This window comes from Azospirillum palustre (assembly GCF_002573965.1).
Classification (GTDB): Bacteria; Pseudomonadota; Alphaproteobacteria; order Azospirillales; family Azospirillaceae; genus Azospirillum; species Azospirillum palustre.
Genome location: NZ_PDKW01000036.1, coordinates 245,843 through 303,513, shown reverse-complemented (window position 1 = coordinate 303,513; position 57,671 = coordinate 245,843). Strand labels below are relative to the sequence as shown.

General features: G+C 69.3%; 39 protein-coding genes (2 of these 39 running past the window's edge). 23 read left to right on the top strand and 16 right to left on the bottom strand.

Annotated elements, in window-relative coordinates:
• Positions 1-194, top strand: the 3' end of a protein-coding gene (locus CRT60_RS01670) for a UdgX family uracil-DNA binding protein (protein ID WP_098734705.1). 1,240 nt of this gene lie to the left of the window's left edge; only the last 194 of its 1,434 coding nucleotides appear in the window; its start codon lies beyond the left edge, outside the window; its stop codon occupies positions 192-194.
• A 249-nt stretch (positions 195-443) separates the two neighbouring features.
• On the opposite strand, the gene cysN is transcribed toward CRT60_RS01670, so the two are convergent.
• From cysN to CRT60_RS01655, 3 genes are all read right to left on the bottom strand, one after another.
• Positions 444-2,375, bottom strand: coding sequence for a sulfate adenylyltransferase subunit CysN (gene cysN, locus CRT60_RS01665; RefSeq protein WP_098734704.1), 1,932 nt, complete (start codon positions 2,373-2,375; stop codon positions 444-446).
• On the bottom strand, positions 2,375-3,226 hold the full coding sequence (gene cysD / locus CRT60_RS01660; protein WP_244592215.1) for a sulfate adenylyltransferase subunit CysD: 852 nt from the start codon (positions 3,224-3,226) through the stop codon (positions 2,375-2,377). The genes cysN and cysD overlap by 1 nt, the downstream gene beginning before the upstream one ends.
• 145 nt (positions 3,227-3,371) lie before the next feature.
• Positions 3,372-4,202 carry a sulfotransferase family protein gene (locus CRT60_RS01655; protein ID WP_098734703.1) on the bottom strand — a complete coding sequence of 277 codons (831 nt, stop codon included), beginning with the start codon at positions 4,200-4,202 and terminating at the stop codon, positions 3,372-3,374.
• 811 nt (positions 4,203-5,013) lie between these two features.
• On the opposite strand from CRT60_RS01655, the gene CRT60_RS01650 reads away from it, so the two are divergent.
• The 8 genes from CRT60_RS01650 (at position 5,014) to CRT60_RS01615 (ending at position 15,408) form a co-directional block, all read left to right on the top strand.
• Positions 5,014-5,862, top strand: a complete 849-nt coding sequence (locus tag CRT60_RS01650) for an ABC transporter permease (RefSeq protein ID WP_204561567.1) — start codon at positions 5,014-5,016, stop codon at positions 5,860-5,862.
• Positions 5,852-7,273: an ABC transporter ATP-binding protein gene (locus CRT60_RS01645; RefSeq protein ID WP_244592207.1), complete on the top strand. Its 1,422-nt coding sequence runs from the start codon at positions 5,852-5,854 to the stop codon at positions 7,271-7,273. Before CRT60_RS01650 ends, CRT60_RS01645 begins: the two co-directional genes overlap by 11 nt.
• 213 nt (positions 7,274-7,486) lie before the next feature.
• Positions 7,487-10,921 carry a glycosyltransferase gene (locus CRT60_RS01640; RefSeq protein ID WP_244592206.1) on the top strand — a complete coding sequence of 1,145 codons (3,435 nt, stop codon included), beginning with the start codon at positions 7,487-7,489 and terminating at the stop codon, positions 10,919-10,921.
• A 3-nt stretch (positions 10,922-10,924) separates the two neighbouring features.
• On the top strand, positions 10,925-11,476 hold the full coding sequence (gene rfbC, locus CRT60_RS01635; protein WP_098734700.1) for a dTDP-4-dehydrorhamnose 3,5-epimerase: 552 nt from the start codon (positions 10,925-10,927) through the stop codon (positions 11,474-11,476).
• A 97-nt stretch (positions 11,477-11,573) separates the two neighbouring features.
• Entirely contained in the window at positions 11,574-12,641 is a 1,068-nt protein-coding gene (gene rfbB / locus CRT60_RS01630) for a dTDP-glucose 4,6-dehydratase (protein ID WP_098734699.1), read from the top strand.
• The gene (rfbD, locus tag CRT60_RS01625; RefSeq protein ID WP_098734698.1) at positions 12,638-13,528 is read left to right on the top strand and encodes a dTDP-4-dehydrorhamnose reductase; all 891 of its coding nucleotides are present in this window, start codon (positions 12,638-12,640) and stop codon (positions 13,526-13,528) included. The genes rfbB and rfbD overlap by 4 nt, the downstream gene beginning before the upstream one ends.
• 14 nt (positions 13,529-13,542) lie before the next feature.
• Positions 13,543-14,406, top strand: a complete 864-nt coding sequence (gene rfbA / locus CRT60_RS01620) for a glucose-1-phosphate thymidylyltransferase RfbA (protein WP_098734697.1) — start codon at positions 13,543-13,545, stop codon at positions 14,404-14,406.
• A 45-nt stretch (positions 14,407-14,451) separates the two neighbouring features.
• Positions 14,452-15,408: a UDP-glucuronic acid decarboxylase family protein gene (locus tag CRT60_RS01615; protein ID WP_098734696.1), complete on the top strand. Its 957-nt coding sequence runs from the start codon at positions 14,452-14,454 to the stop codon at positions 15,406-15,408.
• A gap of 39 nt (positions 15,409-15,447) precedes the next feature.
• On the opposite strand, the gene galE is transcribed toward CRT60_RS01615, so the two are convergent.
• The 6 genes from galE to CRT60_RS01585 all read right to left on the bottom strand — a co-directional run bounded on the left by galE (position 15,448) and on the right by CRT60_RS01585 (position 23,951).
• Positions 15,448-16,443 carry a UDP-glucose 4-epimerase GalE gene (gene galE, locus CRT60_RS01610; RefSeq protein ID WP_098734695.1) on the bottom strand — a complete coding sequence of 332 codons (996 nt, stop codon included), beginning with the start codon at positions 16,441-16,443 and terminating at the stop codon, positions 15,448-15,450.
• Positions 16,444-16,619: 176 nt separating this feature from the next.
• On the bottom strand, positions 16,620-18,050 hold the full coding sequence (locus tag CRT60_RS01605; protein WP_098734694.1) for a DUF2142 domain-containing protein: 1,431 nt from the start codon (positions 18,048-18,050) through the stop codon (positions 16,620-16,622).
• Between the two features lie 109 nt (positions 18,051-18,159).
• A complete protein-coding gene (locus CRT60_RS01600) occupies positions 18,160-19,683 on the bottom strand; it encodes an HlyD family type I secretion periplasmic adaptor subunit (RefSeq protein ID WP_098734693.1) in 1,524 nt (507 codons plus the stop codon).
• Between the two features lie 3 nt (positions 19,684-19,686).
• On the bottom strand, positions 19,687-21,897 hold the full coding sequence (locus CRT60_RS01595) for a peptidase domain-containing ABC transporter (RefSeq protein ID WP_193548396.1): 2,211 nt from the start codon (positions 21,895-21,897) through the stop codon (positions 19,687-19,689).
• Positions 21,898-21,900: 3 nt separating this feature from the next.
• Positions 21,901-22,323 carry a hypothetical protein gene (locus CRT60_RS01590; protein ID WP_098734692.1) on the bottom strand — a complete coding sequence of 141 codons (423 nt, stop codon included), beginning with the start codon at positions 22,321-22,323 and terminating at the stop codon, positions 21,901-21,903.
• Positions 22,324-22,478: 155 nt separating this feature from the next.
• Positions 22,479-23,951 carry a mannose-1-phosphate guanylyltransferase/mannose-6-phosphate isomerase gene (locus tag CRT60_RS01585; RefSeq protein WP_098734691.1) on the bottom strand — a complete coding sequence of 491 codons (1,473 nt, stop codon included), beginning with the start codon at positions 23,949-23,951 and terminating at the stop codon, positions 22,479-22,481.
• A gap of 659 nt (positions 23,952-24,610) precedes the next feature.
• Here CRT60_RS01585 and CRT60_RS01580 point away from each other — a divergent pair.
• A complete protein-coding gene (locus CRT60_RS01580) occupies positions 24,611-25,639 on the top strand; it encodes a replication protein RepA (RefSeq protein ID WP_425290388.1) in 1,029 nt (342 codons plus the stop codon).
• 243 nt (positions 25,640-25,882) lie between these two features.
• Here the strand turns inward: CRT60_RS01580 and CRT60_RS01575 are convergent, their stop codons facing one another.
• Positions 25,883-26,398, bottom strand: coding sequence for a hypothetical protein (locus CRT60_RS01575; RefSeq protein WP_098734690.1), 516 nt, complete (start codon positions 26,396-26,398; stop codon positions 25,883-25,885).
• On the bottom strand, positions 26,395-28,302 hold the full coding sequence (locus tag CRT60_RS01570; protein WP_098734689.1) for an ABC transporter ATP-binding protein: 1,908 nt from the start codon (positions 28,300-28,302) through the stop codon (positions 26,395-26,397). Before CRT60_RS01570 ends, CRT60_RS01575 begins: the two co-directional genes overlap by 4 nt.
• Before the next feature lie 229 nt (positions 28,303-28,531).
• On the opposite strand from CRT60_RS01570, the gene CRT60_RS01565 reads away from it, so the two are divergent.
• The 8 genes from CRT60_RS01565 to CRT60_RS01530 all read left to right on the top strand — a co-directional run bounded on the left by CRT60_RS01565 (position 28,532) and on the right by CRT60_RS01530 (position 38,537).
• Positions 28,532-29,809 carry a glycosyltransferase family 4 protein gene (locus CRT60_RS01565; RefSeq protein WP_098734688.1) on the top strand — a complete coding sequence of 426 codons (1,278 nt, stop codon included), beginning with the start codon at positions 28,532-28,534 and terminating at the stop codon, positions 29,807-29,809.
• Positions 29,810-29,945: 136 nt separating this feature from the next.
• Complete coding sequence (pseB, locus tag CRT60_RS01560; RefSeq protein WP_204561565.1) at positions 29,946-31,034, top strand: UDP-N-acetylglucosamine 4,6-dehydratase (inverting); 1,089 nt, start codon at positions 29,946-29,948, stop codon at positions 31,032-31,034.
• On the top strand, positions 31,034-32,281 hold the full coding sequence (gene pseC, locus CRT60_RS01555; RefSeq protein ID WP_098734687.1) for a UDP-4-amino-4,6-dideoxy-N-acetyl-beta-L-altrosamine transaminase: 1,248 nt from the start codon (positions 31,034-31,036) through the stop codon (positions 32,279-32,281). The genes pseB and pseC overlap by 1 nt, the downstream gene beginning before the upstream one ends.
• Positions 32,282-32,513: 232 nt before the next feature.
• Positions 32,514-34,076 (top strand): flippase, encoded by a 1,563-nt coding sequence (locus tag CRT60_RS01550; RefSeq protein ID WP_098734686.1) that lies wholly within the window; start codon positions 32,514-32,516, stop codon positions 34,074-34,076.
• A gap of 144 nt (positions 34,077-34,220) precedes the next feature.
• Complete coding sequence (locus CRT60_RS01545) at positions 34,221-34,517, top strand: hypothetical protein (protein ID WP_098734685.1); 297 nt, start codon at positions 34,221-34,223, stop codon at positions 34,515-34,517.
• 98 nt (positions 34,518-34,615) lie between these two features.
• Positions 34,616-37,024, top strand: coding sequence for a calcium-binding protein (locus CRT60_RS37445; RefSeq protein ID WP_098734684.1), 2,409 nt, complete (start codon positions 34,616-34,618; stop codon positions 37,022-37,024).
• A gap of 16 nt (positions 37,025-37,040) precedes the next feature.
• Positions 37,041-37,634: an IMPACT family protein gene (locus CRT60_RS01535; RefSeq protein ID WP_098734757.1), complete on the top strand. Its 594-nt coding sequence runs from the start codon at positions 37,041-37,043 to the stop codon at positions 37,632-37,634.
• 177 nt (positions 37,635-37,811) lie between these two features.
• Positions 37,812-38,537: a hypothetical protein gene (locus CRT60_RS01530; RefSeq protein WP_098734683.1), complete on the top strand. Its 726-nt coding sequence runs from the start codon at positions 37,812-37,814 to the stop codon at positions 38,535-38,537.
• Positions 38,538-38,561: 24 nt separating this feature from the next.
• On the opposite strand, the gene CRT60_RS01525 is transcribed toward CRT60_RS01530, so the two are convergent.
• Positions 38,562-39,272, bottom strand: coding sequence for a hypothetical protein (locus CRT60_RS01525; RefSeq protein ID WP_098734682.1), 711 nt, complete (start codon positions 39,270-39,272; stop codon positions 38,562-38,564).
• Between the two features lie 582 nt (positions 39,273-39,854).
• On the opposite strand from CRT60_RS01525, the gene CRT60_RS36075 reads away from it, so the two are divergent.
• The gene (locus tag CRT60_RS36075; RefSeq protein WP_211100110.1) at positions 39,855-44,171 is read left to right on the top strand and encodes an Ig-like domain-containing protein; all 4,317 of its coding nucleotides are present in this window, start codon (positions 39,855-39,857) and stop codon (positions 44,169-44,171) included.
• Positions 44,172-44,410: 239 nt separating this feature from the next.
• On the opposite strand, the gene CRT60_RS01515 is transcribed toward CRT60_RS36075, so the two are convergent.
• The 3 genes from CRT60_RS01515 to CRT60_RS01505 form a co-directional block, all read right to left on the bottom strand.
• Positions 44,411-45,697: a glycosyltransferase gene (locus tag CRT60_RS01515; RefSeq protein WP_244592205.1), complete on the bottom strand. Its 1,287-nt coding sequence runs from the start codon at positions 45,695-45,697 to the stop codon at positions 44,411-44,413.
• 118 nt (positions 45,698-45,815) lie between these two features.
• Positions 45,816-47,087, bottom strand: coding sequence for an MFS transporter (locus CRT60_RS01510; RefSeq protein ID WP_098734681.1), 1,272 nt, complete (start codon positions 47,085-47,087; stop codon positions 45,816-45,818).
• 197 nt (positions 47,088-47,284) lie between these two features.
• Positions 47,285-48,253: a hypothetical protein gene (locus CRT60_RS01505; protein WP_098734680.1), complete on the bottom strand. Its 969-nt coding sequence runs from the start codon at positions 48,251-48,253 to the stop codon at positions 47,285-47,287.
• Between the two features lie 288 nt (positions 48,254-48,541).
• Here CRT60_RS01505 and CRT60_RS01500 point away from each other — a divergent pair, with 288 nt between their 5' ends.
• Both CRT60_RS01500 and CRT60_RS01495 read left to right on the top strand, forming a co-directional pair.
• Positions 48,542-50,824 carry a type I secretion system permease/ATPase gene (locus CRT60_RS01500; protein ID WP_244592204.1) on the top strand — a complete coding sequence of 761 codons (2,283 nt, stop codon included), beginning with the start codon at positions 48,542-48,544 and terminating at the stop codon, positions 50,822-50,824.
• Between the two features lie 15 nt (positions 50,825-50,839).
• Positions 50,840-52,351, top strand: coding sequence for an HlyD family type I secretion periplasmic adaptor subunit (locus CRT60_RS01495; RefSeq protein ID WP_098734754.1), 1,512 nt, complete (start codon positions 50,840-50,842; stop codon positions 52,349-52,351).
• 69 nt (positions 52,352-52,420) lie between these two features.
• Here the strand turns inward: CRT60_RS01495 and CRT60_RS37685 are convergent, their stop codons facing one another.
• Positions 52,421-53,875, bottom strand: coding sequence for a carbohydrate-binding domain-containing protein (locus CRT60_RS37685; protein ID WP_342210661.1), 1,455 nt, complete (start codon positions 53,873-53,875; stop codon positions 52,421-52,423).
• Between the two features lie 214 nt (positions 53,876-54,089).
• On the opposite strand from CRT60_RS37685, the gene CRT60_RS01485 reads away from it, so the two are divergent.
• Complete coding sequence (locus CRT60_RS01485; RefSeq protein WP_098734679.1) at positions 54,090-55,142, top strand: M23 family metallopeptidase; 1,053 nt, start codon at positions 54,090-54,092, stop codon at positions 55,140-55,142.
• 189 nt (positions 55,143-55,331) lie between these two features.
• Positions 55,332-57,671: the 5' portion of a right-handed parallel beta-helix repeat-containing protein gene (locus tag CRT60_RS37440; RefSeq protein WP_098734678.1), read on the top strand. 276 nt of this gene lie beyond the right edge of the window; 2,340 of the gene's 2,616 nt are visible here — the first part of the coding sequence; it begins with the start codon at positions 55,332-55,334; its stop codon lies beyond the right edge, outside the window.

Here is a 57,671-nt window from a genome sequence, read left to right as displayed (position 1 = left end):
TGGCGCTGACCGGGCGCAGCGTCTCGGTTCTGCGGGAACGCGGGCCAATGGGCTTCGGCGACTGGGAGGGGCTGGTCACCGTCCACCCCTCCTACCTGCTGCGCCTGCCGGCCGGCGAGGGGGCGGAGCAGGCCTACCGCGACTTCGTCGCCGACCTGCGGCGGGCGCGGGGGATGGTGGAGGGGGCGGGTTGACGATCTCCCCTATGATCACAAGGGTTTACGACACTGTTTTCCAAGGAAGCCGAACGATGTCGGACAAGATAGACACGGATTTCACGGATTTGAACACGGATTTCACGGATGTTTTCCGAGACGTAGATGACGTCTGCAAAACACGGCTTCTGCAACCAGAATAAATATCCGTGTAATCCGTGCCTAAATCCGTGAAATCCGTGTCAATATTGTCAAACAATCCACCAGAACGCCAAGGATCCAGCGCCTTCAGATCACCCCGCGCCGCCGCAGCTCCCCGATCACCTGGGCGACCATCGCGTCGGTGCCGTGTTCGGCGCCCTTCAGCGTGATCTCCGGCGCGTCCGGCGGCTCGTAGGCGCTGTCGATGCCGGTGAAGTGCGGGAGCTGGCCGGCTCTCGCCTTCTTGTACAGGCCCTTGGGGTCGCGGGCCTCGCAGACCTCCAGCGGGGTGTCCATGAAGATCTCCAGGAACTCACCGTCCTCCACCAGGGAGCGCGCCATCCGGCGCTCCTCGCGGAAGGGGGAGATGAAGCTGACCAGCACGATCAGGCCGGCCTCCACCATCAGCTTCGACAGCTCGGCGACCCGGCGGATGTTCTCCACCCGGTCCTCGTCGGTGAAGCCCAGATCCCGGTTCAGCCCGTGGCGGACATTGTCGCCGTCGAGGATCATGGTGCGGCGGCCGAGACGGTGCAGCTCCTGCTCCAGCCGGTCGGCGACGCTGGATTTGCCGGAGCCGGACAGGCCGGTGAACCACAGCACGCAGGGCTTCTGCAGGCCGCCCGCCCGCGCCGCCTTGTCGATTTTCGAGGCGTGGCGGTGGATGTTCGACGCCCGGCGCAGCGGGAAGCGGATCATGCCGCAGCCGGCGGTGGCGTTGGTCAGCCGGTCGATCAGGATGAAGCTGCCGGTCTCGCGGCTGTCGGCATAGGCGTCGAATGGGATCGGCCGGTCGAGCGCCAGATTGCAGAAACCGACGTCGTTCAGATCCAGATGCTTGGCGGCGGCATGTTCCTGGGTGTTGACGTTGATGGCGTGCTTCAGCTCCGTCACCTGGGCGCCGACCGTCGCCGTGCCGGCCCGCAGCAGGTAGGAGCGGCCGGGCAGCAGCGGCTGCTCGTCCATCCACACCACATGCGCCGCGAACTGGTCGGCCACCTCCGGCCGGCCGGCGCCGGCGGCGATCATGTCGCCGCGGCTGGCATCGACCTCGTCGGCCAGCACCAGCGTGACCGCCTGTCCGGGCAGCGCCGTCTCCAGATCGCCGTCCATGGTGACGATCCGCGCCACCCGGCTGGTCCGCCCGCCGGGCAGGATGGCGACCTCGTCGCCGGTGCGCAGCGCGCCGCCGGCCACCGTGCCGCAGAAGCCGCGGAAATCCTGGTTGGGCCGGTTCACCCACTGCACCGCCATGCGGAAGGCGCCGAGCTTTTCCTCCGCCGCGGCGTCGACGCTCTCCAGATGGCCGAGCAGGGTGGGGCCGCCGTACCAGCCCATGGCCTCCGACGGCCTGGTGACGTTGTCGCCGGTCAGCGCCGAGACCGGGATGCAGGTGACCTCATCGATGCCGATGCGCTGGGCGAAGACGCGGTAGTCGGCGGCGATCCGCTCGAAGGTCTCGCGGCTCCAGCCGACGGCGTCCATCTTGTTGACCGCCAGCACGACATGGCGCACGCCCAGAAGCGAGACGATGGTGCTGTGGCGCCGGGTCTGGGTCAGCACGCCCTTGCGCGCATCGACCAGCAGCACCGCGGCGTCGGCGGTGGACGCGCCGGTGACCATGTTGCGGGTGTACTGCTCGTGGCCCGGCGTGTCGGCGACGATGAACTTGCGGCGCTCGGTGGTGAAGAAGCGGTAGGCGACGTCGATGGTGATGCCCTGCTCGCGCTCCGCCGCCAGCCCGTCGACCAGCAGGGCAAGGTCGAGCTGGCCGGCGCCGGTGGTGCCGAAGCGGCCCGAATCCGCCTCCAGGCTGGCCAGCTGGTCCTCAAAGAGGCATTTGCAGTCGTAGAGCAGCCGGCCGATCAGCGTCGACTTGCCGTCGTCCACCGAGCCGCAGGTGATGAAGCGCAGCAGATCCTTGCCGTTCTGGCGGGCGAGATACGCCTGCACCTCACTGGCGGCGTCAGAGGGAGCGGCATCCGCAGGAGCGGCGGCGGGGTCGAGATCCGTCAGCATCAGAAGTAGCCTTCCTGCTTCTTCGCTTCCATCGAGGCGGCGGCGTCCTGGTCGATCACCCGGCCCTGCCGTTCCGAACCGGTGGACAGCAGCATCTCGCGGATGATCTCGGGCAGGGTGGCGGCGGTGCTGCGCACGGCCCCGGTCAGCGGATAGCAGCCGAGCGTGCGGAAACGCACCCAGGCCATTTCCGGCACCTCGCCGGGCCTCAGCGGCAGCCGGTCGTCGTCGACCATGATCAGGGTGCCGTCACGCTCCACCACCGGGCGCGGCTTGGCGAAATAGAGCGGCACCACCGGGATGGCCTCCTGGTGGATGTATTGCCAGATGTCCAGCTCGGTCCAGTTCGACAGCGGGAAGACGCGGATGCTCTCTCCCTTGTGGATGCGGCCCTGGTAGAGGTTCCACAGCTCCGGCCGCTGGTTCTTCGGCTCCCAGCGGTGGGAGGATGTCCGGAAGGAGAAGATGCGTTCCTTGGCCCGGCTCTTCTCCTCGTCGCGGCGCGCCCCGCCGAAGGCGGCGTCGAAGCCGTGGGCGTCGAGCGCCTGTTTCAGCGCTTGCGTCTTCATCACGTCGGTGTGGACGGCCGAGCCGTGGCTGACCGGGCCGATGCCCTGGCGCACGCCGTCCCGGTTGATGTGGACCGTCAGGTCCAGCCCGAGATCCTGCGCCATGCGGTCGCGGAACGCGATCATCTCCCGGAATTTCCAGGTCGTGTCGACATGCAGCAGCGGGAAGGGCGGCTTCGACGGATAAAAGGCCTTCATCGCCAGATGCAGCAGGACCGAGCTGTCCTTGCCCACCGAATAGAGCATGACCGGCTTTTGGAACTGGGCCGCCACCTCGCGCATGATGTGGATGCTCTCCGCCTCCAGCCTTTGCAGGTGGGTGAGGCGGGCCGGCGTGGTCAGAATGGCGGGCAGCGCGTCCTCAAGACCGGAAGCGGGAGCGGGCCGGGGGAGATCCCTGGCCGCGGGACGGGTGCCGAGAAGCGGATCAAGAAGCATAGCCGGCCTTCTTCTGCATGTCTCCGGCCACGGCGTCGAACACGGTCCGACGCTTGCGCGACCATTGGATCGGGCGCTTCGACGGGTCGAAGCCTTCGGGTTTGCTGACGGGGGTCCAGCTGACCTCGCCGTTGCTGCGCGAGGCGCGGGACGATCCCAGGATGGGAAGGTCGCCGATCCGCTCGAACGGATAGCGCCCCTCGTCCAGCTCCAGAAAGCGCATGAGGTCGCGGGCCGTGCCGTCGGGGGCGGCCACCGCATCCTCGAAACGGACCAGACGGCAGGCGTCGGCGCTCATCCGGCTCTGCGCCTCCAGCGCCGCCTCGGTGCCGAAGCTCCATTCCCGGCAGACGTCGGCGAAGGTCCGGCCCAGGAAGCGCAGCGGCCAGGTGTCGATGGTGGACTGCACGGCGCGGCGGCCGTCGCGCAGCACGATCAGGCAGCGTTCCGCCGGGAACAGGTAGGGGAAATAGCGCATCATCCGGGTGTGGGGCGACTTGATCACCACCGTCTTGCCGGCCGGGAACTCGGCTTCGATCCGGCGCAGGAAGCCGTTCACCATGTAGCAGAAGGTTTCCAGATCGCTGAACGATTCCCGGTTGCGCCGGTAAAGACGCAGGAAACGCCCCTCGTAGGTCCGCGCATCCTCCAGCGTGTTCAGGAAGGGAAGCTCGCGGATGCCATAGGGATTGACCAGGACGTCGGGATGCAGTTCCAGCAGGCTCTGGAGATAGTTGGTGCCGCTGCGCGGCATCACGCCATGCAGGAAGACGATGCGGGGGGCGGACGCCAGGGCCGGGGCCGGCGCATCGGGCGCCATCCCACGGACGGATCGGGCGACCGAGCGCAGATGGCGGGCGTTCTCCTCGGTGAACCAGGGGTCGAAGAAAGCCGATCTTTCGGTGCTTGGAAGTCGAAGAAGCCGTTTCCCGACGAACCCGATCTCTTTTTGAAGACGATGAACCGCACCGTCACCGAAATGATGTCTTAACGATGTGGCATAGTGATCGGCTGCCAGGGTCTTTCCATTCCAAAACACAACAGCCTCCTTTTGCGTCACCGCGTCCCCGGACAGTCCGGCTTTCCCGTGACCTCGGCAATCGGTGCGTCTTTCCTGAAAATCGGCCAAGCGCCCTCTCTCAAGGCTAGTTATGGTCCTGCCGGATAAGATTTTTTAGCTCCAATACGGATCTAACCCCATGGGCTTACAAATATACGGATGCCATCCTCAATGGTGGATCGGAGTATACGTGGAAACCGCATGAGAATGCATGTCTCTATCTTCACAATAGAGAAGTCACGTTTGATCGATACTCGTCATTTACTGATACGCATAGGGCGGCAACGTCCTGCTTTATCTGTGGCATTAGCCCGTACAGCACGAATCACTCGAATGTTTATTTTATTGTTTTCCTTCGTGATAACGAAAATTCCTGGGCTTTTTCACTACCTCTCCGATCTTTCGGGTAAACGAGGGAAACCGAAGGTCCGTTCCTCCACCCGCTCTTTTTCGGCAGCGCCCGCCTCTTCCACGCCCTTCCGCCACCCCTCCGGCCGGGCCGATGCTTTCGCTTGAACGCCGCCGGAGCGGGGGTTATGGTCGGCCGGCCGCAGACGGGGAATACTTTAAATTGTTCAACTCTCAGTCGGGGAACCCTACGGTAGCGGGTTTCGGCGCCGGTCCCTTTGCCCTTTTCCAGACCGCCTGGCATCACAGGTCGCTGATCCTGCGGCTGGCCCGGCGGGAGATCGACGCCCGGTACCGCGGGTCCGTACTGGGCATCGTCTGGGCGGTGCTGAACCCGATCCTGATGCTGGCGGTCTACACCTTCGTCTTCTCGGTGGTGTTCCAGGCCCGCTGGGGGGCGACGGGTGGAAGCAACACGGAATTCGCCCTGCTGCTGTTCTCCGGCCTGATCCTGTTCAACGTGCTGGGCGAATGCCTGAGCCGGGCGCCCGGCCTCTTGCTGGAGAATGTCAGCTACATCAAGAAGGTGGTCTTCCCGCTGGAGATCCTGCCGCTGGTGTCGCTGGCGGTGGCATTGTTCAACGCCGGCATCGGCTTCGTCATCCTGGTGGTCTTCCATCTGATGGTGGCCGGGCTGCCGCCGCCGACGGCGCTTCTGCTGCCGCTGGTGCTGGTGCCGCTCTGCCTGACCACGCTGGGGCTCAGCTGGTTCTTCGCCGCCGCCGGCGTGTTCCTGCGCGACCTGCGGCAGGTGGTGGGGGTGGCCGTCACCGTGCTGATGTTCCTCAGCCCGATCTTCTATCCGATGACCGCGATCCCCGAGCGCTTCCGCGCCATCCTGCACCTCAATCCGATGACCGCGATCCTGGAGCAGTCGAAGGACCTGCTGTTCTGGGGCCGCGTCCCGTCGCCGGTCGAGTGGGGCCTGGCGACGCTGGGCGCCTGGGTGGTGGCGTGGCTCGGCTATCTCTGGTTCATGAAGACCCGCCGGGGGTTCGCCGATGTCGTCTGAGCCCATGTCGCCCGAGACCGATACCCCCGCCACTCCCGCCGACACCCCTGTCGTCATCCGCGCCGAGGGTCTGGGCAAGGCCTACGCCATCTTCAAGCGCCCGCAGGACCGGCTGAAGCAGATGCTGGTGCGCGGCCGGCGCAAATATTACGACGAGTACTGGGCGCTGCGCGGTGTCGACCTGGAGGTCCGCCGCGGCGAGACGGTCGGGCTGATCGGCCGCAACGGCTCGGGCAAGTCGACCTTCCTCCAGCTGCTCTGCGGCACGCTGACGCCGACCTCCGGCCGCATCGCGGTGGACGGGCGCATCGCGGCGCTGCTGGAGCTGGGCGCCGGCTTCAACCCGGAATTCACCGGCCGCGAGAACGTCTATCTCGCCGCCTCGGTGCTGGGCCTGTCGAACGCGCAGATCGCCGAGCGCTATGAGTCCATCGCCGAGTTCGCGGGCATCGGCGACTTCATCGAACAGCCGGTGAAGCTCTATTCCAGCGGCATGTACGCCCGCCTCGCCTTCGCGGTGGCGGCGCATGTCGATGCCGACATCATGATCGTCGACGAGATCCTGGCGGTCGGCGACGCGTCCTTCACCCAGAAATGCATGCGCTTCATCCACCGCTTCAAGGAGCGCGGCACCCTGTTCTTCGTGTCGCACGACACCGGACAGGTGGTGAACCTCTGCGACCGGGTGGTGTGGCTGGACAACGGGTCGGTGCGGGCCATCGGCCCGGCCAAAGAGGTCTGCCACGACTATCTGGCGGCGCTCTACAGCGACCAGGACACCTCGCGCGGCTTCCGCATCGGCGGGGCGCGCCAGGCGCTGCCCCAGGCCAGGCGCGAGGAGCCGGTGGAGGACGCCCGCGCCGAGCTGCTGAAGGGCTCGCAGCTCCGCAACGCCATCGAGCTGTTCGACTTCAACGACAGCGGCCCCTGGTTCGGCAACCGCGGCGCCACCATCGCCAACGTCTCGATCCTCGATGCCGAGGAGCAGCCGCTCAGCGTGCTGGAGGGCGGCGAGGTCATCGTGCTGAAGGTGGACTGCCGGGCCGACCAGCAGGTCCACCGCCCCATCGTCGGCTTCTACGTGAAGGACAAGCTGGGTCAGAACCTGTTCGGCGACAACACCTTCCTCAGCTACCAGCTCGACCCCGTCACCATCCCGGCCGGGCAGGACTTCGCCGCCCGCTTCCGCTTCCAGATGCCCTACCTGCCCAGCGGCGACTTCTCCATCACCGTGGCGCTCGCCGAAGGCACGCAGGAGGACCACGTCCAGCACCATTGGGTCGAGGACGCGCTGTTCTTCAAGGTCCATGCCAGCCACGTCGTGCGCGGGCTGGTCGGCATGCCGATGCTGGCGATCACGCTGGAAGCGGAAGGGGCGTCAGCCTCCCAGCCGGCCCCCGCGACAAAATAGCGACAGCCCGCGGATCCCCCCGGACTGAGGCAGGAAAACCGCAGTTCCGGGCATTGTTGGGCACCGCAAAGCGGGCTCCGGACAGCGGCTTGCATTCCGGCTTGGTGTCAGCGTATGTGTGTCGGCGGCTGTGACGGGACCGTCCGCCGGGCCTGAAACGGTGCCCCGATGGACCGCTCCCCGCCGCGAAGCCAGGCAGAAGAAGAGGCACAGGTGGATTCGTTTTTGAAGGACCAGGGATCGGACGCTCTCCGTCGTATCTGCCGGCCGATCACGCTCCTGACCCCGGATCTCGTCACGGCGCCGGCCTCCTGGCTCGGCCATGTCCCCTTCGCCTTCTGGATCGTCGAGGCGCTCCGCCCGGACAGCCTGGTGGAGCTGGGAACGCACACCGGCAACTCCTATGCCGCCTTCTGCCAGGCGGTCCGCCATGTCGGGCTGCCGACCTCCTGCTACGCCGTCGACACCTGGGCCGGCGACCCGCAGGCCGGCTTCTACGGCGACGACATCTACAACAAACTCGCCGCCTATCATGACCCGCGCTATGCCGGCTTCTCCCGCCTGCTGCGGATGACCTTCGACGACGCGCTGCTCCATTTCGCCGACGGCAGCGTCGATTTGCTGCACATCGACGGGCTGCACACCTACGAGGCGGTGCGCCACGATTTCGAGACGTGGCTGCCGAAGATGAGCCGCCGCGGCGTGGTGCTGTTCCACGACATCAACGTGCGCAAGGACGATTTCGGCGTCTGGCGCCTGTGGGACGAGATCACCCGCGACCGCCCGTCATTCAGCTTCCAGCATTCCAACGGCCTTGGCGTGCTCGGCGTCGGCGAGGATCTTCCCGACGCGGTGCGCGAGCTGTTCGCCGTGCAGAAGGCCGGCGGCGAGGGGCTGCGGGCCGTCCGCAGCTGGTTCGACCGGCTGGGCGACGCCGCCATCGAGGCCGAGACCATCCAGCGCCTGGAAGAGCAGGAGAAGCACCTGCGCACCGAGGTGGCGATGGTCCGCAAGGTGCTGGACGACCAGATCGCCCACAGCGAAGACCTGAAGGGCATGATCGCGACGCGCGACCGCGACATCGGCGTCATCCAGGGCTGGCTCGGCGACCATCAGGCCGAAATCCGCCGCCAGGGCGATGCGCTCGCCGAAATGGCCCAGGAGCTGGCCGAGCGCGAGCACGAGCTGGCCGACCGCGAACGCAACCTCGCCGCCCACGCCCGCGAGCTGGTGGCGCGCGAACAGGCCATCGCCCATCTGCACGGCGTGGTGGCCAGCCGCGACCAGCACATCCACAGCCTGGTCAACTCGACCTCCTGGAAGCTGTCGGCGCCGGTGCGCAAGCTGGGCCGCCTGACCCAGAAGGCCGGCCGCTTCTACCGCCGCCGCCTGCATGCCATCACGCTGGAGCCGCTGCACGACGTGGTGCCGAGCCCGCAGGGCGGCTACGAGGCGACCGGCAGCGACCCCGCCTTCCTGCTGCGGTCCGACCGCGGCCGGCTGCCCGGCCACTGGTGCGTGATCTCCTACCGGGTGGTCCGCGCCTCGGCCCCGCTGGTGCCGGTGATCTATGTCGACGACGGCAACGGCTTCGACGAGCGGACGATGATCCGCCTGCCGGTCGACACGGTGGGCGAGTTCCGCCAGCTGGCATTGCTGCCGCAGACGGTCAAGGCCCTGCGCTTCGACCCGGCGACCCGGCCGGTGTCCTTCGAGATCGCCGACTTCACCATCCGCGAGATCGGCAAGACCAACATCCTGCTCGACTATGTCCGGCAGAACCAGCCGGCGCGCGTGCTGGACTATCTGCGCCGCCACGGCTGGCAGGCGACCAAGCAGCGCGTCCTGCAGGAGTTGCAGCCGAACCGCTGGTCGGCCGACTACAAGTCCTGGGTGCGGATGTACGACACCCTGACGCCGGAGGACGCGACGGCGATCAAGGCCGACATCGCCCGCCTGCCGGCGCGCCCGCGCTTCTCCATCGTCATGCCGGTCTACAACACGCCGGAGACCTACCTGCGCGAGGCGCTGGACTCCGTGCTGGCCCAGTTCTATCCGGACTGGGAGCTGTGCATCGCCGACGACGCCTCCACCGCCCCGCATGTGCAGACGGTGCTGGCCGAGTACAAGGCGCGCGACAACCGGATCAAGATCGTCCGGCGCGAGACCAACGGCCACATCTCCGCCGCCAGCAACAGCGCGCTGGATCTGGCGACCGGCGATTTCGTGGCGCTGATGGACCATGACGACCGGCTGCCGCCGCACGCCCTCTATGCGGTCGCCGCCGAGCTGGCGCTCCATCCCGACACCGACATCCTCTATTCCGACGAGGACAAGATCGATGCGGACGGCGAGCGCTACGACCCGCACTTCAAGTCCGGCTTCAATCTGGACCTGCTGCACGGCCAGAACATGGTCAACCATTTGGGCGTCTTCCGCCGCTCGCTGATCGAGCGGGCCGGGCGCTTCCGCCTGGGCTTCGAGGGCAGCCAGGACTACGACCTGACGCTGCGCGCGGTCGAGGCGACGGAACCGGCGCGCATCCGCCACATCCCGGCGATCCTCTACCACTGGCGCGTCTTCCCGGATTCCTCGGCCTTCTCCACGGTCGAGCTGCCGCGCGCCACCGCCGCCGCCCACAAAGCGCTGACCGAGCATTTCCAGCGCCGCGGCGTCGACGCCACGGTGGAGACCTCGCCGTCGACCGCCCGCTTCACCCGCATCCGCTACGCCCTGCCGGCCAAGCTGCCGCGGGTGTCGCTGATCGTGCCGACGCGCGACAAGGCCGATCTGCTGAAGGGCTGCGTCGACGGGCTGCTGCACCGCACCGACTATCCGGACCTTGAGATCCTGATCGTCGACAACAACAGCGAGGAAGCGGCGACCTTCGCCTATTTCGACACGCTGAAGGACGAGCCGCGGGTGCGGGTGCTGACCTACAAGGCGCCCTTCAACTACTCCTCGATCAACAACTTCGCCGCCGCCGAGGCGACCGGCGCGGTGCTGGGCCTGATCAACAACGACATCGAGGTGATGGAGCCGGGCTGGCTGGCCGAGATGGTCTCCCATGCCCTGCGGCCGGAGGTCGGCGCCGTCGGCGCCAAGCTCTACTACGCCGACGGCACCATCCAGCATGCCGGCGTCGTCACCGGCATCTGCGGCGTGGCCGGCCATGTCCACAAGGGCCTGACCCGCGACGCCTACGGCTATTTCAGCCGGGCCCAGCTGACCCAGGACCTGTCCTGCGTCACCGCCGCCTGCCTGATCCTGCGCAAGGAGATCTTCGACGAGGTCGGCGGGCTGAACTCCGAGAAGCTGGCCGTCGCCTTCAACGACGTCGATTTCTGCCTGCGCATCCGCGAGAAGGGCTATCTGGTCGTCTGGACGCCCTTCGCCGAGCTGTACCATCTGGAATCGGCCTCGCGCGGGCCGGACACCGCCCCCGACAAGGTCAAGCGCTTCATGGGCGAGGTGGCCTACATGCAGGAACGCTGGGGCGACAGCCTGCTGGCAGACCCCTATTACAACCCGAACCTGACGCTGGACGCCGAGAATTTCGGGCTGGCCTTCCCGCCGCGCACGGTCAAGCCCTGGCTGCGCAAATCCTGTCCCGAGCTGCGCAAAGAGCGCCTGAAGGAAAGCATCTGAGCCATGGACGTCGTCTCCCTCGACATTCCCGACATCAAGATCATCCGTCCGAAGAAGTTCGGCGACCATCGCGGCTTCTTCTCGGAAACCTACACCAAGAAGACGTTCGAGGCGGCCGGGCTGCATTACGACTTCGTCCAGGACAACCAGTCGCTGTCGGCCGAGGTCGGCACCATCCGCGGCCTGCATTTCCAGCTGCCGCCCTTCGCCCAGGACAAGCTGGTGCGGGTGGTGCGCGGCGCCATCCTCGACGTGGCGGTCGACATCCGGAAGGGTTCCCCCACCTTCGGCCGGCATGTCAGCGCGGTGATCAGTGCTTCGGAATGGAACCAGATCCTGGTGCCGGTCGGCTTCGCCCACGGCTTCTGCACGCTGGAACCGGACACCGAGGTCATCTACAAGGTGACCAACTATTATTCGCCCGAGCATGACCGCGGCCTCCTGTGGAACGACCCGGAGCTCGGCATCGACTGGCCGGTCACGGCGGACAAGGCGCGGTTGTCGGACAAGGACCACAAGCATCCGACCCTGGCGCAGCTGACCGACCTGTTCTGAGGGCGGTTCCGGGTTGGTGGCTCCGGGTTCGGGCACTCAAAGCTTTTGCACAACGGGGGCCGCGGGCGGCCCCGCTTTTCGGCGGTAAGGTGGTTTGATGACGCGCATTCTCGTCACCGGCGGCGCCGGTTTCATCGGCTCGGCGGTGGTCCGCCAGCTTCTCGCCGAAACCGACGCCTTCGTCGTCAATGTCGACAAGCTGACCTACGCGGCCAACCTGTCCTCCCTGCCGGGGGCCGAAGGCAATCCGCGCTATGCCTTCGAGAAGGTCGACATCTGCGACGCCGCCGAGCTGCGGCGGGTGTTCGACACCCACCAGCCCGACGCGGTGATGCATCTGGCCGCCGAATCCCATGTCGACCGCTCCATCGACGGGCCGGGCGAGTTCATCCAGACCAACGTGGTCGGCACCTTCCGCCTTCTGGAAGCGGCGCGCGGCTACTGGTCGGCGCTGCCGGCCGAGCGCAAAGAGGCCTTCCGCTTCCACCACATCTCGACCGACGAGGTGTTCGGCACGCTGGGCGACGACGGCTTCTTCACCGAGACCACCGCCTACAGCCCCAACTCGCCCTATTCGGCCAGCAAGGCGTCGAGCGACCATCTGGTCCGCGCCTGGCACGAGACCTACGGGCTGCCGGTGGTGCTGACCAACTGCTCCAACAATTACGGCCCCTACCATTTCCCGGAGAAGCTGATCCCGCTGATGATCCTGAAGGGTCTGGCGGGCGAGAAGCTGCCGGTCTACGGCAAGGGCGACAACATCCGCGACTGGCTCTATGTCGAGGACCATGCCCGCGCCCTGCGGCTGGTTCTGGAGAAGGGCAAGGTCGGCGAGAGCTACAACATCGGCGGCCACAACGAGCGCACCAACCTGGAGGTCGTCCGCGCCATCTGCGCGCATCTCGACGAGATGGACCCGGCCGGCGCCCCGCACGACCGCCTGATCAGCTTCGTCACCGACCGTCCCGGCCACGACAAGCGCTATGCCATCGACGCCGGCAAGATCGAGCGCGAGCTGGGCTGGACCCCGCAGGAGACCTTCGAGAGCGGCCTGCGCAAGACGGTCGCCTGGTATCTGGAGAACCGCGACTGGTGGCAGGCCATCCTCAACGGCTCCTACCAGGGCGAACGGCTCGGGCTTAAGGAAGAGGGGGCCGCGCAATGAAAGTTCTCGTCCTCGGCAGCAACGGCCAGCTCGGCTTCGAGCTGATGCGCGCCAACTGGGCGCCGGGCACCGATGTGGTCGGCCTGCCCTATCCCGAGTTCGACGTGACCCGGCCGGGCGACGTGGACAAGGCGGTCGCCACCCACGCGCCGGACCTGCTGGTCAACGCCACCGCCCACACCGCCGTCGACAAGGCCGAGAGCGAGGTCGACCTGTCCTTCGCCATCAACCGCGACGGGCCGGGCGCCATGGCGGCGGCCAGTGCGGCGCGCGGCATCCCCTTCATCCATGTGTCGACCGACTATGTGTTCGACGGGACGAAGGACGGTATCTACACCGAGGACGAACCGATCAACCCGCTGGGCGTCTATGGCGCCAGCAAGGCGGCGGGCGAAGAGGCGGTGCGGGCGGCGACGCCTCATCACGTCATCCTGCGCACCTCCTGGGTCTACAGCGCCTACGGCAACAACTTCGTCAAGACGATGCTGCGCTTCGGCAAGGAGCGCGAGGAGATGCGGGTGGTCGCCGACCAGCACGGCTCGCCCACCGCCGCCGCCGACCTCGCCGCCGCCATCGTGCAGATCGCCGGGACCATCGAGAAGACCGGCGCCGCGGCCTGGGGCACCTATCACCTGACCGGCAGCGGCTACACCAACTGGCACGATTTCGCCGAGCACATCTTCCGGCGGCTGGAAGAGCGCACCGGCAAGCGGCCGCGCCTGACCGCCATCGGCACGGCCGACTACCCGACCCCGGCGCGCCGTCCGGCCAATTCGCGGCTGGACTGCGGGCGCGCCAGGGAGCGTCTCGGCGTCGCCTGCCCGCCGTGGCAGGAGAGCGTCGACCGCGTGATCGACGAGCTGTTCACCAACCCGCCACAGGCTTGAGAGGCTTCGACACCATGAAGGGCATCATCCTGGCCGGCGGGTCCGGCACCCGGCTCTACCCGGTGACGCGGGCGATCAGCAAGCAGCTGCTGCCGATCTACGACAAGCCGATGATCTATTTCCCGCTCAGCACCCTGATGCTGGCGGGCATCCGCGACATCCTGATCATCACCACGCCGCACGACCAGCCGCTGTTCCAGACGGTTCTGGGCGACGGGTCGCAGTGGGGCCTGAACCTGAGCTGGGCCATCCAGCCCTCGCCCGACGGGCTGGCCCAGGCCTTCATCATCGGCCGCGAGTTCGTCGGCAACGATCCTTGCGCGCTGGTTCTCGGCGACAACATCTTCTACGGCCACGGCCTGACCAACATCCTGCGCGCCGCCGGCGAGAAGGCCGACGGCGCCAGCGTCTTCGCCTATGCCGTGCGCGATCCCGAGCGCTACGGCGTGGTGGAGTTCGACGCGCAAGGCCGGGCGCTGAGCATCGAGGAGAAGCCGGTCGCCCCGCGCTCCAAATGGGCGGTCACCGGCCTCTATTTCTACGACAACGACGTGCTCGACATCGCCGCGGCGGTGAAGCCGTCGGCGCGCGGCGAGCTGGAGATCACCTCGGTCAACGCCGCCTATCTGGAGCTGGGCCGGCTGTCGGTCGAGCAGATGGGCCGCGGCTATGGCTGGTTCGACACCGGCACCCACGACAGCCTGCTGGAGGCGGCGGAGTTCGTCCGCACCATCCAGCACCGCCAGGGCCTGCAGATCGCCTGCCCGGAGGAGATCGCCTACACCTCCGGCTGGATCGACGCCGAGCAGGTCCGCCGTCTGGCGGAACCGCTGAAGAAGAACGACTACGGGCGCTATCTGCTCGGGCTGCTCAGCTAGAATCAGGCAGTTCCACGCACCCACAGCCAAGACAGGAAAGCAGCCTTGCCGGCTCTCACCAACCGAAAGCGTGTCCTCGTCACCGGCGGTGCCGGCTTCCTGGGCTCGCATCTGTGCGAGCGGCTGCTGGCGGCCGGCAACGACGTGCTGTGCGTCGACAACTTCTTCACCGGCAGCCGCGACAACGTCCTGCACCTGCTGGACAACCCGCATTTCGAGCTGATGCGCCACGACGTGACGTTTCCGCTCTATGTCGAGGTGGACGAGATCTACAACCTCGCCTGCCCGGCCTCGCCGATCCATTACCAGCACGACCCCGTCCAGACGACCAAGACCAGCGTGCACGGCGCCATCAACATGCTGGGGCTGGCCAAGCGGGTGGGGGCGCGGATCATGCAGGCCTCGACCTCGGAGGTCTATGGCGACCCGGCGGTGCATCCGCAGCCCGAGGAATATTGGGGCAACGTGAACACCATCGGCCCGCGCGCCTGCTACGACGAGGGCAAGCGCTGCGCCGAGACGCTGTTCTTCGACTATCACCGCCAGCACAAGCTGGACATCAAGGTGATCCGCATCTTCAACACCTACGGCCCGCGCATGCACCCCAACGACGGGCGCGTGGTGTCGAACTTCATCATCCAGGCGCTGAAGGGCGAGCCGATCACCATCTACGGCGACGGCCAGCAGACGCGGTCCTTCTGCTATGTCGACGACCTGATCGAAGGCTTCCTGCGCTTCGTGGACACGCCGGCTGGCGTCACCGGCCCGATCAACCTGGGCAACCCCGGCGAGTTCACTATGCTGGAGCTGGCGGAGAAGGTGATCCGCCTGACCGGCTCGGCCTCGACGATCGAACACATGCCGCTGCCGCAGGACGACCCCAAGCAGCGCCGCCCCGACATCGCCAAGGCCCGCGCCCTGATGCAGTGGGAACCGGCCGTGCCGCTGGACGAGGGGCTGGACCGCACCATCGCCTATTTCCGCGGACGGTTCTTCAGCTGAGGGTGAAAGCCCCTCTCCCCTTGCGGGAGAAGGGCTTTCCTATCGGACCAGCCGCTCCTCCCAGGAAAGCGCCGAGGCGACGATGGTTTCCAGGTCGGCATGGCGCGGCGTCCAGTCGAGCGTGCGGCCGATGCGCTCGACTCCCGCCACCAGGGCCGGCGGATCGCCGGCGCGGCGCGGACCGATGCGCATCGGCAGCGGCTTGCCGGTCACCCGCTCCACCATCGCCAGCACCTCGCGCACCGAATAGCCGCGGCCGTAGCCGCAGTTCATCACCTCCGACACGCCGCCCGCCTCCAGATGGCGGAGTGCGGCGACATGGGCGTCGGCGAGGTCGCTGACATGGATATAGTCGCGCACGCAGGTGCCGTCCGCCGTGTCGTAATCGTCGCCGAAGATCTGCAGCTCCGCCCGCTGGCCGGTGACGGTCTGGGCGGCGATCTTGATCAGGTGGGTGGCGACCTTCGACACCTGGCCGGAGCGGCCCTGCGGGTCGGCGCCGGCGACGTTGAAGTAGCGCAGCGCCACATAACGCAGATCGTGCGCCGCCGCGGTGTCGCGCAGCATCCACTCCGTCATCAGCTTGGAGGAGCCGTAGGGGTTGATCGGGCTGGTCGGCGTCTGTTCGTCGATGGGCAGGCGGTCGGGCATGCCGTAGACGGCGGCGGTGGAGGAGAAGATGAAGCGGCCGATGCCGGCCTCGACGCAGGCCTCCACCAGGGCGTGGCTCTTCACCGTGTTGTTGCGGTAGTAGGCGAGCGGCCGCTCCACCGATTCCGGCACGACGATGCTGCCGGCGAAATGCATCACGGTGCCGATGCCGTGGCGGGCGAAGGTCTCGGCCAGCAGGGCCTTGTCGCCGACGTCGCCCTCGACCAGCGGCACGCCTTCGGGCAGGGCCGAGCGCCGGCCGGTGGACAGATCGTCCAGCACCACGACGGCGCGTCCCTGGTCGCGCAGGGCCAGCACCACATGGGAGCCGATATAGCCGGCGCCGCCGGTCACCAGCACGGTCGCGTTGTCGCTCGTGGTCATGTCCGCTCTTCGTCTTCGATTGGGGTCGATGGGAGATTGGGGTGGGGCAGAGTCGGAAGATAGTCGCCCGCCCATGCTGCACTGCGGGCTTTTCCGCCGAACGGGCGACATCATTCGAACGGCCTCCAACGCCCCGGTCCGCCCCGATGGGCAGCCGGATGGAGAGCGGGGGCCTGCTAGTCGAGGTAGTAGCGCAGGATGACGGTGCGCTGGACCACCAGGATGCTGACGATGGGGAAGAGCCAGACCATCCAGGTCAGCCCGCGCTCCAGCACGCCCGTCATGCCGGCAGACCAGCCGCCGGAAGACCAGCCGCCAGCAGGCCCGCCGAATCCCGGTTCCTGCCGGCTGCCGGCGAAGGCCAGCGGCAGCAGGGCCGCCAGCGGCAGGAAGTAACGCCCCTGCACGCCGTCGACCCACAGCTGGCCGACCGGCGTCCACACCATGTAGAGCGCCCCGAACAGCAGCGCCCCGGCCGCCAGCACGACGGCCGCGGTCACCGCCGAGGCCCGCGCCGGCGCGCCGGAATACCAGTCCGCCGCCCGGCGGCCGAGCAGCAGCGGCAGGAAGGACAGCAGCAGGACCAGATAGGCGGCGGCGTAATAGGGCTTGGGCAGCCGGGTGTCGACCCAGCCGAGGATGCCGACGAACTGCTGGTAATACTCGTCGCCCCAGACCTGGAAGGTCTTCACCGCGATGGTGAGGACGGCCAGCGGGTTGTCGAGCAGGAAGCGGAGCTGGCCCATGGCGTCGGTCGGGGCATCCTGGCGGATCAGCGGCGTCTGCACGGCGAGCGCCATCCACACCGCCCAGCCGACGGCGGCGGCCAGCGAGGCGGCGACCGCAAGGCGCTTCACCGCCGCCCGCTCGGCCGGGACCGCCAGCGGCATCAGGCAGAGCAGGGCGTAGGGCTGCTTGGTCATCCCCACCAGGGCGAAACAGACTGCACTGGCCCAGACCTCCGCACTGCGCAGCGGCCGGCCTTCGGACAGCGCGCGGGCCAGGAAGGCGATGCCGAGTGCCGTGACGGTGATGACCAGCCCGTCCTGGCTCATCGAGGCGTAGAGCGAGACCGACATCGGCAGCAGCAGCACCGCGAACAGCGGCAGATGCGCCCGGCCGGCCAGCAGCAAGGCGAAGAAGCCGACGACGATGCAGGTCAGCGCGTTGGCCGCCCGCGCCAGATACAGCGTCTGCACCACCGGCAGGTCGATGGCCTTGCCGAGCGCGATGGCGGCGGCCTGCGGCAGGTAGAAGAAGGGCGGGTAGGGGGCGGTGTTCTCCGCCGCGACGTTGAAGACCCGGCCGTCCCAGCGGGCGGTGAAGGATTTGGCGAAATCCTCCAGATTGGCCCTCTCGTCCGGTTTGAAGGGGACATGGTGGAAGGGGAAATAGGCCTCGATGATCGCGACGTCGGACGGGCCGCCCGCCGCGATCCGCCCGTCGGTCTGGACCTTGGCGGCCACCCAGTAGCCATGGGTGATCATGTTGGCCCGGTAGATGTGGGCGGGCTCGTCGGCGGTCTGGAAGGGCGGCAGGCTCCAGACCAGAAAGAATGCCGAGATGGTTGCCAGAACGGCAAAGAGGAACGGACCTATCCGCTGCATCACCAGACCTGTCGCTGAAGGGGCTGGTGGGTGGGTACCCCATCCGCCGGACAGGCGCCACTTGGAAACTTCGACGCCGCCGTAAGGAGCCGGAGACAGGCCCGGCTCCTTACGGCTCTCGGATGCTTTCGTCCAGCGCGCGGATGACGGGGTAGAGGAAGTAGGACAGGACCGAGCGGGTGCCGACGCGGATCTCGGCCGAGGCGACCATGCCGGGGCTGAGAGCTGTGCCGGCGGGCACCCCCTCCAACCGGGTGTCGGTCAGGCGGATGCGGGTGCGGAAGACGGCGCCGGCGGCCGGGCGGGGGCCGTCCGGGTTGATGGCGGCAGCGCCCTGGGAGCCTGAGGGATCGTGGGTGAAGGCGTCGGCGCTGATGGTGCGGATCTCGCCGGGCAGGGTGCCGTGGCGCTGGAAGGGGAAGGCGTCCAGCTTCACCCGCACGAAATCGCCGACGCGGACCAGCCCGATGTCGCGCGACGGGATCTCCGCCTCCACCTCCAGCGGCACGTCGGCGGGGACCAGCGTGACCAGCGGCTCGGCCTCGCGGATGACGGAGCCGACGGAGCGCTTGGCCACCTCCAGCACCACCGCGTCGACCGGGGCGGTCAGGGTGACCAGCGAACGGCGGCGCTCGGCCTTGGCGATCTGCTCCACCAGGGTGGCCCGCTGGCGGGTCTGCTCCACCAGTTCCTCCGCCGTCTTGCGCCGCCATTCGTCGATGAAGGCGGCGCGGTCGGCCTGGACGCCGCGCAGCTCGTGCGCGCTCGCCTGCTCGCGGTCCTGGAGGGCGGTCAGCTCGTCGCGCATGCGCAGCCGCTCGACCCGCGCCTCCAGCCAGGTCAGGCGGGACCCGGTCTGGCGCTCCTGAAGCTGGCGGCGGATGTCCTCGACCTCGCCCACCACGGCCAGGCGTTCGGCAAGGCCGGTCTGGGCGCGGCGGCCGGCGGCGATGGCGCTGTCCAGCTGCCCGGCCTTCTCGTCGAGCGAGGCGAGGCGGGAACGGTATTCGGCGCGGCGGCGCTCGAGGATGGCGGCCTGGACGGCCAAATCAGGATTATTGGCGGGGTTGCCGGCGGCGGGGGTGAAGTCGCCGCCGTCCAGCTCGGCGCGCAGCCGGCCGATCTGCGCCTCGACGCTGGCGAGCTTGGCGGTCAGGTCGGCCAGATCCGCCGCGGCGAAGGTGGGGTCGAGCGTCGCCAGACGGTCGCCGGCCCGCACACGGTCGCCGACCTGCACGTCGACGCCGCGCACCACCGCGGTCTCCAGCGGCTGGGCCACCACCATCGGCGCCGTGGTCACCAGCCGGCCGCCGGCGGTGACGATGCGGTCGACCTGGGCGAAGCCGGCCCACAGCACCAGCGCCACCAGCAGCCCGGCCAGCACATAGAGGGTGGAACGCGCCAACCAGGGCAGCGGCGCATGCTCGATGGCCGCCCCGTCCGGCAGATAGTCCAGCGCGAAGCCCGGCGGCGGTGCCGACGGGGCGGGCAGGGCGGCACGGCGCCGGGCGGGAGCGGGAGGAGAAGCGGGTTCGGCCTTGGCCGGGACGACCTCGCGGCCGGTCTCCCCCTGCGAGGCGTCCCGGCGGTCGATTTCGGGCACCCCCGCTTCGGGCATCTGCGTGTCGGGCATGGGTCAGCGCCCCCGGTTCTGCTGCTGCCACAGATGCCGGTATTCGGCGCAGCGGTCGAGCAGGAGGGGATGGGGGGCGAGGTCGAGCAGGCGGCCCTGCTCCAGCACGGCGATGGTGTCGCAGCCGGTCAGGGTGGACAGCCGGTGGGTGACGATCAGAACGGTGCGGCCATGGGCGATGCGCCGCAGGTTGGCCATGACGATGGCCTCGCTGTCGGGGTCGAGCGCCGAGGTCGCCTCGTCCAGGATCAGCAGGCGCGGCTGGGGCAGCAGGGCGCGGGCGATGGCGATGCGCTGCTTCTGGCCGCCGGACAGGTTGCTCGCCCCCTCCTCCACCAGCGTGTCGTAACCGTCGGGCAGGCGGTGGATGAACTCGTCGGCGCCGGCCAGCCGGGCGGCCTCGACGATCTCCTCGCGGCTGGCCTCGGGCATGGTCATGGCGATGTTGTCGCGGATGGTGCCGCGGAACAGGAAATTCTCCTGAAGCACCACGCCGATGGAGCGGCGCAGATGGACCAGATCCAGTTCGCGGATGTCGAGCCCGTCATAACGGATGCTGCCCTCCTGCACCGGGTAGAAGCCCTGGAGCAGCCGCATCAGCGTGCTCTTGCCCGAGCCGCTGCGCCCGACCAGCCCGACGACCGAGCCCGCCGGCACGGTCAGGGTGACGCCGTCGAGCGCCGCCGGCCGGTTGCGGTCATAGCGGAAGCCGAGATCCTCGATCTCGATGCGGCCGATCAGGGCGGGGCAGGCGCCGCTGCCCTCGCGCCTGGGTTCGGCCGGGTGGTTCATCACCTCGCCCAGCATGCGCACCGAGAGTGCCGTTTCCTGATACTGGTGGATCAGCGAGACGATCTGGACCAGCGGCGTCACCACCCGGCCCGACAGCATCTGGAAGGCGATCAGCGCGCCGACCGACAGCTGGCGGTCGAAGACGTCGAAGGCGCCGACGGCGACCACCGCCACCATCATCGCCTTCTCAAGGAACTCCGTCACCGTGCGGGCGGCGATGGAGATGCGGCCGACCCGGTAATGGCTGGTCACCGCGCGGGCAGCCTTGCGGTCCCAGCTGCGGCGCTGCTGCGGCTCCAGTGCCGAGGACTTGACGGTCCGCATGCCGTGGATGGTCTCCACCAGCATGGCCTGCCGCTCGGCATCGGCGTTGTAAAGGTCGCGCAGGCGGCTGCGGTAGACCGGCACCAATGCCACCACCACGCCGGCGATCAGGCCTGCGAACAGCAGCGCCACCAGCGTCAGCTTGACCGAATAGAAGAACAGCACCGGCAGGAAGACCAGAAGCACCAGGCTGTCGAGCACGGTGGACAAGAGGTTGCCGGTCAGGAACTCGCGGATGCGCTCGACCTGCTGCATGTGGCGCACGGTGACGCCGGCCGAATGCCCGTCGAAGAAGGTGATCGGCAGGTCGAGCAGATGGCCGAAGGTGCGGTTCAAGAGACGGATGTCGATGCGGTTGGCCGCCGCCAGCAGGATGAACTGGCGCAGGAAGCGGAAGCCCGCCTCGAACAGCAGGGCGCCCAGCACGCCGATGGTCAGCACCTGCAAGGTGGCGACGGTCTCGTTCACCAGCACCTTGTCGATCACGATCTGGAAATAGACCGGGACGGCAAGGGCGAGCGCGTGCAGGATCAGCGCCGCCACCACCACGTCGCGGAAGGCGGATTTCTGGCGCAGGATCTCCGGCACGAACCAGCGCAGGCCGAAGGGCTGGCGCGGGTCGGCAAGGCCGTGGCGCGGCTTGAGGAAGACCAGCTCGCCGTCCCAGCGCTCCAGGAAGCGGTCGCGCGGCACGTCGATCACGTCCAGCCGGTCGGCCAGCGGATCGACGACGCCGACCATCGGCTCCTCCGCCGGATCCGCAGGGCGGGACAGCCCGACCAGGATGACGGTGTTGCCGTTGGACAGCCGGGCCAGCAGCGGGAAGACGGGGGGGAGGGACTGCAAGCCCTTCCAGTCCAGCCGGCGGGCGGTCGCCTTGAAGCCGGTGGCGGCGGCGATGCGCAGCAGGTCGGCGGTGGACGGCTCGCCGTCCGGTCCGCCGGTGGCGACGCGGGCGCGCAGGGCCGACGGCGAGGCCGACAGGCCGTGATGGCGCGCCACCAGCGTCAGGCAGCGCAGCGCCGTGCTCTCGTCGTGGGTCGGCGCGGCCTCGGGACCAGGGGGTGGGGCCGTGACGGTCGTGCTGGCGTCCGGCATCGGTCAGCCGAAATTCGGCGAGCGGGGCCGGGTGGGCGGGGCGGCCGGTGCCGGCTGGGCAGAGGCCTGGGAGACGGCCTGGGAGGGGGAAGCCGGCTGGACCGGGGCCTGCACCGGGCTCTGGAAGGCAGGAGCGGCGGACGGAGCGAGAGCGGGCGGCACGGTGCCGGAATTGGGCGGCAGGACGCCGGCGGCCTCCAGCCGCTGGCGCATGCCCTCCAGGGCGGAGAGGCTGGCGAGGAAGCCGGGCAGGCTCATCACCACCCGCTGGCGGATGGCGGGCAGCGGCTGGCCGTTGCCGTCCTTGCGCAGGGCCGACAGGCTGAACAGGTCGATGCGGACCATGCCGTTGCCGAAGCCGATGTCGAAGACCCCGTCGGCATAGAGTTCGGGGATGCGGTCGTCCGGCGGCGGCTCGATGGTCATGATGGTCCCGGCAGCAGAAGGCGGGGCGCCGCTGCGGCACCCTCGCGCCCCTTTCTACCGGAAGTCGGCGGCCCGGACCAAGCCGCCAATGTCCGCAACCGCAGGAAGACACAGGCGACGCTTGCGCTTCTATCTCCCTGCGGCCGGTCCGCGGATCAATTGCGGCCGTAGACGTCTTCGAGCCGGACGATGTCGTCCTCGCCCAGATAGGAGCCGGACTGCACCTCGATGATGGTCAGCGGCACCTTGCCGGGGTTCTCCAGCCGGTGGACCGTGCCGATCGGGATGTAGATCGACTGGTTCTCGTAGACCATCACCTGCTCCTCGCCGCGGGTGACGAGTGCCGTGCCGTTGACCACCACCCAGTGCTCGGCACGGTGATGGTGCTTCTGGAGCGACAGGCGCGAGCCGGGGGCGATGGTCAGGCTCTTCACCTGGAAGCGGTCGCCGGTGTGCAGCGACTGGTAGGACCCCCAGGGGCGGTGGACCCGGCGGTGGCTGACCGACTCGCTGCGCCCCTCGGCCTTCAGCCGGTCGACGATGCGCTTGACGTCCTGGGCCTGGGAGCGGTCGGCGACCAGCACGGCGTCGTCGACCACCACCACCACGGCATTCTCCACCCCGACCACCGCGGTCAGGTGGTTCTCGCTGCGGACGTAGCAGTCGCGGGCGCCCTCCAGCAGCACGTCGCCGACGATGACGTTGCCCTCGCCGTCCTTTTTGCCGACGTCCCACAGCGCCGACCAGGCGCCGACGTCGGTCCAGCCGATCTCGCAGGGGACGACGGCGGCGCGGTCGGTGCGCTCCATCACCGCATAGTCGATGGAGATGCTGGGCGCCTTGGCGAAGGCGGCGGCGTCCAGACGGAAGAAGTCGAGGTCCTTCGAGCCCTGCTCCAGCGCCTCGCGGCAGGCGGCCAGCACCGCCGGGGCGTGGCGCTCCATCTCGGCCAGCAGGCGGGAGGCCGGGAACAGGAACATGCCGCTGTTCCAGGCATAGGTGCCTTCGGCGAGGTAGCGCTCCGCCACCTCCAGCGACGGCTTCTCGACGAAGGCGGCGACATTGTAGGCGCCGTCGGCCTCGTCCATCGAATGGCCGCGGCGGATATAGCCGTAGCCGGTCTCCGGCCGGGTCGGGGCGATGCCGAAGGTGACCAGCCGGCCGGCCTGGGCGGCGCGGGCGGCAATGCCGACGGCGCGGCGGAAGGCCTCGGCGTCGCGGATCTCGTGGTCGGCTGGCAGGATCAGCAGCAGCGCGTCCGGATCGTCCGCCGCGACCGCCAGGGCGGCGAGTGCGCAGGCGGCGGCGGTGTTGCGGCCGGCCGGCTCCAGCACGATGCCGCGCGGCGTGCAGCGCGACTGGCGCAGCTGCTCGGCGGCGAGGAAGCGGTGTTCCTGGTTGCAGATCACCAGGGGAGCCGCGAAGACGGCCTCTGCGGCCGCCCCGGCAGCAGCCTGGGAGCCAGATTGCGCGCTGACCCGCAGTGCGGTGTCCTGGAGCATCGTCCGGTCGGAGCAGAGCGGCAGAAACTGCTTGGGATACAGTTCGCGCGACAAGGGCCACAAACGGGACCCCGTACCGCCGGACAGCAGCACCGGGACGATCTTCTGCGCGGAATTGCCGTTCATCCTGCCGCCATCTGTTGTGTGAGCATGTGGTCGGGCGCCGGAAGCCGCACAGGGGCAAAACCTGAGGGCCGGCGCCATGGCGGTTCGTTATAGACCGCGCTTTCCGCCCTCCACAAGCACCCCTCCGAGACCCACCCGACCGGAGCGCCTCTTCCGGGAGGGGGGCGAGACAAGACTCCAAACACCGTCCCTGTCGGCGGCGACCGGCCAGCGTCGAGGCCTGGGTCAAGGCCAGGATCAAGGTTGGAGTCTTGTCGCGCCCCCTCCCGGCTCCCCTGCCGTCCGGTCCCCGCCGACAGGGGAGGAAGGCGGCTGGAGGCGGATCTGGCGGGCAATCGGGGCAAGTCCGGGCAGGGTGGGGCGCGACAGAACTCCAAATCCGGCTGCCGACAGCATCGGCGCAGAGGGCAAATCACCGGCGAGTCGGGGTCGATTCGCCTCCACGACTCGGAAATAAGCGAATCGGAAGCGATTCGGGGGTCGAATCGAAATGTCCCGGCTGGAGTCTTGTCGCGTCTGCCGAAAAATCCACAGGCAACACGGACTATCCGCTGGAGTCTTGTCGCGGGAGTTCTGGAGTTTTGTCGCGCGACTCGCGATTCTCTACTGGAGTCTTGTCGCGCAAACTATTAACTGAATCAAATAACCGTACAAATAGTTTGAGCGACAAGACTCCAAATTGCTGGGCGCCAACCGACCGTGATATAGCGTTGACCGCAAAGTCGTGCCAAGGTCAGCTCGATATGGGACAGATACACACCCTGATTACCCAGCTGGGACGCGACCAGGCGAAGGCGCTCCAGACGGATCCGGACCAGCGTTCGCTAGTCGATGTGGCTGCTGCCGTCCTCGAAGAGGAGCGGCAGGAGCTTGGCATCACCTATTCGGGTTTTGCGCTGACGGCTCTTCCGCATCGTCGTCTTCCCGATGACCAGCCGTGGGAGCGGCGCGGACATAAGATCCGCTTGCTGATCGAGCCTGGACGACTGCCGATCCGCAACGGTGGCTTTAAGCTTTACGGGGTTCCGTACGGCAGCCGCGCGCGGATGATCCTGCTGTACCTGCAAACCCGGGCGATCCAGACCGACAGCCGCGAGGTCGAGCTGGGCCGCAGCATGCACGAATGGCTCGACCGCATGGGCCTGTCGGTGGGCGGCCAGACCTACCGCGACATCCGCGAGCAGGCCTCGCGCATCGCCGCCTGTAACCTGACCTTCGCCTGGGAGGACGCCCACAGCATCGGCTTCGAAAAGGGGTCGATCGTCAAGGGCGGCATCCATTTCTCGACCAATGCCGGGGCGGAACCGGGCCAGGGATCGCTGTGGGAAGACCGTGTCCTGCTGTCCGAGGCCTTCTTCCGCGAGCTGAAAGCCCACCCGGTGCCGATCTGGGAGCCGGCGCTGCGCCACATCCAGAACAACAGCACCAGCATCGACATCTATATCTGGCTGGCCTACCGGCTGCACAGCCTGAACCGCTCCACGCCGATCACCTGGCCGGCGGTGTTTGAGCAGTTCGGCGCCGGATACAGCCGCCTGCGCGATTTCAGGAAGCGGTTCATCGAGGCGCTCCAACTGGCGCTTGCGGTTTATCCGGACGCGCGGGTCGATGTGGAAGAGCAGGGGCTGATGCTTCATCCCTCGCCGCCGCCGATCCCGGAGCGCAAGTTCGCCCAGCTTTGCCGGTGATTTAGCGGCTGAATTCCGCGGATCGGGCGCTGACGCAAAACGCGTTCGGCGCCCGATCCACGTCTGCACCCTATCCGTGCAGCCGTCGGTCCCGCGGAGGCGGGGATCCAAGTTTCCTGCTCAAGTGCTTGATATGACTCGATTCCCGCCTCCGCGGCACTGACGGCTTGCAAATATTCCGGACTGGAACAGGAGCCTCACCCCCCTGCGACAAGACTCCAAACTCCGCCACACCCCAACCGCTCAGGGATTGGCGCGCAGCGCTCCGCCCAACGGGGTCAGCAGACGGCGGAGCGCTGCATCCAGACGGCTTTCATCGAGGCCGTCGGACAGGGCCAATGCCTGGGGCGGCATCATGAAGAACGGGGCGTCGCCGGCCGCCCCGCTGCGCTGAAGGGTGGCGGCGAGCGCCAGCAGACGGCGCCCCTCCTCATGCCGCAGCGTGGCATGGACCAGCACCAGCAAGGTGCCCGGCTCGGCGATGCGGGCGTCGTTGGGGGCGAGCGCGGTGACCGCCGGACCGGAGGCCAGCAGCCCCGACAGCACCGCGGCGGCGCGGCCGCACAGCGCATCGTCTCCGACATCCATGGCCGGGCCGCCCTCGGCATCCACCGCGCAGAGCAGGCCGACGCGCTCGATCCGCTGGAAGAAGGGCAAGGGCGAAGCGACAGGCGTCATGGCGGCGGCCTCCGCGGCGAGGATGAACAGGCTGGCGGCGATCGGCAGCGCCGGGCGGAACCGTCCCAGGAGCCGCCTCATCGCGCCTCCTCCATATCGGTGATGGAACCGGCGTCGTCCGGCAGGAAGCCGCCAACCTGACGGCGCCACAGCCGGGCATAGGGGCCGTCGCGGCGCAGCAGGGCGGCGTGGTCGCCGTCCTCCAGGATGCGCCCCTTCTCCATATAGAGGATGCGGTCCATGCCGGTGACGGTCGACAGCCGATGGGCGATGGCGATCACCGTGCGGCCCTCGAACAGGCCGAGCAGCGCGTCCTGGATCAGATGCTCGGTCTCGGAGTCGAGCGAGGAGGTCGCCTCGTCCAGCACCAGGACCGGCGCGTCCTTCAGGAAGGCGCGGGCGATGGCGACCCGCTGGCGCTCGCCGCCCGACAGCTGGATGCCGCGTTCCCCCACCACGGTGTCGTAACCGGCGGCACGCCCTTCGATGAAGCGGTCGCAATGGGCGCGGGCGGCGGCGGCGCGGATCGCCTCGTCGGCAACACCCTTTCCATCCGGCCCCTCGCTGCCATAGGCGATGTTGTCGCGGATGGAGCGGTGGAACAGGCTGGGCAGCTGCGGCACCTCGGCCACCGCGCGGTTGAGCGAGGCGAGGCTGACCGCGGCGATGTCCTGCCCATCGATCAGGATGCGGCCCCCTTGCAGCGGGAACTGCCGGCGCAGCAGCCGGACCAGCGTGCTCTTGCCCGCCCCCGACGGGCCGACCAGCGCCACCCGCTCTCCCGGCCGGATGGTCAGGGACAGGCCGTCGAAGACGGACCCCCCGGTCTCGGGATCGGAACCGGGATGGGCGAAACGGATGTCTTCGAAACGGATGGAGCCGTCGCCGACGCTCAGGTCGGGGCGGCCGGGCGGATCCGGGATCTCATGCGGGCGGACGATCAGATCCAGGGCGCCGGACAGGACGCCCAGCTGTTCGAAGAAGCCCAGCATCCGCGTCGACAGGCCCCACACATTGGTGCCGACGATGCTGGCCAGCGAGAAGATCATGGCGAACTCGCCGATGCTCATGCGGCCGGCCATCGCCTCCGACACGGCAAGGCCGATCAGGATGATCTGGAAGACCAGCAGGGCGTTGAACAGCCAGAACCACATTTTGGTCAGGAACCAGCGCAGCTCCTTCGACCGGTCGATCTCGCCGGTCAGCGCGTCGGACAGGCCGGCCAGCTCCTGGCGGCGGCGGGCGAAGGCGCGCACCAGCTCGGCATTGGCGATGATGTCGACCATGCGGCCGGTGGTCGACGACACCTCCTCGGAGAAGGCGTGCGACAGCCGCAGGCAGCGCCGGGCCAGCAGGGCCGACAGGGTCAGGTGCGCCACGGTCCAGCCGACCAGCAGCCCGGCGAACAGGGTCTGCGCCGAGACCAGCAGCGTCAGGCCGATGGCCAGGATGACGACGATGCGGATGATGTCGTTGGTCAGGATCTCCAGGATCTGGATGGCGCTCTGCCCGGCCTGCTTGACCTTCTGGCCCAGGTTGCCGGCGAAATTGTCCTGGAAGTAGCGCGGCGAATGGTCGATCAGATGGTCGAACAGCCGGACCTGGATGGCATGGCGCAAGGCCGGCGAGGTGTGCAGGTCCACCAGCTCGCGCAGGCGGTTGAACAGGGCCGACGCGATCCACAGCCCGCCCAGCAGCAGGAACCAGCGCATCACCTCCGCCGTCCAGGCGGGAGAGCCGGAGGGATGGTTCCCCGACAGTCCGGCTCCCGGCAATCCGGTGAGCGCATCGACCAGGCCGCGCATCGCCACCGGCTCCAACCCCATCAGCCCGATCCCGCCGGCGGCGGCGAGGTTCAGCAGGATGGCGCGGCCGAGGAAGCCGTCGCGCACGAACATCCACAGGAAGCGCCAGGGCGAAGAGGGCAGGGGGGAAGAGGACAGCGAGGAGGAGGGCAGCGAAGAAGAGTGTTGGGACGAGGACAAGGGGCGTCGGCGCTCCGTCGCGCGATGGGCCGGACGCTGCCGGCGGACAAAGACTTATAGGCGCAAGGCGGCGGGGGCGGAACGGATCCTTCCATGCCGGCCGGCTCTCTCATGGGGAGCCTGACCGGGCGGAGGACAAAGAGCCGGCGCCGCTCTTATGCATCGACAGCGGAGACGGATGGTTGCAGGCTGTCGCCCCGTTCCTCCGTTTTCCGGGCATTGTCTTTCCATGCGGATCCTGTTCGTCCACCAGAACACCCCCGGCCAGTACAAGCATCTCGTCCGTCATTTCGCGGCGGATCCGGCCCACCGGGTCGCCTTCATCGGCAAGGTCCGGCGCGAACTGCCGGGCGGCGTGCAGATGGCGCTCTACCGGCCGACCCGCGAGCCGGGGGAAAACACCCACCCCTATATCCGCATGTTCGAAGGGCAGGTCCTGCATGGGCAGGGCGCGGTGCGCGCCGGGCTGGCACTGCAGAAGGAGGGCTTCACCCCCGATGTGATCTGCGCCCATCCCGGCTGGGGCGAGGCCCTGTTCCTGAAGGACCTGTTCCCGGACGCCCGGCTGCTGCTCTATTGCGAGTTCTTCTATCGGGCCGACGGGTCGGATGTCGGCTTCGACCCGGAGCGGCCGGTGACGCTGGAGACGCGCTGCCGCATCCGCACCAAGAACACCTCCCTGCTGGCCGGGCTGGACGCGATGGACTGGGGCGTCAGCCCGACCCGGTGGCAGCGGCAGCAGCATCCCGAGGCCTTCCGCCCGCGCATCTCGGTGATCCATGACGGGGTCGACACCGCGGTCTGCCGGCCGGATCCGGCCGCCACCGTCACCCTGCCCGACGGCCGCACCCTGTCGCGCGAGGACGAGGTGGTGACCTATGTCGCCCGCAACCTCGAACCCTACCGCGGCTTCCCGACCTTCATGCGGGCGGCGGCGGAGCTGCTGCGGCGCCGGCCGAAGCTGCACATCCTGATGGTGGGCGGCGACGAGGTCAGCTACGGCGCGCCGCCGGAGGGCGGCGGCACCTGGCGCGAAACCATGTGGCGGGAGACGATGCTGGACGCCGCCGGCGCGCCCAGCCCGGACTCGGCGCGGCTGCATGTGCTGGGCAAGCTGCCCTATGACAGCTACCTGTCGGTCCTGCGCATCTCGCGCGCCCACATCTACCTGACCTTCCCCTTCGTCCTGTCCTGGTCGATGCTGGAGGCGATGGCCTGCGGCGCCGTCATCGTCGGGTCCGACACGCCGCCGGTCGCCGAGGTGATCGAGGATGGGGTGAACGGGCTGCTGACCGGTTTCCACGACCCCATGGCGCTCGCCGACCGGGTGGAGACGGCGCTCGACGACCCGGACCTGCGCGCCGCCCTGTCGGCCGCCGCAAGGAGGACGGCGGTGGAGCGCTTCGACCTCGCCACCGTCTGCCTGCCGGCGCAGATCCGCCTGCTGGAGGATGTGCAGGCTGGGCGGGTACCGACGGACCTTGCACCGGGGGGCGGAGTGAATTAACCCGATTGTCAGAAAGCACCGGTTACGGTCGGGGTTCATTTCGATCCCTATGCGGCTCCCGCTCCCGGCCATCCGGGGCTTTGGGGAGCCGGCCGGCGGCTTCGAGCGATGCGGCTTTACAAGGACGGAACCGGCGGTGACCACACACTCCAGCAAGGCGGGCGCGACGAAGCCGGAACTTCCTGCCGATGGGTCCGACATGTCGGGCACCGGGCTTGAGGCAGGCTTGCGCATGCTGGACGGCCGGTCGGTCCTGGTGACGGGGGGAACCGGCTCCTTCGGGCGCCGCTTCGTCGAGACGGTGATGCGCCACGCCAAGCCGCGCCGGGTCATCATCTTCTCCCGCGACGAGTTCAAGCAGTACGAGATGCAGCAGCGCATGCCGGCGGAGTGGGCGCCGACGCTGCGCTATTTCATCGGCGACGTGCGCGACCGCGAGCGGCTGGAGCTGGCGATGCGCGGCGTCGATTTCTGCGTCCATGCCGCCGCGCTGAAGCATGTGCCGGCCGCCGAATACAACCCGATGGAATGCATCCACACCAACGTCTACGGGGCGGAGAATGTGATGCGGGCGGCGCTGTCGATGGGGGTGCGGCGTGTTGTCGCGCTGTCGACCGACAAGGCGGCCAACCCGATCAACCTCTATGGCGCCAGCAAGCTGGCGTCGGACAAGATCTTCATCGCCGCCAACAACCTGTCGGGCGCGCTCGACACCCGCTTCGCGGTGGTGCGCTACGGCAATGTGGTGGGGTCGCGCGGCAGCGTCGTGCCGCTGTTCCGCAAGATGATCGCCGAGGGCGCCGACCATCTGCCGGTCACCGACGAGCGGATGACCCGCTTCTGGATCACGTTGCAGCACGGCGTCGATTTCGTGCTGTCCTGCTTCGCCATGATGCAGGGCGGCGAGATCTTCGTGCCGAAGATCCCCAGCCTGCGCATCGCCGACCTCGCCCGCGCCATGGCGCCGGACCTGCCGCAGAAGATCGTCGGCATCCGGCCGGGCGAGAAGCTGCACGAGGTGATGATCACCGAGGACGATTCCCGCCAGACCTACGAGCTGGCCGACCGCTACGTCATCGAGCCGGCCTTCACCTTCTGGCAGCATGCGCCGTACGAGCGGTTGCATGCCCGCCCGGTGGCCGACGGCTTCCGCTATGCCAGCGACGGTAACGACGACTGGCTCGATGGCGAGCGGCTGCGCACCCTGCTTGCGGAAGCGCCCTGATGGCGGGCCCCTCGATGGGGGACCTGCCCTTCCTTCCCTATGGCCGCCAGTCGGTGGATGAGGAGGACATCGCCGCGGTGGCGGCGGTGCTGCGCGGCGACTGGCTGACCCAGGGGCCGGCGGTCAGCGCTTTCGAGCGGGCGCTCGCCGCGAGGGTAGGGGCGGTGGACGCCGTGGCCTGCGCCAACGGCACCGCGGCGCTGCGGCTGGCCTATGCGGCGCTGGGCATCGGGCCGGGCGACGCGGTGGTGGTGCCGTCCAACACCTTCCTCGCCACGGCGTCGGCCGCCCGCCATGCCGGTGCCGAGGTCGCCTTCGCCGACGTCGATCCCGACAGCGGCCTGATGGGCGTCGCCGAGGCCGAGGCCGCCCTCGCCCGCGCGTCCAGGGCCGGCTGGCGCGTCCGCGCCCTCGCCCCCGTCCATTATGCCGGACAGACCGCCCCGATGGATGGGCTGGCGGCGCTCGCGCAGGCGGAGGGGCTGGCGCTGGTCGAGGATGCCTGCCATGCCATCGGCACGGCCTATTCGTCAGGGGGCGGTGAAGTGCCGGTCGGCGCCGGCCGGCCGGAGGTGGAGGCGGGATCGCTGACCGTCTTCTCCTTCCATCCGGTCAAGACCATCGCGGCCGGCGAGGGCGGGGCGGTCACCGGCAGCGACCCGGCGCTGATGGCGCGGGTGCGGCGCCTGTGCAACCACGGCATGACGCGCACGCCCGAACCGGGGGAGGGCTTCGCCGATCCCGACGCCGCCCTGGACGCGGAGGGGAACGCCAACCCCTGGTACTATGAGATGGCGGAGCCAGGCTTCAACCACCGCCTGTCCGACATCCATGCGGCATTGGTGCTGAGCCAGCTCGGCCGGCTCGACCGTTTCGTCGAACGGCGGGCGCGGCTGATGGCGCTCTATGCCGAACGGCTGGCGCCGCTGGCCCCGCTGGTGCGGCCGCCGGCCCTGGTGCCCTGGTGCCGGCCGGCCTGGCACCTGTGCGCCGCGCGCATCGATTTCGCAGCCGCGGGGCGGACCCGTGCGGCCGTGATGGCGGGCTTGCGCGCCCTGGGCGTCGGCACCCAGGTGCACTATATCCCGGTCCATCGCCAACCCTACTGGCGCCGCCGCTACGGCGACCTCGCCCTGCCCGGCGCCATGAGCCATTACGCCCAGACGCTGTCGCTGCCGCTGTTCCCGGCCATGGCCGACACAGACGTCGACCGGGTCGCCGCGGCGCTGGAGCGGGTCCTGTCCTAACGGGGGTGCGGGTCGGACCCCTGTCGGTCGTCCAGGCGGTCGTTCGGGTGGCCGTTCAGTGTCCGGACGGTTTCGCTCAAGCGATTCCGTTAGCGTTTTGGACAGGATGGACCGATAACAATGGCGTCGTCAGGAGGGCATAGACCTAGGTCGAACGGCTGGAGAGCCGGATGGCCGGGGTCGGGCCGTCCCGAACGCCGTTTCACAGTGTTTCGCGTACGGACCTCCGAATTTGCTTCGCAACACGCTCTGGAATCTGCTCGGCGAGGGGCTGCCCATGGCGGCGGCCCTGCTGTCGATTCCGTTGCTCATCTCCGCCGTCGGGATGGAGCGCTTCGGCGCGCTGACCCTGATCTGGGCGCTGCTCGGCTATCTGGGCGTGCTGGACCTCGGGCTGGGACGGTCGCTGGTGCAGGTCATCGCCGACCGGATCGGCCATGCGGGCGGGCCCGGGGAGGCGGGGCAAGGCTCGGCGAATACGGCAGGGATCGCCGGGCCGGCCATCGCCCTGATGGGCGCCATCGGCATCCTGACCGGCGGGGCGGTGGCGCTGGGCGCCGGGCTGCTGGCCGACCGCTTCCAGCTGGAGACCGGCACCTCGCCGGACGAGATCCGGCTCAGCCTGCTGGTGGCGGCGGCCATCGTGCCGATCGCGCTGATCTCCGCCGGCCTGCGCGGCGTGCTGGAGGCGCACCAGCGCTTCCGCCCGATCAGCCTGGTGCGGATGACGGTGGGGGTGCTGAATTACCTGAGCCCGCTCTTCGTGCTGCCCTTCAGCCAGAGCCTGGTGCCGGTGATCGCCGCCATCGCGGCCGGGCGCTTCATCGGGCTGGTCGGCTATGGCGTGCTGGCGGTGGGCCAGGTGCCGGATCTGCTGCGCCCCGCCCGCTGGGGCCGCCCGAGCCTGCGCGGGCTGTTCACCATGAGCGCCTGGATGATGCTGAACAATCTGGTCGGCCCGGCGATGCTCTATGCCGACCGCTTCATCCTGCTCAGCCTGGTGCCGGCGGCGATGGTCGCCTTCTACACCACCCCGTTCGAGCTGCTGTCGCGGCTGATGGTGATCCCCGGCGCCCTGTCGCTGGCGCTGTTCCCGCTGGCCTCCAGCCTGTTCCGGCGCGATCCGCCGGCGCTGGGCCGCATCCTGGACGCCGGCGGCCACCTGACGCTCGCGGTGTTCCTGGCGATGCAGGCCGCCACCATCGTCGGCGGCGAGACGGCGCTGGAGCTGTGGCTGGGGCCGGCCTTCGCCGCCAACAGCGCCTCGGTGCTGTCGATCCTGATGCTGGGCGTCTTCTTCAACGCCACCGCCTATGTGCCCAACACGCTGATCCAGAGCGTCGGCCGCGTCGACGTGACGGCGCGCCTGCAGCTGGCCGAGCTGCCGGTCTATCTCGGCGTGCTGTGGCTGCTGGCCGAGCGCTATGGCGCGGTCGGCGCCGCCGTGGCCTGGAGCCTGCGCACGGCGGTCGATTGCGGGCTTCTGCTGGTCCTGCTGCCGCGGCTGGCGCCGGGGACCGGGACGGTGGCGCTGACCATCGGCCTGCGCGCCCTGCTGGCCGGGGTCGCCGGGCTGGCCGGGCTGCTGGTCGGCGGACCGGTCGGGGCGGCGATCAGCCTGACCGGCCTGCTGGCGGTCGGGCTGGGGGTCGCCGGCCGGCTGCTGCGCACCCGGTCCTGGGAAAAGCTGGCCGCCCCGCTGCGCAAGAGCCGGGCCGTCCCGCTGCCCGCCGCGCTGCCGGCACCGCGGATGAACGGGCAGGCCATCGACGGAGCGGCGGCGGACCGCTCGTAATAACATCCTGATCGGGGCATCGCCGTTCCTCCGGGGGCGGCCCGGCCACGCTCAACCGCTGCGGCGCGCAGGTGGTTCCTTTGCCGCCGAAAATGCGCTATGTGAGCGGAAACTCTGTGCAACGCTGGTTGGAGTTCGAAGGCCATGGCCGAGGGTACTGTGGACTATTACGCGATGGTCGAAGAGGCTTGGCAGCTCAGCGACACCGCGCGCGATTACGTGAAGAACGCCGGCCGTGAGGTGGACAACACCGAGCTGTGGGAAAAGGTTTTCGCCTCGTCGGCGCTGATCGACCTGGAGCGCACCCGCGCCGAAGGCGGCCAGCCGCTGCAGAAGATCTTCTTCAAGAACCCCTACGGCCTGCAGTACCGCGCCGACCACAAGGACTGGATCCCGTTCCGCCACGGCGCGCTCGATCCGGCCTATCTCCAGGTCATCTGATCGCATCATCTGACCTGCGTCATCCGGTTGACGTTGCCTGATCGGCCCTGACCCGGCGGCCGGTGCCGTCCTGCGGCAGGGGTTTTGGGGGAGCGTGCATGGCACGGCTGGTGGCGGGGCAGGGCTTCGCCCTCGATCTGGATGAGGCCCGGCTGGCGAACGGTTTCGTCGCCGATGCCTTCACCACCGTGCCGGATGCCTCCTCCATCGCCGCCGGTGCCGGCAGCCAGACCGTCGCGCGCACGGTCGCCGGCCGGGCGCATGCCGCCACGCTCGACTATGCCGCAGCCGGCAGCGGGATGGCGGCGTCCGTCCGCTTCACCGGGCTGACCGACCGCGATGCGGCCGGGCTCTTGCGCTACCGCATCGAAGGGCTGGATGTCGCCCTGACCGGCGGGACGCTCGACCGGCTCGGCGCCCGCATCTTCCAGCAGATCGACGGCTTCGTCGGGGCGGACGGCAACGACAGCGTCTATCTGGGAATCCCCGGCGGGCGCAGCTTCGACGGCGGTGCCGGCACCGACCGCGCCATCTACACCGCCGACCCGCGCCGCTATGCCATCCAGGGCGGCAGCTACCATGCCGAGACGCCGGTGGTGGTGGCGCTGGACAGCCGGCGCTATGCCGTGGTGTCGAGCCTCGCCACGGATACCCTGACCGATGTCGAGCTGCTGACCATCGACGGCCGTACCGCCGCTCCGGCGGCCTTCGCCTTCGATGCGCGCAGCTATCTGGCGGCCAACCGCGACCTTGCCGCCGCCTTCGGCGACAACGCGATCGCCGCGGCGGCCCATTACGCCTGGAACGGCCGGAACGAGGGACGCAGCCTGGGCGGCTTCGACGCGCTGGGCTATCTGGGCGCCAATCTGGACGTGCTGGCCGCCGTCGGCCTCGATGCCGGGGCCGCCATCCGGCATTACCTGGCCTATGGCGCCCGCGAAGGGCGGACGGCCGGCTTCGACCCCTACGGCTATCTCGCCTCCAACCCGGACGTGCTGGCCGCCGTCGGCATCGATCCGGCGGCTGCGGTGGTCCATTATGCCCGCTTCGGCCGGGGCGAAGGACGCGGCGTCACCTTCGACGCCGCCGCCTATCTGGCGGCCAACACCGACGTGGCGGCGGCCACCGGCGGCGACGCCACCGCGGCCAAGCTCCATTACCTCTCCTTCGGCCGCAGCGAGGGCCGGCCGCTGCGGGTGACGCCCGGCCGGTCCGTTGCGCCTGCCGCCGAAGGGCTGGCCATGGCCGCCGCCGCCCCGGCTTGGGCGGCGGACCAGCTGATCCCGCAGGGTGCGCCGGTGGCGGTGACCGGCACGACCGGCAACGACACGCTGAGCGGCAGCGCCGCCTATGACGCGCTGGGCAACCCGATCAGCGACGCGGTGGACGGGCTTGCCGGGATCGACAGCTTCGTGTTGACCGGTGCGCTCGCCTCCTACAGCCTGTCCTTCGACGGCAGCGGCACCCTGCAGGTCAGCGGTCCCGACGGCACCGACACGCTGACCGGCATCGAGCTGCTGCAGGCCACCGACGGGGTCTATCCGCTGGGGTCGCTGGTGAGCTTCTCCCAACCCTCGCTGAGCGGGCTGACCGTCTCGGCCGCGGCCACCACCGGCAACGACTATCTGGTGGGCGGGCTTCAGAACGACGCCATCGGCGGCGGCGGCGGGAACGACACCATCGCCGGACTGGCCGGCAACGACACGCTGTTCGGCAATGCCGGCAACGACGTCCTGCTGGGCGGCGACGGCGCCGACCAGCTGGAGGGCGGTGCCGGCAACGACCTGATGTTCGGCGGTGCCGGGGACGACCTGATGCGCGGCGACGTGATCGACGTCGTCGGCAACGACACCCTGCTGGGCGAGGACGGCAACGACTGGCTCGACGCCGGGGCCGGCAACGATTGGCTGGACGGCGGCGCCGGCAACGACACGCTCTATGGCGGGCTGGGCAGCGACGTGCTGCGCGGCGGCAGCGGCGACGACGTGCTGTTCGGCGACGTCTATTCCGACCGCAGCCACGAGATCTCGGTCAACCCCAACGACACCGTCACCGGCTATGAGGACGTGCTGCTGGGTGGCAACGGCAACGACACGCTGATCGGCGGCTATGCCGCCGACCTGCTGGACGGCGGTGCCGGGGCCGACGTCTTCTCCATCCGCAACCTGAACGAATCCACCCTGGCCGCCCCCGACGTGATCATCAACTTCAATGGCGCCGTCGTGGCGGCGGAGGCGCTGAAGGGGCTGGCGAGCTATGCCACCGCCGGCGCCGAGGGCGACCGCATCGACCTGTCGGAGATCGACGCCATCACCGGCACCACCGCGAACGACGCCTTCACCTTCATCGGCACCGCCGCCTTCAGCGCGGCGGGCCAGCTGCGCTATCAGGCGTCCGGCGCGGTGACGCTGATCGAGGGCGATGTGAACGGCGACCGGACGGCCGATTTCCGCATCCAGGTCAACATCGCCAACTACAGCTTCTCCGCCTTCGACTTCGTGCTGTAGGTTGGCGGCCACCCTCATGATGTTCACCCTTATCAGGACCGAGCGGTTCGAGCAGGACATCAAGAAGAGCCGTTTCCTGGCTCAGGCCGCCCCGGCCGGCAGCGAGGAGGAGGCGCGCCGCTTCATCGCCGCGTCCAGCATGCCGGATGCCGGGCACAATTGCTGGGCTCTGCGGGTCGGCGACGTCTATCGCTTCAGCGACGACGGCGAACCGGGCGGGACGGCAGGGCGGCCGATCCTCCAGGCCATCGAAGGGCAGGGAATGGACCGGGTCGCGGTGGTGGTCAGCCGCTGGTTCGGCGGCATCCTGCTGGGGGCGGGCGGGCTGGTGCGTGCCTATGGCGGGACGGCGGCAAGCTGCCTGAAGGCGGCGGAGCGCGAGCCCATCGTCGCCTATGCCACCCTGTCCGTCGCCTGCGGTTTCGCCGAGGAGGCGCGCATCCGCTCCAGCCTCGGCAGCTTCCCCGGCACGCGGGTGGAGACCACCGGCTTCACCGCCGACGGGGTCCGGCTTCTGGTCACGCTTCCCCAGGACCGGTCCGATGCCTTCGTCCGGCTGGTCACCGACATTTCCCGCGGGCAGGCGGTGGTCGAGCGCGGCGGGGAATGAACGGGCGCGGATCGGCGGATATACATTTTTCCATAAGCATTCTTATGTGTTTTTCGTCTGCATCGCGGGCAGGGGTCCGCAATTCTGTCGTTTTGCGTGCATGGAATGGCCGGGGCGGGTCCGTTGCCCGCCCCGGCGTGGGTTGCTATTGTTTTTCCGGTAGTATCCGGAGGATGAATGACCACCGCGGCATTGCACGCCCTGAACCGCCTGTCCGATACGGCGATCAGCACAGATCCTTTCCCCCATCTGGTCGTGCCGGACTTCCTGCCCGCCGACCTCTATGCCCGGGCCTGCGCCCAATGGCCGGAGCCCGCTGCCTTCGGCATCCTTCAAGCCGGCGATCTGCCGGCGCGCCATCAGGTGCCGCTGACCGAAAGCTGGCTGGCCCGCTGCGACGGGGAACAGGCGGCGGTGTGGCGCGACGTGCGCGACTGCCTGTTCAACCCCGCCATCGTCGCGTCGATGGCCGAGCGCTTTCCCCAGGTCCGCGACAAGCTGGGCTGGGTCGATGCGCCGCCGGTGCCGAACATGCGCATCATCGAAGACCATACCGGCCACGCCATGCTGCCGCACACGGACATCGAGGCGACGATGTTCTCGATGCTGCTCTACATGCCGGCGGACGGCGGCCCGCCCAACCCGCAGGCATCCTCTCTGGGCACGGCGCTGTACCGGCCCCGCGATCCCGATTTCCGCGGACGGGGGATGGACCGCTACCCGCGCGCGGATTTCGAGCTGGTGGCCCAGGCTCCCTACCGCCCCAACCATCTGCTGGCCTATGCGCCGTCCGACCGCTCTTTCCATGGGGTGGAGCCGGTTGCGGCCCCCTGCGAGCGGCGGTTGCTGATCGCCTTCGCGGTGGTGGAGACCCGCCCTCCGTCACGGCGCGGCGCGGTCTGAGAATGGCCTGCCGTCAGAAGGACGTCAGTACTCTGCCGGCTGCCTGTCCAGCCGGGCCTCCAGGCCATTCTCCAGGCCATTCTCCAGCCCATTGATCGCCTCGGCCCAGGCATAGGCGCCCTGGATCGGATGCAGATGGTGGTCGCGCGGGTTGGGGCTGCGGTAGGCGTCGGCGATCAGACCGGTTCCGGCATCGAGGACATGCGCGGAAATGTCGGTGTAGGGAATTCGCCGCCGGGCCGCTTCCGCCGCAAGCAGCCGGTTGTAGCGCATCGTCAGCTCGGTGCGGTCGCGCAGGCTTGCGGTCACCGTGTGGCGGGCGCGCGCCACGGCGCCTTGGCGATGGCCGTCGGGAATGGTGGGAGGAACCGCTCCGGTCACCACGACCCGGCTGTAGCCGGCATCGATCAGCGTGTCGATGAAACAGGCATAAGCCTCTATGGACGCGGCCAATTGCGCGTCCACCGACTCGCCCAGCGTCTGCGCCCGCCACCAGATGACGAAGCCGCAATCGACCTCGCCGAGCTGGAGGACCGGCACGACGTCCGGCAGGGCGGGCAGCAGCGCCTCCCGGAAATGGGCGATGGCCTGGGTGTGGCTTTCAGGATTGCGCAGGCCGACGGCCGTGGCGCCGGGGACGATGAGGAACCGGGATGGACGGCGGAGCAGACCGAGCGTGGCGGCAATCTCGAAGGCCTGAACATGACTGTCACCGATGAAATACCAGCTGTGCATCGCCTGCCCCTGCCTGCCTTGCCGATCAACATACCGGCATCCCGGCAGAAGCCAACAGCCTGAGTTGCAGACCGGCGTCCAGGATCGGCGATGTGCCGCCGGGATCCTTGTCTGCACAACCCCCGATAGGGTTTGGGCTGAACATTGCGCCGCTGAACTTTGGAGCCTTGTCGCGGCCCCCTCTTTATTTCGGTTCCTCTTGTCGCGGTCTGCCTTGTGGCGGTTCCGGGCCAAGCCTCCAGCCGGAATCGGCATACCACTTTTTCGTGTGGGAAAAGAGGTTCCCTATCAGAAGGCGGATTTTTTGGAATATCTCTGGGTGGTATGGAGAAAAGACGAAATACCCGCCTGCGTATGGGGCTGCCTTCTTTTTATTTAACTGCAAGTCTCCCCCGTTCTTGCCGGAGATACTCCGCTTTATTGGGTTGTGAGTGGCGTCTTCCTCCTCACATTTGGGTGAATACGGCCGTTCGGCCTCAATAATCATCACCGGAGTGCGGTGTGGACCGACGGCCGATGGACTGCCCTGTCCCAGCTCCTCTGCCAGTTCCTCTGCCCTGCCGCCATCAAGGAGGATCATCCGTGCGCGACGTACTGATTGCGGACGCCAGCCTCGACGATCTCGATCTGCTGCTCGACCGTTGCCGGCCCGATGTCCGGATCGTCCGGGTCGCGGCCGATGAGGATGGCGGGGCGGCGCTTGCCGACGCACTCGCCGACCGTCCCGCCGCCATCCATCTGCTGGCCCATGGCGAGCCGGGCGCGGTCCGGCTGGGTGCCGGCCGGCTCGACATCGCGGCGCTGTCGCGGTCTTGGCCGCAGGCCCCGGACACCGAGATCCTGATCCATGCCTGCGACACCGGCGCCGACGGCGGCCGGTTCGCCCAGGCGCTCGCCCAGGCGACCGGCGCCCGCGTCGCCGCCGCCAGCCATCCGGTCGGCCATCCGTCGCTCGGCGCCTCCTGGGACCTCGACGTGACCACCGGGCCCGTCGCCGCGGCCCTGCCCGTCTCCGACACCAGCGCCTGGGTCCAGCGGCTGGCCTACACCGGCACGCCTGGCGACGGCGACGACACGCTGATCGGCGACGACACCGGCAACACCATCGATGGCGGGGCCGGCAACGACAGCATCGTCGGCGGCACCGGCAACGACAGCCTGATCGGCGGGCTGGGCGACGACACGCTGGTCGGCGGCGGCAACAGCGGCCAGTCGGCCGGCGACACGCTGAACGGCGGGCTGGGCGCCGACCATTATGTCGGCGGCAACGGCTTCACCATCGTCACCTACGAGAACGCCACCACCGGCATCACGCTGGACCTGACCAACGGCGCCAACAACACCGGCGAGGCGGCGGGCGACACCTTCGTCGACATCCAGCGCTGGGTCGGGTCGGAGCATGCCGACAGCCTGACCGCCGGCGACACCGCCGTCTGGTTCTGGGGCCATGGCGGCGACGACCTGGAGCATGGCGGGGCCGGCAACGACACGCTGGAGGCCGGCGACGGCAACGACACCGTCTTCGGCGGCGGCGGCAACGACCTGATCTATGGCCGTGCCGACAATGACGAGCTGCACGGCGACGCCGGCAACGACACGGTGGCCGGCGGCGGCGGTGCCGACCTGATCTATGGCGGGGACGGCAACGACCTGCTGAAGGGCGACTGGGAACGCGACACCATCCATGGCGGCGACGGCGACGACACCATCCTCGCCGGCATCGTCAGCGCCGGCAGCTATGGCCAGGCCCAGGCCGACCTGATCTATGGCGAGGCCGGCAACGACCGCTACATCGTGGTCAGCCAGTACGATGCCGGCACCGTCAGCTTCGACGGCGGCGAGGGCACCGACACGCTGGAGATCCACTCCGACGACCTGAGCAGCTACAACGGCTACGACCTGGAATATTACACCGCCGTCGCCTCCCCCGCGATCGACCTGACGGGGATGACGCTGACCGGGGTGGAGCGGCTGGAGCTGACCGGCAGCAAGGCCCATGACGTCACCCTGACCGGCGCCCAGGCGGCCGGCTTCGAGGTCATTGCCGGCAGTGCGGCGTCCGACACCCTGCGCATCGCCGGCAGCGCCGACCTGTCCGGGGTGGCGATGTCGGGCATCGAGGCCATCGATGTCACCGGCAGCGGCGCCACCCTGACGCTCGCCGCCTCGCAGCTGGCCGGGCTGGCGCTGACCGGCAACGGCAATACGCTCGCCGTGACGGCGTCCGGCACCGGAGCCTCGGTGGACCTGTCCGGCGCCGCCGGTTTCGGCCGGGTCGCCCTGACCGGCACCGCCGGCGCCGACGACCTGACCGTCGGGGCCGGGGCGACCGTCACCGGCAATGGCGGCGACGACGTCATCCGCATCGCCGCCGGGACCACCGGCGCCGTCACCATCGCCGATGCCTTCGTCGGCGACCGGCTGGTGATGACGGGCGCCGATCTGGGTACCATGCAGGTCGAGACGGGCGCCGATTCCACCACCCTGCGGGTCGGCAGCGATCTGGCGGTGACGCTGACCGGCAGCTTCGCCGCCAGCCAGTTCCAGGTCGGCAGCGGCGGCAGCGTCACCATCGTTCAGGCCAACGCCGCCCCGGTGGCGGAGGCCGGCAAGACGGTGATGGCCCAGGCCGGCGCTCCGGTCGCTCTCGGCATCGCCGCCCCGACCGACGCCGACGGCGACGCCCTGACCGTGACGGTCACCGGCCTGCCGGCCGGCGGCGCCATCCAGCTGGCCGACGGCACGGCCGTCACCGCCAACCAGAGCCTGACGCTCGCCCAGCTGTCGGCCCTGACCTTCACCGCCGCCGCCGGCACGGCCGGCGACGCCGGCTCCTTCGCCTACACCGTCACCGACGGCCATGGCGGCACCGCCGGCCAGACCGTGGCGCTGACGGTGAATGCCGCCCCGGTGGCCGAGGCCGACAAGACGGTGACGGCCCAGGCCGGTACGCCGGTCGCCTTGGGCATCGCCGCCCCGACCGACGCCAACAACGACACCCTGACCGTGACGGTCACCGGCCTGCCGACCGGCGGCACGCTGGCGCTCGCCGACGGCACGGCGGTGACGGCGAACCAGAGCCTGACCGCCGCCCAGCTCGCAGCCCTGACCTTCACCGCCGCCGCCGGCACGGTCGGCGATGCCGGCTCCTTCGCCTACAGCGTCGCCGACGGCCATGGCGGCTCGGCGGCCCAGACCGTCGCCCTGACGGTGAACGCCGCCCCGGTGGCGGAGGCCGACAAGACGATGACGGCCCAGGCCGGCGGCACGGTCGGGCTTGGCATCGCCGCCCCGACCGACGCCAATAACGACGCCCTGACGGTGACGGTGACCGGCCTGCCGGCCGGCGGCACCATCCGGCTGGCCGACGGCACGGCGGTGACGGCGAACCAGAGCCTGACCACCGCCCAGCTCGCGGCATTGACCTTCACCGCCTCCGGTACGGTCGGCGACGCCGGCGCCTTCTCCTACAGCGTTGCCGACGGCCATGGCGGCACGGCGGCCCAGAGCGTCGCCCTGACGGTGGAGGCCGCACCGGTCGTCTCGCCGCCCCCGCCTCCTCCCCCGCCCCCGCCGCCCGTCACCTCCTCGCCGGATCCGGTGGTGGAGCCGGCCGTCAACCATGCTCCGACGGTGCAGGCCGACAAGACGGTGAGCGCCCAGGACCGGACGGCGGTGTCGCTCGGCATCGCGGCCCCCGCCGACATCGACGGCGACACGCTGACGGTGACGGTGGCCGGCCTGCCCGGCGGCGGCATCGTGCGGATGGCCGACGGCAGCACCGTGACGGCGAACCAGACCCTGACGGCGGCCGACCTGCCGGGGCTGACCTTCCTGGCCGCCGCCGGTGCTGCCGGCGATGCCGGGTCCTTCGCCTACATCGTCGCCGACGGCCATGGCGGTGTCGCGGCGCAGAGCATCGCCCTGCAGGTGGTCCCGGCGGCCGATCCCGCCTCCACCACCCCGCCGGCCGCCGGCGGGCTGCCGCCCGGCTTCAACGCGCTCGCCTACATCGCCTCCTACCCGGATCTGATCGCCGCCTTCGGCACCAACACCGACGCCGCGACCCAGCATTACCTCCAGGCCGGGCAGGCGGAGGGGCGGACGGTGACCTTCAACCCGCTGGCCTACACCGCCTCCTACCCCGAGCTGATCTCCGCCTTCGGCACCAACACCGACGCCGCCACCCGCCATTACATCGAGCACGGCTATTCTGAGGGCCGGCACCCCAACTTCAGCGGGCTCTCCTACATCGCCTCCTACCCGGACCTGTCGGCGGCCTTCGGCGCCAACGCCGATGCCGGCACCCGGCATTACATCGAGAGCGGCTATGCCGAGGGGCGGGCCGCGACCTTCGACGGCTACAATTACCTCGCGGCCAACCGTGACTTGGCGGTCGCCTTCGGCACCAATGCGGATGCCGCCGCCCGCCATTACATCGAGCATGGCCAGGCCGAGGGCCGGCCGGCCCAGGGCTTCGACGCGCTGCGCTACATCGCCAGCAACCCGGACCTGATCCAGGCCTTCGGTCCCGACGTCCAGGCGGCCGAGATCCACTATGTCCAGAACGGCTATGCCGAGAACCGGTCGCTGACCGCCTTCGATCCGGCGGCCTATCTGGCGAGCAATCCGGAGATCGCCGCGGAGTTCGGCACCAGCGCCGCCGCGGTCGAGCTGGCCTACATCAAGCGCAGCACCTCCACCGCGGCGGAGGCGGTGGCTGCCGCCAACGGAGAGGCGCCCATCGCGGTCACCATGCTGGCGGCCGGGATGACCGGGTCGCAGGCCCAGGGGATCGACGGCGGCTTCCACGATGCCTCGTCGGGCACGGCGGCCGGCCTGCTGGCGGCGGGCGACGGCGGGCTCTCCACCCGGCAGCGGACGGAGCTTCCGGCGTAAACCCCCTCCCGCCTGTCCACCGGCTGCCCATGGCGGCCGGTGGACAAGGGATGGACCCATCGGGTTGAACCCATAGAGGGGCGGCGGCAAGCCGCCCTTCCTTTTTGAAAGCCGCCGCCTCAGCCGATGGGGGTGCGCGAATGCTTCAGTTCTTCCCGTCCGGGCGGAAGGGAGCCGGCATAATCGAGCTTTAAAATCATTATTCTATTTAATGATTTCATGAATATATGACAGGCCCCTTAGCCCCGTCCGTCCGCCAGTTCATCGATCCAGGCGAACTGGCGCGGCAGGCAGACGGTGTGCAGATCGTGGTTGGCGCGGATGAAGGCGCGGGCCTCGGCGCCCAGCCGGTCGCGCGCCGCCCGGTCCGCCAGCAGATCGGCCACGCTGTCGGCCAGTGCCCGATGGTCGAAGACGCCCACCAGCCGTCCCGTCCGCTCATGCTCGATGACCTCGCGAACCGGAGCGGTGTCGCCGGCGACCACGGCGGCGCCCGCGCTCATCGCCTCCATCACGCTCCAGCTCAGCACGAAGGGGTAGGACAGGTAGACGTGGACGGAGGAAAGCTGGAGCAGCGGAACGAAGTGGTCGTAGGGAATGTTGCCCAGGAAGAACACCCGCGACCAGTCGGCCTCCGGAATGGAGCCGCGCACCTCCTCGATGAAGACATCACGCCAGCTTCCCGACGGCGGCGGCGCCCCATAGGTGACCCCGGCCCCGCCGACGATCAGCACATGGGCCCGGGGGCGCCGGGCCAGCAGCCGCGGCAGGGCGCGCATGAAGCTGTGATAGCCGCGATAGGGCTCCAGGGTCCGGTTGACGAAGGTCACGACCTCGTCCGTCCGCGTCAGCGTGAGCGTGCCGTTCAGGGTGGCGCGGGCGTCGGGGTTGGGAGCCACCGCCCCGGTGTCGATGCCGTCATGCACCACGGTGATGCGGTCGCGGAAGAGATGGGGAAAGCCGTCGGCCTGCCAGCGGGTGGGAGACAGCCCGGCGTCGGCGGTCTCGAACTGCATCAGGTTCGCGGCGTTCTTCAGGCGCAGGCGGCATGGATCGCCGGCATCGCGCACCGGGAATTCGGGATCGAAGCCGACATCCGCGCCCTCCGCCCGGTAATAATATTCGCAATAGATGCCCAGCCGGGCCCGCGGCCAGACATCCTTCACGAACAGGCTGTCGCCCCAGGCGGGATGGGCGACGATCACGTCGGGAACATAGCCGGCCGCCTTCATCGTCAGCGCCCGCTGAAACAGCGCCTCGCCATGGATCGCGTTGGTTTCGAAGTCGACGGCCCAGGGATGGACGCCGGAGGCCGGTGCCCGTGACGGTGCGTAGGGAACCACGGTGACCCCACCCCAGCCGGGCGGCACCTCCATCGTCCGGCTCAGGGCATGGACCGTGTGCCCGCGCTGCACCAGGTTCGGCGCCAGGGCCTTGAACTGGCCGGGAAAGCTGGGATGGATGAACAGGATCTTCATGGAGGGCGTCACGGTCCGGCGGAAGGGGCTGCGGAAGCGGGCGATCATGCCACGGGACCATGGCAAGTCGCTGCCGGAATTTCCCGCGTTCGGTGTAAAGCGCTGGAAATTCCCGCTTCCCACGCTTCAGGATGGATCCGGTTTCGCGCGATACGGCCCGGATTTTTCAAGCCGGCGGAGGGCTGGCGGCGACCAGGGTCCGGCGCATATGGAGCGCGGTCAGGAAGCCGACCGCCGCCGCGGCCCCGCCCAGCAGGAAGACGCTGCCATAGCCGGTGCGGTCGGCGAGCAGGCCGGCCACCGGGCCGGTCAGGCCATAGGCCACGTCCTGGAAGGCGGCGAAGGCGCCGAGCGCCGTCGCCCGCAGATGCGGCTGCACCAGATGCACCACCTCCCGGCCCATGGCGGGAAAGACCAGGGAGCAGCCGAGCCCGGTCAGGAAGGCGCCCACCAGCGCCAGCGTGGGGTCGCCGGCGCTCCATACCAGCAGCTGGCCGACCGCCTCGACCGCCAGCGACCCCATCGCCACCGGCAGGCCGCCGATGCGGTCCGGCAGATGGCCGAAGGCGAAGCGGACAAGGACGAAGCCCACCCCGAAGGCGGTCAGGCCGAGCCCGGCGAACGGCCAGGATTCATGGACGAAGTGCAGGGTGAAGAAGGCGCCGATGGCGGCGAAGCCGATGCCTTGCAGGCTGACGACGGCGCCGTGCAGCCAGATCCGGCCGAGCACGCTGCGGAAGGGCGGGCGCTTCGCGCCGGGATGGGCCGCAACCCCCGTCATCGGGCGGATCGCCAGCAGCCCCAGCGCCGGCAGCAGGGCGCCGACCGCCATGGTGCCGGCGAAGCCGATGCCGTCCAGCAGCAGGAGGCCCAGCGGCCCGCCCGCCGCGAAGGCGCCATACAGCGCCGCCCCGACCAGGGCCAGCACCTTGCCCGAGCGCTGCGGCCCGACGATGCCGATCCCCCAGGCGATCACGCCGACGCCGACGAGGCTCTCGCCCAGCCCGATCAGCAGGCGTCCCGCCACCAGCACGGCGAACGCCGCCCAGGGTCCGGCCCAGGGCAGGGGCGGCAGCATGCCGGCGCCGAGCGAGACCAGCCCGCCGGCGATGTAGAGCGCCAGTCCGCGGGCGACCGCCGGCTTGGCGCCGCCGCCGTCCACGAGATTGCCGGCGACGCTGCGGGTGAGGATGGTGGCGAGAAAGGCGCTGCCGACGCCCAGCCCGGCCCAGAAATTGCCCAGTCCCAGGGTCTGGGTCACGAACAGCGGTGTCACCGGAAGGGAGATGGCGACGCAGAGATAGGAGAGGAACAGGATGGCGGCCAGGACGAACAGGCGGGCCTGGGACCGGTCCGGCGATGTGTTGTCCTGCGAGGAATTTTGCGAGGGATTTTGCGGCTGGCCGCGTGCCGGATCGTATGTCGGCTGGGGACGCATGGTGTGCTCCACACTGGTCCGCGGTCGACGCGCGTTCCGGACAAGCGAACGCACTCCGACCGCTGGGGATCGTTGAGTGCGTTGGTTGACGTTGAACGCTTACGGCCAGTGTGACTGACGACTGACAGACAGCTAACCGATCCGGCCGGGCAAGACAACCATGAAGGAATCGGGGAAATCGCTGTGGCGATTGGCCGTCAGCGGGGCTTGCGGTCGGGCTTCATGGAGGGCAGTGCCAGATCGATCACCAGACGGTGGCCGCGGTCCTTGTCGGGGGCCAGGGTGGAGACGGCGAGAAGCCGGACCGCTTCGCCCTTGCCATCCCCCTTGCCGTCGCTTCCGCCATCCTCGTCGCTGAACAGCAGGCGGGTGCCGCTGCCGGTGCGCTCCGCCCGGTAGCCCAGCGCCGTCGCCGGCAGGCGGCCCGACGGAGGAGCCTGCCACTGGGTGCCGGGAAGCGTCATCTCCAGCCGGCCGTCGGGGCGGCGCACCGGCGTTTCGAAGCGCGGCTCCTGGTCGAAATCCATCACGACGCGCAGCCCGTCGCCGCCGTTGGCGGTGCGGATGCGCTCCACGGTGCGGGACTGTGCCGCGCTTGCCACGGTCTGGATGCCGGCCGGTCGGGCCGGCGCGTCGGGGACCGGCTTGACGCCGGGGCGCAGGATTTCCACCGCCGGCTCCGTCCGCGGGGCGGGGGCGGCATCCTGCGGTTCGGGCTTCGCCGCCGGCAGCGGGGCAGCCGGGATGGAGGCGGGAGACGGAGCCGGTTGGGTGGGGGCCGGTTGGGTAGGAGCCGTCTGGACCGGAGTTGGCGGCACCTCTGCCGGCTGGCTTGCGGCGGGTTGCGCCTCCGCCGGCTTCCTGACCTGCTCCACGAAGCCGCCGCGGCGGCCTTCCGCGCGGCCCTGCTGGACATAGTGGGCGTAGCCGCTGGAGAGCTGTCCGCTGCGGACGGCGGCGGCGACGTCGGGATTGGCGGCCAGATAGGCGCGCTCCCGCCAGCCGGTCGGCTGCGCCGTGGCGGTGTCCACGTCCGCGGGGCGGCGCCAGCTGGACAGCAGCGAGGGCATCGACCCGTACAGGCCCAGCCCCTCCACCGCCAGCGACAGCCAGAAGGGCGTCAGCAGCAGGATCAGAAGGCGCAGGAGCTGGGGGATCGGCGACAAGGCGGCTTCTGTCCGGCGTAGGGAAAACGGTGCCGGTCCCGCTGGCCCGGCTGTCCTGCATGCCTACTCCCAAGCACCGCACCGGGTCCAGGAAAAGCAGACTGGCGAAGTGGACCATCGGGGAGACCGCGGAAGAGCGCCCGGCGGCCCTTCGGTCCCCTCCCTTCGAACACCAACGATGCGGGGTACCCCATCGTTCGGGTGGCCGCGCGGGGACACGATGCTCACCTTCGGTTGGCCGCAGCCGTTCGGCGCCACCCCTTAGAGTTTCGGAACCGGGAAGCCTTCATGGAACAGATGCGAGACGGATCGCCGGCCGATCCGGCGCGGGACCCCTCCCCCCCTCCCCCTGGCGCCCAAACCGGAGCCAATCCTGGCCCGAACCCCAATTCCGGCCCTACCCCCGGCCCCCGTCTCGATCCTGGCATCGCCGGGCTGGTGTCGGCGCTGCGCATCCTCGGCATTCCGGCCGATTACGACGGCGTGCGCCATGCCTGCGGCGGTGAATCCCCCGACCTGACCGGGCTGGTCCGCCAGGCCCACCGGCTGGGCGCCAAGGCCCGCGTGGTGAAGACCAAGTGGGAACGGCTGGAGCGCACGCCGCTGCCGGCGCTGGTCCCCGGTCCCGACGGCGGATTCCTGGTGCTGGCCAAGGCCGGCGGCGACCGCGTTCTGGTGCATGACGCGGCGACCAACCAGACCCGCATCCTCGACCGCGAAGGGTTCGAGCCGCTGTGGACCGGCCGGCTGATCTGCCTCGGCCGCAAGGGCACGATGGGCATGGGCCAGCCGCGCTTCGACGCCCGCTGGTTCGGCGCGGTCGCCTGGAAATACCGCGGCATCCTGGGCGAGGTGCTGCTCGCCTCCTTCTTCATCCAGCTGTTCGCGCTGGTGACGCCGCTGTTCTTCCAGGTGGTGGTCGACAAGGTGGTGGTGCACCGCAGCCTGGGCACGCTGGATGTGCTGATGGCCGGCATGCTGGCCGTCATCCTGTTCGAGGCGGTGCTGGGGGGCCTGCGCACCTACACCTTCGCCCACACCGCCAACCGGCTGGACGTGGAGCTGGGGGCCAAGCTGTACCAGCGGCTGCTGTCGCTCCCCATGGGCTATTTCGCCTCGCGCCGGGTCGGCGACAGCGTCGCCCGCGTGCGCGAGCTGGAGACGATCCGCAACTTCATGACCAGTTCCACCATCACGCTGGTGCTGGACCTGCTGTTCACCGTGGTCTTCCTGGGCGTCATGCTGGTCTACAGCCCGATGCTGACGGCGATCGTCGCGGCCTCCTTCCCCGTCTATGTCGCCATCAGCCTGGTGGCGACGCCGATCCTGCGCCGCCGGCTGGACGAGAAGTTCGCCCGCGGCGCCGAGAACCACAGCTTCCTGGTCGAGACGGTGTCGAGCATCGAGACGGTCAAGGCGATGGCGGTCGAGCCGCGCATGCAGCGCCGCTGGGAGGACCAGCTGTCCGGCTATGTCCGCGCGGGTTTTCGCGCCGGCAACCTGAACAACGTCGCCAGCCAGTCGGTGCAGTTCGTCTCCAAGATCTCGACCATGCTGGTGCTGTGGCTGGGGGCGAAGCTGGTGATCGAGGGCAGCCTGACGGTGGGCGAGCTGGTGGCCTTCAACATGTTCGCCGGCCGCGTCGTCCAGCCGGTGCTGCGCATCGCCCAGCTGTGGCAGGACTTCCAGCAGGTGCGGCTGTCGATGCACCGCATCGGCGACATCCTGAACACGGCACCCGAACCGTTGCAGAGCGCCGGCCGCGCCGCCATGCCGGCGATCAAGGGTGACCTCAGCTTCGACCACGTCACCTTCCGCTACCGCCATGACGGGCCGGAGATGCTGAGCGACGTGTCGCTGCATATCCCGGCGGGCCAGGTGGTCGGCATCGTCGGCACGTCCGGCTCGGGCAAGAGCACGCTGGCCAAGCTGCTCCAGCGCTTCCATGTGCCGGAGCGCGGGCGGGTGATGGTCGACGGCACCGACCTTTCCACCGCCGACGCGGTGTGGCTGCGCCGGCAGATCGGCGTGGTGTTGCAGGACAATGTCCTGTTCTCGGGCACCATCCGCGAGAACATCGCGCTGACCGACCCGACCATGGACATGGCCCGCGTCGTCGCCGCGGCGAAGCTGGCCGGCGCCCACGACTTCATCGTCGAGCTGCCCGACGGCTACGACACGGTGGTGGGGGAGCGCGGCGCCAGCCTGTCGGGCGGGCAGCGGCAGCGCATCGCCATCGCCCGCGCGCTGGTCACCAACCCGCGCATCCTGATCTTCGACGAGGCGACCTCGGCCCTCGACCATGAATCCGAACGGATCATCCAGGCCAACATGCGCCGCATCTGCGCCGGCCGCACCGTGCTGATCATCGCCCACCGCCTGTCCACCGTCGCCATCGCCGACCGCATCGTCACGGTGGAGCGCGGCCGCATCGTCGAGGACGGCGCGCCCGACGAGCTTCTGCGCCGCGGCGGCCGTTACGCCACGCTCTTCCGCGGCCAGATGGGGCAGCTGCCGGGTGCGAACCCGCCGCCCGCCGACGGGCTGATCGAACAGCGGGCCGCGGGCTAAGGGGAAATGAACGCCATGAGCAAGACGACCGCCGCGGTGAAGACTACCCCCGCCACTCCCACTCCCGCCACCCCTCCCGGCGTCAGGCCGCCGGCCAACGCGCCTGGCACCCCCGGCGGCCCGCGTCCGCCGACCAAGCTCCAGGGCCGGCCGCAGAAGCGACGGCGCGACGAGATGGACTTCCTGCCCGACGCGCTGGAGATCCTGGAGCGTCCGCCGTCGCCCACCGCGCGGACCTTCACCGCCGTCATCATGCTGGCCTTCACCGCCGCCTGCGCCTGGGCCTGGTTCGGCCATGTCGACGTGGTGGCGGTGGCGCAGGGCCGGGTGGTGCCGAGCGGCCGGACCAAGACCATCCAGCCGATGCAGACCGGCGTCGTCCGCGCCATCGCCGTGGAGGACGGCCAGCTGGTCAAGGCCGGACAGACCCTGATCGAGCTCGACCCGACCGAGGCGGTGGCCGACCGCGGCCGCATCCGCTCCGACCTGTCGGCGGCGAAGGCCGAGGCGGCGCGGCTGCGGGCGGCGCTGGAGGTGGTGAACGGCAACCCCGACGCCGAATTCGTCGCCCCGGCCGGCCTGTCGCCCGAACTGGCGCGGATGCAGGGCCAGCTTCTCGCCAGCCAGATCGCCGAGCAGCGCGCCAAGCTGGCCGCACTCGACCGCGAGCAGGCCCGGCGCGAGGCCGACCGCGCCACCGTGGTGCAGACCATCGCCAAGCTGAACGCCACCCTGCCGCTGATCCGCGAGCGGGCGGAGGCGCTGTACGACCTGTCGAAGCGCGGCACCTCGTCCCGCTTCCAGTATCTCCAGCTCCAGCAGGATCTGGTCGGGCAGGAACAGGAGCTTCTGGTCCAGAAGATCAAGCTGACGGAGTCCGACGCCTCCATCGCCGCCACCGCCGAGCAGCGCCGCCAGACCGAGGCCGAGTTCCGCCGCCAGCTCTACACCAACCTTGCCGAGGCCGAGCGCAAGGCCGCCTCGCTGGAGCAGGAGCTTGCCAAGGCCGACCAGCAGGTCGACCTCCTGCGGCTGACCGCCCCGGTGGACGGCTATGTCCAGCAGCTGGCCGTCCACACGGTGGGCGGCGTGGTGACCACCGCCCAGCCGGTGATGGTCATCGTGCCGGAGGACAGCCGGCTGGAGGTCGAGGCCTTCATCCCCAACAAGGACATCGGCTTCGTCCAGACCGGCCAGGTGGCCGAGGTGAAGGTGGAGGCCTTCTCCTTCACCAAATACGGGCTGATCCCCGGCCGTGTCGCCTCGCTGTCCAGCGATGCCGTGCAACAGCAGCAGCAGGCCGACAAGGGGACGGACAAGAGCGCGGCGAAGACGCCGGAGGCCGGGTCGGTCTATGCCGCCCGCATCGCGCTGGACCGCGACACGCTGGAGGTCGACGGCAAGCAGACGCGGTTGCAGCCGGGCATGACGGTCAGTGCCGAGATCAAGACCGGCCGCCGCCGCATCGCCGACTACCTGCTGTCCCCCCTCTCGCGCAGCGCCCAGGAGGCCATGCACGAGCGGTGAGTTTCTCCCTCTCCCAGGGTTCCTCCCTCTCCCCCCCGGGGAGAGGGGATCTCCTTCGGCCTCGGCTCCTTACACCGCCATGTCGTGCGCGTCTTGCCACGCGTGCAGCCCATGGTCGGCATACTGGAAGGCCGGGAGCAGTTCGGACGTCCATCCGGCAGCATCGGCCGTCGTGTCCGATGTCGCCCCGTGCGAGGCCGCATTGGCCGACATCGCGTGACCCAGCAGGTCGCCGGCCTGAAGCTCCGCCACCTGCGCCTGAGAAGCGAAGAGCCCCTTGTCGGCGGCGACCACCAGCGTGCCGTTCCACCACATCCCGCTCTGGCCCTTGACCACGTCGTGCCCGTCGAGCGCGCCCTTGTCGTAGGTCACCGCGGCGTCGGTGGCGGCATAGCTGTGGCCATTGACGCTGACGCTGTTGACGAACAGGTTGCGGTCCTGGCCGCCGGCGAAGCCGTCGTTGTCGTACTGGATCTGCACCGTGTGGGCGCTGTCGGCCGACACGGTGGCGGTGAAGGCGTAGTTCTTGGCCGCGGCACCCACCGTGGCGCTGCCGACCGCATGGCCGTCGACCAGCAGGGTGAAATGGGCGTTCACGCCGGCCGCCGCGGTGCCCTTGGCGTTGACCAGGATGGCAGCCGTGGTGGTGGCGGGGGCGCCGGTTCCGGGGCCAGGGGTGGGATCCGGCACCGTCGGCGTCGCCGTCGTGCCATAGAGCTGGCCGATCTTCGCCAGCAGCGCCTGGGTGTCGAGGTCGGTGTAGCCGGTGCCGGCAATCGGCGTGCCGGTCTGCTTGGCCAGCGACAGGAACTCGTCCTGGGTCAGGGCGCTGCCGCGCAGCGCGATGGCCTCCTGCTGGGCGAGCGCCACGGCGGCGGTCACCGAGGGCGCGGAGAAGGAGGAGCCGTTGGCCGTCACCGTCCGCCCGGCCAGATCGGTCAGCCGGATGTCGGTGCCGTCGGCGCAGAGGTCGGTGATGCCCGGATTGCGCTGGGCCCAGCCCGGCATGGTGCCGTCCCCGCCCGAGGCGCTGACGCAGATCGTGTTGTGGTCGGCGGCGAAATAGGACACGTCGGTCGCCGTCCCGTTCTGCCCGGCATTGCCGGCGGCGGCCGACACCAGCACCCGCTTGGCGGCGAGGCTCGCCAGCTCGTCCGACAGCAGGGTCGTCATCTCCGACGTGGCGGAGCCGCCGGCCAGGGACAGGTTGACGCCGACGATTTTGTAGTCGGACGCATGGGCGACGACCCATTGCAGCGCCTGCTCGATCGCCGCCCCCGACGCGGTGGAGGTGCCGTCCGGGATCACCTTCAGCGCGACGATGTTAAGGTCCGGCGCCTGCGACAGGATGCTGGAGGTCACCAGGGCGCCATGGGTGTCGGCGTTGGGGTTGCGGGCATCGGCGTCGTTGTTGGCGTAGTCGTGCTGATAGACGATGCGCGCGGCGGATTCCCAGGTCGGCGACCATCCGCTGTCGATGACGACGACCGTCTCGCCCCGGCCGGTATAGGTGCTGTTCGCCATGCTGTCGGTCCCGTCCTGCTGCCGTCGTCGATGAAGATGCGGGGCGGAGTATGCAGGCTGGCGATGTGGCCTTCGGATGATAAGGACGGGGCGGATTTCGGACGTGGTGCCTCTTATGCGACGGCGCATAGGGGTCGGGTTTGGCCCAGGCCCGCAGGCATCCCACCTGTTGGGCGATGACGCCGACTGGAACCGTATTGTGCGAGGGGGTGGGATGAGGGTGCCGGTCCATTGCCGCTGGGGTCTCGCCGCCCTGGCCTTCCTGCCATCGGTGGCCTTCGCCGATTCTCCTGCCGCCGCTCCCGCCGGGGCCCCGGCGCTGGAGGTTCCGGTGCGCTGCCGGATCGGGGCGGACTGCTTCGTCCAGAATTACGTCGATGCCGATCCGGGGCCGGGGATGCGGGACTTCGCCTGCGGACGGCTGACCTACGACGGGCACAAGGGGACCGATTTCCGGCTGCCCGATCTGGAGGCGATGCGGCGCGGGGTGGCGGTGGTGGCTGCCGCCCCCGGGACGGTGACGCGCGTGCGCGACGGGATGGACGACGTCAGCATCCGCCAGAGCGGCGGTGCGCCCGCCGGGCGCGAGGCGGGCAACGCGGTGGTGGTCGACCATGGCAATGGCTGGGAGACCCAGTACAGCCACCTGAAGCGCGGCAGCATCGCGGTCAGGCCGGGCGACCGGGTGGAGGCGGGCACGCCGCTGGCCCAGGTCGGGCTGTCCGGCAACACCGAGTTCCCCCATGTCGATTTCGGCATCCGCCATGACGGCCGCACGCTCGATCCCTATACCGGCAAGGAGGTCGGGACCGCGGAGGCGCCGGCCTGTAGCACCGATCAGAGCACCGCGCCGCTGCCGTCGGGCACGCTGTGGAGCGCCGAGGCGCGCCGGACGCTCGCCTACCGGCCGAGCGCCGTTCTCGGCGCCGGCCTGGCGCCCGAGGCGCCGAAGGCGGAGGTGGCCCGGAACGGCGGCTATGGCGGCAAGCCTGTGCCGGTCGACGCGCCCGTGCTGGGTGTGTGGACGGAGCTGATGGGCGGACGCCAGGGCGACCGGGTGACGCTGGAGGTGACCGGCCCCGACGGCCGCCGCCTGTTCCGCAACGAGGGCGCGGTGCCGCGTCCGCTGGCCGTGCTGTTCTTCGGCACCGAGGTGAAAAAGCCCGTCCCCGGCCCCTGGGCGACCGGCCCCTACCGGGTGACGGTGACGCTGCGCCATGGCGACGAAACGGTGCTGAGGGAGGAGCGGAGGATCGAGATGCGCTGACCGGGTTGAGTGGAGTGCTGCCGAAACAACGCGAAGGACAGGGCAAGTGACAACTGCGGCGGCGGGGTCATTTGTCACGAAATGAACACCGGGTTTCCGTACGAAAGAGTACCTCCGAAAGGATAGTGATGCCTCCTTATTAAGTGTTTCGGTCGTGAGATTGCCCGGTATCGGCAAGGCAATCCGGCAATGACAGACACTCAGCAGGCGTTCTACGTCGCGACCAACGGCAACGATTCCTGGTCGGGACGTTTGGCGGCACCCAACGCCGACGGCACCGACGGTCCCTTCGCCACGCTGGAACGTGCGCAGAGCGCGATGCGGGCGACCGGCATCCGCGACACCTATGTGCGCGGCGGCAACTATGCCATGGCGCGCACGGTGACGCTGACCGCGGCCGACAACGGCGTCCGGATCATGGCCTTTCCGGGCGAGACGCCGGTGTTCAGCGGCGGCGAGCGGGTCGGCGGCTTCACCGCCATCGGCGGTGGGCTCTATGCCGCGGCGACCTCTGCGACCGGCCTCGACCTTTCCATCGGCGGGGTGCGGCAGAAGGTGGCGCAGACCGGCGACTGGACGGCCGGCGACGCCAGGTCCGGCTGGTCGGTGCTGGAGGCGGCGGCCGGCGGCGCCAGCAGGACCAGCCTGCGCATCGGTGCCGGCGACGGGGCGATGGCGGCGGTGCTGGCCGCCGGGGTGCAGCCCGGCACGATGGTCCAGACCTTCGACACCGAGCGGCTGTCCGACAACATCCTCGGCGTCGCCTCCATCGATGCCGGCAGCCGGACCGTCAACTTCACGCAAGCGGCGAAATACGCCCTGCGCAGCGGCGGCACCTATCGCCTGCTGAACGACGACGCCTTCATCCGCGATGCCGGCGAATTCGCCTGGAGCGCCGAGACCGGCCGGCTGGTGGTGAAGCCGCAGGATCCCGGCGCCCTGCTGAGCCAGGGGGCCGTGGTGGCGCGGCTGGGCACGCTCGTGGCGCTGAACGGGGCGAGCGGCGTCACCCTCCAGGGGCTGACCTTCGCCGACACGACTTGGGACGGCTCGGCCCTGACGCTGACCAACGCGTCGGGCAACAGCATCGCCGGCAACCGCTTCGTCAATGTCGGCACCGCGATGACGCTGACCGGATCGTCGGCCAACGCCATCGAAGCCAACCGGATGGAGCATCTGGGGGCCGGCGGCATCAAGGTCACCTACGGCAGCAACGGCAACCGCATCAGCGCCAACAGCATGGACGGCATCGGCGAGGTGCTGAAGGACGTCGCCGGCATCCAGCTCTACGGCACCAGCGGCACGCTGATCTCCGGCAACGACATCCGCAACAGCACGCGCTACGGCATCTCGATCAAGAACTGGGACGGCGCCACCGTCAACACCGACACGGTGGTGGAGTACAACCGCCTCTACAACACGATGACCGAGACCGCCGACGGCGGCGCCATCGAGATGCTGGGCCGGTCCAACCTCGACACCCGCACGATCATCCGCGGCAACGACATCCGCAATGTCGGCGGGCTGGCGACCGACGGGTCGGGCTGGCTCGACCGCCAGAAGAGCTTCGGCATCTATCTGGACGACATGGCCAACGGCGTCACCGTCCAGGACAACTTCATCCAGAACACCGGCTGGGCCAGCGTCTTCATCCATGGCGGCGATTCCAACACCGTCACCAACAATTTCGCCACCCTGTCCAACCCGCGCGAGCGCTTCATCCGGCTGGAATGGGTGCCGAGCGCCGGCACCATCGGGCTGCTCAGCAACAACCGGGTGACCGGCAACGTCATCTCCTCGTCCACCGGAACCGATTATTGGGAGTTCTGGACCCCCGGCTCCTACAATGTCAGCGGCAACCTGCTGCAGGGCATCCGCGGGCTGAACGGCGGCGACACGGTGTCGTCCGGCCTGTTCGCCAACCCGGCGGCCGGCGATTTCCGGCTGGGCAGCGGTGCCGCGGCAGCGCTGGGGATCCATGATCTGGATTGGGGCCGGATGGGCTTCGCTCCCCTGACGGTGCCGGGGATCCCCAGCCCCGGCGCCGGTGGGGGCGCCGGGAGCGGCACCGCCCCGGCGACCGGCACGGGCGGCGCCCCCGCCGCCGCGGCCGGTCCGGCCTTCTCGCCGCTGGCCTACATCGCCTCCTATGCCGACCTGTCCGCCGCCTTCGGCGCCAACGCCGCCGCCGGTGCGGCGCATTACGCCGCCAGCGGGCGGGCGGAAGGCCGGACCGTGAGTTTCGACCCGCTGGCCTACATCGCCTCCTACGGCGACCTGTCGGCGGTCTTCGGCACCAACGGTGATGCCGCGGCGGCCCACTACATCGGCAGCGGCCGGGCGGAGGGTCGGAGCGTGAGTTTCGATCCGCTGGCCTACATCGCCTCCTATGGCGACCTGACGGCCGCGCTCGGCACCGACCGGACGGCGGCGGCGATGCATTACATCGGCAGCGGCCGGGCGGAGGGGCGGACGGTCAGCTTCAACCCGCTCTCCTATCTGGCGGCCAATGCCGACCTCGCCGCCGCC

Coding starts and splice junctions, on each gene's coding strand:
- cysN (WP_098734704.1), bottom strand. CDS start 2,375: ATGCTGACGGATCTCGACCCCGCCGCCGCTCCTGCGGATGCCGCTCCC.
- cysD (WP_244592215.1), bottom strand. CDS start 3,226: ATGCGCGAGGTGGCGGCCCAGTTCCAAAAGCCGGTCATGCTCTATTCG.
- CRT60_RS01655 (WP_098734703.1), bottom strand. CDS start 4,202: ATGGCGCCCGATGCGCCGGCCCCGGCCCTGGCGTCCGCCCCCCGCATC.
- CRT60_RS01645 (WP_244592207.1), top strand. CDS start 5,852: ATGTCGTCTGAGCCCATGTCGCCCGAGACCGATACCCCCGCCACTCCC.
- rfbC (WP_098734700.1), top strand. CDS start 10,925: ATGGACGTCGTCTCCCTCGACATTCCCGACATCAAGATCATCCGTCCG.
- rfbB (WP_098734699.1), top strand. CDS start 11,574: ATGACGCGCATTCTCGTCACCGGCGGCGCCGGTTTCATCGGCTCGGCG.
- rfbD (WP_098734698.1), top strand. CDS start 12,638: ATGAAAGTTCTCGTCCTCGGCAGCAACGGCCAGCTCGGCTTCGAGCTG.
- rfbA (WP_098734697.1), top strand. CDS start 13,543: ATGAAGGGCATCATCCTGGCCGGCGGGTCCGGCACCCGGCTCTACCCG.
- galE (WP_098734695.1), bottom strand. CDS start 16,443: ATGACCACGAGCGACAACGCGACCGTGCTGGTGACCGGCGGCGCCGGC.
- CRT60_RS01605 (WP_098734694.1), bottom strand. CDS start 18,050: ATGCAGCGGATAGGTCCGTTCCTCTTTGCCGTTCTGGCAACCATCTCG.
- CRT60_RS01600 (WP_098734693.1), bottom strand. CDS start 19,683: ATGCCCGACACGCAGATGCCCGAAGCGGGGGTGCCCGAAATCGACCGC.
- CRT60_RS01595 (WP_193548396.1), bottom strand. CDS start 21,897: ATGCCGGACGCCAGCACGACCGTCACGGCCCCACCCCCTGGTCCCGAG.
- CRT60_RS01590 (WP_098734692.1), bottom strand. CDS start 22,323: ATGACCATCGAGCCGCCGCCGGACGACCGCATCCCCGAACTCTATGCC.
- CRT60_RS01585 (WP_098734691.1), bottom strand. CDS start 23,951: ATGAACGGCAATTCCGCGCAGAAGATCGTCCCGGTGCTGCTGTCCGGC.
- CRT60_RS01575 (WP_098734690.1), bottom strand. CDS start 26,398: ATGAGGCGGCTCCTGGGACGGTTCCGCCCGGCGCTGCCGATCGCCGCC.
- CRT60_RS01565 (WP_098734688.1), top strand. CDS start 28,532: ATGCGGATCCTGTTCGTCCACCAGAACACCCCCGGCCAGTACAAGCAT.
- pseC (WP_098734687.1), top strand. CDS start 31,034: ATGGCGGGCCCCTCGATGGGGGACCTGCCCTTCCTTCCCTATGGCCGC.
- CRT60_RS01545 (WP_098734685.1), top strand. CDS start 34,221: ATGGCCGAGGGTACTGTGGACTATTACGCGATGGTCGAAGAGGCTTGG.
- CRT60_RS37445 (WP_098734684.1), top strand. CDS start 34,616: ATGGCACGGCTGGTGGCGGGGCAGGGCTTCGCCCTCGATCTGGATGAG.
- CRT60_RS01535 (WP_098734757.1), top strand. CDS start 37,041: ATGATGTTCACCCTTATCAGGACCGAGCGGTTCGAGCAGGACATCAAG.
- CRT60_RS01530 (WP_098734683.1), top strand. CDS start 37,812: ATGACCACCGCGGCATTGCACGCCCTGAACCGCCTGTCCGATACGGCG.
- CRT60_RS01525 (WP_098734682.1), bottom strand. CDS start 39,272: ATGCACAGCTGGTATTTCATCGGTGACAGTCATGTTCAGGCCTTCGAG.
- CRT60_RS01515 (WP_244592205.1), bottom strand. CDS start 45,697: ATGATCGCCCGCTTCCGCAGCCCCTTCCGCCGGACCGTGACGCCCTCC.
- CRT60_RS01510 (WP_098734681.1), bottom strand. CDS start 47,087: ATGCGTCCCCAGCCGACATACGATCCGGCACGCGGCCAGCCGCAAAAT.
- CRT60_RS01500 (WP_244592204.1), top strand. CDS start 48,542: ATGGAACAGATGCGAGACGGATCGCCGGCCGATCCGGCGCGGGACCCC.
- CRT60_RS01495 (WP_098734754.1), top strand. CDS start 50,840: ATGAGCAAGACGACCGCCGCGGTGAAGACTACCCCCGCCACTCCCACT.
- CRT60_RS37685 (WP_342210661.1), bottom strand. CDS start 53,875: ATGGCGAACAGCACCTATACCGGCCGGGGCGAGACGGTCGTCGTCATC.
- CRT60_RS01485 (WP_098734679.1), top strand. CDS start 54,090: ATGAGGGTGCCGGTCCATTGCCGCTGGGGTCTCGCCGCCCTGGCCTTC.